Source organism: Helicobacter pylori (assembly GCF_016755635.1).
GTDB lineage: Bacteria > Campylobacterota > Campylobacteria > Campylobacterales > Helicobacteraceae > Helicobacter > Helicobacter pylori_CQ.
In genome coordinates, this window is the sequence record NZ_CP051500.1 from 1,211,101 (window position 1) to 1,268,771 (window position 57,671).

49 protein-coding genes, 7 tRNA genes and 5 pseudogenes (2 of these 61 only partly in view) are annotated in these 57,671 nt (G+C 39.7%); 18 read left to right on the top strand and 43 right to left on the bottom strand.

Going from position 1 to position 57,671, the window contains the following annotated elements; genetic code table 11:
* Positions 1 to 335, top strand: partial view of a tRNA 2-thiocytidine(32) synthetase TtcA gene (locus HG567_RS05625; protein WP_000312843.1) — the final stretch only. Its footprint begins 427 nt before the window's first position; the window shows 335 of its 762 coding nt (coding positions 428–762); the start codon falls outside the window, past its left edge; its stop codon occupies positions 333 to 335.
* Between the two features lie 4 nt (positions 336 to 339).
* On the opposite strand, the gene HG567_RS05630 is transcribed toward HG567_RS05625, so the two are convergent.
* The 3 genes from HG567_RS05630 to HG567_RS05640 all read right to left on the bottom strand — a co-directional run bounded on the left by HG567_RS05630 (position 340) and on the right by HG567_RS05640 (position 4,239).
* Positions 340 to 1,491, bottom strand: coding sequence for a cation:proton antiporter (locus HG567_RS05630; protein ID WP_000542826.1), 1,152 nt, complete (start codon positions 1,489 to 1,491; stop codon positions 340 to 342).
* A gap of 25 nt (positions 1,492 to 1,516) precedes the next feature.
* Positions 1,517 to 2,896, bottom strand: a complete 1,380-nt coding sequence (locus tag HG567_RS05635) for an HP1184 family multidrug efflux MATE transporter (RefSeq protein ID WP_202163730.1) — start codon at positions 2,894 to 2,896, stop codon at positions 1,517 to 1,519.
* Between the two features lie 167 nt (positions 2,897 to 3,063).
* The gene (locus tag HG567_RS05640) at positions 3,064 to 4,239 is read right to left on the bottom strand and encodes a sugar transporter (protein WP_202139475.1); all 1,176 of its coding nucleotides are present in this window, start codon (positions 4,237 to 4,239) and stop codon (positions 3,064 to 3,066) included.
* Positions 4,240 to 4,510: 271 nt separating this feature from the next.
* Here HG567_RS05640 and HG567_RS05645 point away from each other — a divergent pair, with 271 nt between their 5' ends.
* Positions 4,511 to 5,254: a carbonic anhydrase gene (locus HG567_RS05645; protein ID WP_202139476.1), complete on the top strand. Its 744-nt coding sequence runs from the start codon at positions 4,511 to 4,513 to the stop codon at positions 5,252 to 5,254.
* 239 nt (positions 5,255 to 5,493) lie between these two features.
* Here the strand turns inward: HG567_RS05645 and HG567_RS05650 are convergent.
* The 3 genes and pseudogenes from HG567_RS05650 to hisS form a co-directional block, all read right to left on the bottom strand.
* Positions 5,494 to 6,465: pseudogene (locus HG567_RS05650) on the bottom strand (DUF874 family protein).
* Positions 6,466 to 6,895: 430 nt separating this feature from the next.
* Complete coding sequence (asd, locus tag HG567_RS05655; RefSeq protein WP_202139477.1) at positions 6,896 to 7,936, bottom strand: aspartate-semialdehyde dehydrogenase; 1,041 nt, start codon at positions 7,934 to 7,936, stop codon at positions 6,896 to 6,898.
* Positions 7,923 to 9,251 carry a histidine--tRNA ligase gene (gene hisS / locus HG567_RS05660; RefSeq protein ID WP_202139478.1) on the bottom strand — a complete coding sequence of 443 codons (1,329 nt, stop codon included), beginning with the start codon at positions 9,249 to 9,251 and terminating at the stop codon, positions 7,923 to 7,925. Before hisS ends, asd begins: the two co-directional genes overlap by 14 nt.
* A 61-nt stretch (positions 9,252 to 9,312) precedes the next feature.
* On the opposite strand from hisS, the gene waaF reads away from it, so the two are divergent.
* Positions 9,313 to 10,362 carry a lipopolysaccharide heptosyltransferase II gene (gene waaF, locus HG567_RS05665; RefSeq protein ID WP_202139479.1) on the top strand — a complete coding sequence of 350 codons (1,050 nt, stop codon included), beginning with the start codon at positions 9,313 to 9,315 and terminating at the stop codon, positions 10,360 to 10,362.
* Positions 10,363 to 10,495: 133 nt separating this feature from the next.
* On the opposite strand, the gene HG567_RS05670 is transcribed toward waaF, so the two are convergent.
* Positions 10,496 to 10,771, bottom strand: coding sequence for a hypothetical protein (locus HG567_RS05670; RefSeq protein WP_000744192.1), 276 nt, complete (start codon positions 10,769 to 10,771; stop codon positions 10,496 to 10,498).
* 218 nt (positions 10,772 to 10,989) lie between these two features.
* Here HG567_RS05670 and HG567_RS05675 point away from each other — a divergent pair, with 218 nt between their 5' ends.
* The gene (locus HG567_RS05675) at positions 10,990 to 11,979 is read left to right on the top strand and encodes an aldo/keto reductase (RefSeq protein ID WP_202139480.1); all 990 of its coding nucleotides are present in this window, start codon (positions 10,990 to 10,992) and stop codon (positions 11,977 to 11,979) included.
* 517 nt (positions 11,980 to 12,496) lie between these two features.
* Here the strand turns inward: HG567_RS05675 and fusA are convergent.
* From fusA to HG567_RS05760, 17 genes are all read right to left on the bottom strand, one after another.
* Positions 12,497 to 14,575 (bottom strand): elongation factor G, encoded by a 2,079-nt coding sequence (gene fusA / locus HG567_RS05680; RefSeq protein ID WP_197304175.1) that lies wholly within the window; start codon positions 14,573 to 14,575, stop codon positions 12,497 to 12,499.
* Positions 14,576 to 14,586: 11 nt separating this feature from the next.
* Complete coding sequence (gene rpsG / locus HG567_RS05685; RefSeq protein WP_001254357.1) at positions 14,587 to 15,054, bottom strand: 30S ribosomal protein S7; 468 nt, start codon at positions 15,052 to 15,054, stop codon at positions 14,587 to 14,589.
* 15 nt (positions 15,055 to 15,069) lie between these two features.
* Positions 15,070 to 15,477, bottom strand: a complete 408-nt coding sequence (gene rpsL / locus HG567_RS05690; protein WP_001142321.1) for a 30S ribosomal protein S12 — start codon at positions 15,475 to 15,477, stop codon at positions 15,070 to 15,072.
* Between the two features lie 87 nt (positions 15,478 to 15,564).
* Positions 15,565 to 24,237 (bottom strand): DNA-directed RNA polymerase subunit beta/beta', encoded by an 8,673-nt coding sequence (locus HG567_RS05695; RefSeq protein ID WP_202163731.1) that lies wholly within the window; start codon positions 24,235 to 24,237, stop codon positions 15,565 to 15,567.
* 223 nt (positions 24,238 to 24,460) lie between these two features.
* The gene (rplL, locus tag HG567_RS05700; RefSeq protein WP_001018228.1) at positions 24,461 to 24,838 is read right to left on the bottom strand and encodes a 50S ribosomal protein L7/L12; all 378 of its coding nucleotides are present in this window, start codon (positions 24,836 to 24,838) and stop codon (positions 24,461 to 24,463) included.
* Between the two features lie 42 nt (positions 24,839 to 24,880).
* Positions 24,881 to 25,375, bottom strand: a complete 495-nt coding sequence (gene rplJ / locus HG567_RS05705) for a 50S ribosomal protein L10 (RefSeq protein ID WP_202163732.1) — start codon at positions 25,373 to 25,375, stop codon at positions 24,881 to 24,883.
* 108 nt (positions 25,376 to 25,483) lie between these two features.
* Entirely contained in the window at positions 25,484 to 26,188 is a 705-nt protein-coding gene (rplA, locus tag HG567_RS05710) for a 50S ribosomal protein L1 (protein WP_001085839.1), read from the bottom strand.
* 44 nt (positions 26,189 to 26,232) lie between these two features.
* Entirely contained in the window at positions 26,233 to 26,658 is a 426-nt protein-coding gene (gene rplK, locus HG567_RS05715; protein ID WP_001085997.1) for a 50S ribosomal protein L11, read from the bottom strand.
* Between the two features lie 17 nt (positions 26,659 to 26,675).
* Positions 26,676 to 27,203: a transcription termination/antitermination protein NusG gene (gene nusG, locus HG567_RS05720; protein WP_000384125.1), complete on the bottom strand. Its 528-nt coding sequence runs from the start codon at positions 27,201 to 27,203 to the stop codon at positions 26,676 to 26,678.
* 29 nt (positions 27,204 to 27,232) lie between these two features.
* Positions 27,233 to 27,412 carry a preprotein translocase subunit SecE gene (gene secE, locus HG567_RS05725; RefSeq protein ID WP_000362130.1) on the bottom strand — a complete coding sequence of 60 codons (180 nt, stop codon included), beginning with the start codon at positions 27,410 to 27,412 and terminating at the stop codon, positions 27,233 to 27,235.
* Between the two features lie 134 nt (positions 27,413 to 27,546).
* A tRNA-Trp gene (locus tag HG567_RS05730) sits at positions 27,547 to 27,622 on the bottom strand.
* 39 nt (positions 27,623 to 27,661) lie between these two features.
* Positions 27,662 to 27,820: a 50S ribosomal protein L33 gene (gene rpmG, locus HG567_RS05735; protein ID WP_000865159.1), complete on the bottom strand. Its 159-nt coding sequence runs from the start codon at positions 27,818 to 27,820 to the stop codon at positions 27,662 to 27,664.
* Positions 27,821 to 27,853: 33 nt separating this feature from the next.
* Complete coding sequence (tuf, locus tag HG567_RS05740) at positions 27,854 to 29,053, bottom strand: elongation factor Tu (protein ID WP_001040574.1); 1,200 nt, start codon at positions 29,051 to 29,053, stop codon at positions 27,854 to 27,856.
* A gap of 126 nt (positions 29,054 to 29,179) precedes the next feature.
* A tRNA-Thr gene (locus HG567_RS05745) sits at positions 29,180 to 29,254 on the bottom strand.
* A gap of 29 nt (positions 29,255 to 29,283) precedes the next feature.
* A tRNA-Gly gene (locus tag HG567_RS05750) sits at positions 29,284 to 29,360 on the bottom strand.
* Positions 29,361 to 29,375: 15 nt separating this feature from the next.
* Positions 29,376 to 29,460: transfer RNA gene (locus HG567_RS05755), tRNA-Tyr, on the bottom strand.
* Between the two features lie 27 nt (positions 29,461 to 29,487).
* A tRNA-Thr gene (locus tag HG567_RS05760) sits at positions 29,488 to 29,563 on the bottom strand.
* Between the two features lie 191 nt (positions 29,564 to 29,754).
* Here HG567_RS05760 and HG567_RS05765 point away from each other — a divergent pair.
* A complete protein-coding gene (locus HG567_RS05765) occupies positions 29,755 to 31,491 on the top strand; it encodes an ABC transporter ATP-binding protein/permease (RefSeq protein ID WP_202163733.1) in 1,737 nt (578 codons plus the stop codon).
* Positions 31,492 to 31,499: 8 nt separating this feature from the next.
* Here HG567_RS05765 and HG567_RS05770 read toward each other — a convergent pair whose 3' ends face one another.
* From HG567_RS05770 to purD, 12 genes and pseudogenes are all read right to left on the bottom strand, one after another.
* The gene (locus HG567_RS05770) at positions 31,500 to 32,168 is read right to left on the bottom strand and encodes an HAD family hydrolase (RefSeq protein ID WP_202163734.1); all 669 of its coding nucleotides are present in this window, start codon (positions 32,166 to 32,168) and stop codon (positions 31,500 to 31,502) included.
* 102 nt (positions 32,169 to 32,270) lie between these two features.
* Positions 32,271 to 33,260 carry a DNA adenine methylase gene (locus tag HG567_RS05775; RefSeq protein WP_202163735.1) on the bottom strand — a complete coding sequence of 330 codons (990 nt, stop codon included), beginning with the start codon at positions 33,258 to 33,260 and terminating at the stop codon, positions 32,271 to 32,273.
* A 329-nt stretch (positions 33,261 to 33,589) separates the two neighbouring features.
* Positions 33,590 to 33,661, bottom strand: a pseudogene (locus HG567_RS07895) (IceA2 protein); the annotation flags it as partial.
* 232 nt (positions 33,662 to 33,893) lie between these two features.
* On the bottom strand, positions 33,894 to 34,409 hold the full coding sequence (gene cysE / locus HG567_RS05785; protein ID WP_000886349.1) for a serine O-acetyltransferase: 516 nt from the start codon (positions 34,407 to 34,409) through the stop codon (positions 33,894 to 33,896).
* 301 nt (positions 34,410 to 34,710) lie between these two features.
* A tRNA-Leu gene (locus HG567_RS05790) sits at positions 34,711 to 34,797 on the bottom strand.
* A gap of 53 nt (positions 34,798 to 34,850) precedes the next feature.
* A tRNA-Leu gene (locus HG567_RS05795) sits at positions 34,851 to 34,937 on the bottom strand.
* 70 nt (positions 34,938 to 35,007) lie between these two features.
* Positions 35,008 to 35,325, bottom strand: coding sequence for a F0F1 ATP synthase subunit C (locus HG567_RS05800; protein ID WP_000669961.1), 318 nt, complete (start codon positions 35,323 to 35,325; stop codon positions 35,008 to 35,010).
* A gap of 132 nt (positions 35,326 to 35,457) precedes the next feature.
* Positions 35,458 to 37,524 carry a polyribonucleotide nucleotidyltransferase gene (locus tag HG567_RS05805; protein WP_202163736.1) on the bottom strand — a complete coding sequence of 689 codons (2,067 nt, stop codon included), beginning with the start codon at positions 37,522 to 37,524 and terminating at the stop codon, positions 35,458 to 35,460.
* A gap of 2 nt (positions 37,525 to 37,526) precedes the next feature.
* Positions 37,527 to 38,231, bottom strand: coding sequence for a phosphoribosyltransferase (locus HG567_RS05810; protein WP_001869148.1), 705 nt, complete (start codon positions 38,229 to 38,231; stop codon positions 37,527 to 37,529).
* 14 nt (positions 38,232 to 38,245) lie between these two features.
* Complete coding sequence (locus tag HG567_RS05815) at positions 38,246 to 40,507, bottom strand: LPS-assembly protein LptD (RefSeq protein ID WP_202163737.1); 2,262 nt, start codon at positions 40,505 to 40,507, stop codon at positions 38,246 to 38,248.
* Between the two features lie 2 nt (positions 40,508 to 40,509).
* A complete protein-coding gene (locus tag HG567_RS05820) occupies positions 40,510 to 40,989 on the bottom strand; it encodes an RDD family protein (RefSeq protein ID WP_001257410.1) in 480 nt (159 codons plus the stop codon).
* 48 nt (positions 40,990 to 41,037) lie between these two features.
* On the bottom strand, positions 41,038 to 42,312 hold the full coding sequence (gene purD / locus HG567_RS05825; RefSeq protein ID WP_202139486.1) for a phosphoribosylamine--glycine ligase: 1,275 nt from the start codon (positions 42,310 to 42,312) through the stop codon (positions 41,038 to 41,040).
* Positions 42,313 to 42,613: 301 nt separating this feature from the next.
* Here purD and HG567_RS07795 point away from each other — a divergent pair.
* A pseudogene (locus HG567_RS07795) lies at positions 42,614 to 42,718 on the top strand (prohead core protein); the annotation flags it as partial.
* Here HG567_RS07795 and HG567_RS05830 read toward each other — a convergent pair.
* From HG567_RS05830 to HG567_RS05850, 5 genes and pseudogenes are all read right to left on the bottom strand, one after another.
* Positions 42,715 to 43,038 (bottom strand): hypothetical protein, encoded by a 324-nt coding sequence (locus HG567_RS05830; protein ID WP_202139487.1) that lies wholly within the window; start codon positions 43,036 to 43,038, stop codon positions 42,715 to 42,717. The pseudogene HG567_RS07795 and the gene HG567_RS05830 sit on opposite strands and share 4 nt — an antisense overlap.
* A gap of 1 nt (position 43,039) precedes the next feature.
* Positions 43,040 to 43,504 (bottom strand): annotated as a pseudogene (locus HG567_RS07800) (hypothetical protein).
* A 443-nt stretch (positions 43,505 to 43,947) separates the two neighbouring features.
* Positions 43,948 to 44,634: an ABC transporter ATP-binding protein gene (locus tag HG567_RS05840; RefSeq protein ID WP_050834411.1), complete on the bottom strand. Its 687-nt coding sequence runs from the start codon at positions 44,632 to 44,634 to the stop codon at positions 43,948 to 43,950.
* Positions 44,628 to 45,332 (bottom strand): di-trans,poly-cis-decaprenylcistransferase, encoded by a 705-nt coding sequence (locus HG567_RS05845; protein ID WP_202139489.1) that lies wholly within the window; start codon positions 45,330 to 45,332, stop codon positions 44,628 to 44,630. The genes HG567_RS05840 and HG567_RS05845 overlap by 7 nt, the downstream gene beginning before the upstream one ends.
* 39 nt (positions 45,333 to 45,371) lie before the next feature.
* Positions 45,372 to 48,212 (bottom strand): FAD-binding and (Fe-S)-binding domain-containing protein, encoded by a 2,841-nt coding sequence (locus tag HG567_RS05850; RefSeq protein ID WP_202163738.1) that lies wholly within the window; start codon positions 48,210 to 48,212, stop codon positions 45,372 to 45,374.
* A gap of 71 nt (positions 48,213 to 48,283) precedes the next feature.
* Here HG567_RS05850 and HG567_RS05855 point away from each other — a divergent pair, with 71 nt between their 5' ends.
* From HG567_RS05855 to crcB, 3 genes are read left to right on the top strand one after another with little or no spacing between them, the layout of a single operon-like run.
* The gene (locus tag HG567_RS05855; protein WP_202139491.1) at positions 48,284 to 48,616 is read left to right on the top strand and encodes a rhodanese-like domain-containing protein; all 333 of its coding nucleotides are present in this window, start codon (positions 48,284 to 48,286) and stop codon (positions 48,614 to 48,616) included.
* 2 nt (positions 48,617 to 48,618) lie between these two features.
* On the top strand, positions 48,619 to 49,290 hold the full coding sequence (locus tag HG567_RS05860) for a uroporphyrinogen-III synthase (RefSeq protein ID WP_202139492.1): 672 nt from the start codon (positions 48,619 to 48,621) through the stop codon (positions 49,288 to 49,290).
* Positions 49,291 to 49,346: 56 nt separating this feature from the next.
* Complete coding sequence (gene crcB, locus HG567_RS05865) at positions 49,347 to 49,739, top strand: fluoride efflux transporter CrcB (RefSeq protein ID WP_202139493.1); 393 nt, start codon at positions 49,347 to 49,349, stop codon at positions 49,737 to 49,739.
* Positions 49,740 to 49,784: 45 nt separating this feature from the next.
* Here the strand turns inward: crcB and hemW are convergent, their stop codons facing one another.
* Positions 49,785 to 50,822, bottom strand: coding sequence for a radical SAM family heme chaperone HemW (hemW, locus tag HG567_RS05870; RefSeq protein WP_202164026.1), 1,038 nt, complete (start codon positions 50,820 to 50,822; stop codon positions 49,785 to 49,787).
* Positions 50,823 to 50,918: 96 nt separating this feature from the next.
* Between hemW and HG567_RS05875 the strand changes: the two genes are divergently transcribed.
* The 6 genes from HG567_RS05875 to folP all read left to right on the top strand — a co-directional run bounded on the left by HG567_RS05875 (position 50,919) and on the right by folP (position 55,386).
* Positions 50,919 to 51,209 carry a c-type cytochrome gene (locus HG567_RS05875; protein ID WP_024369121.1) on the top strand — a complete coding sequence of 97 codons (291 nt, stop codon included), beginning with the start codon at positions 50,919 to 50,921 and terminating at the stop codon, positions 51,207 to 51,209.
* Between the two features lie 161 nt (positions 51,210 to 51,370).
* Positions 51,371 to 51,844: an RNA pyrophosphohydrolase gene (locus tag HG567_RS05880; RefSeq protein WP_202163739.1), complete on the top strand. Its 474-nt coding sequence runs from the start codon at positions 51,371 to 51,373 to the stop codon at positions 51,842 to 51,844.
* The gene (locus HG567_RS05885; RefSeq protein ID WP_202163740.1) at positions 51,838 to 53,055 is read left to right on the top strand and encodes an aspartate kinase; all 1,218 of its coding nucleotides are present in this window, start codon (positions 51,838 to 51,840) and stop codon (positions 53,053 to 53,055) included. The genes HG567_RS05880 and HG567_RS05885 overlap by 7 nt, the downstream gene beginning before the upstream one ends.
* A complete protein-coding gene (gene hobA, locus HG567_RS05890) occupies positions 53,052 to 53,594 on the top strand; it encodes a DNA replication regulator HobA (protein WP_202139496.1) in 543 nt (180 codons plus the stop codon). The genes HG567_RS05885 and hobA overlap by 4 nt, the downstream gene beginning before the upstream one ends.
* On the top strand, positions 53,591 to 54,247 hold the full coding sequence (locus HG567_RS05895) for a DNA polymerase III subunit delta' (RefSeq protein ID WP_202139497.1): 657 nt from the start codon (positions 53,591 to 53,593) through the stop codon (positions 54,245 to 54,247). Before hobA ends, HG567_RS05895 begins: the two co-directional genes overlap by 4 nt.
* Complete coding sequence (gene folP / locus HG567_RS05900; protein ID WP_202163741.1) at positions 54,244 to 55,386, top strand: dihydropteroate synthase; 1,143 nt, start codon at positions 54,244 to 54,246, stop codon at positions 55,384 to 55,386. Before HG567_RS05895 ends, folP begins: the two co-directional genes overlap by 4 nt.
* 87 nt (positions 55,387 to 55,473) lie before the next feature.
* On the opposite strand, the gene HG567_RS05905 is transcribed toward folP, so the two are convergent.
* Positions 55,474 to 55,935 carry an HP1233 family protein gene (locus HG567_RS05905; protein WP_202163742.1) on the bottom strand — a complete coding sequence of 154 codons (462 nt, stop codon included), beginning with the start codon at positions 55,933 to 55,935 and terminating at the stop codon, positions 55,474 to 55,476.
* A gap of 95 nt (positions 55,936 to 56,030) precedes the next feature.
* Here HG567_RS05905 and HG567_RS07965 point away from each other — a divergent pair.
* From HG567_RS07965 to HG567_RS05915, 3 genes and pseudogenes are all read left to right on the top strand, one after another.
* Positions 56,031 to 56,251: pseudogene (locus HG567_RS07965) on the top strand (hypothetical protein).
* 55 nt (positions 56,252 to 56,306) lie between these two features.
* Positions 56,307 to 57,215, top strand: a complete 909-nt coding sequence (locus HG567_RS05910; protein ID WP_202163743.1) for a DMT family transporter — start codon at positions 56,307 to 56,309, stop codon at positions 57,213 to 57,215.
* A protein-coding gene (locus HG567_RS05915) for a glycosyltransferase family protein (RefSeq protein WP_202139500.1) crosses the window boundary here: on the top strand, positions 57,206 to 57,671 show its 5' portion. It continues 782 nt past the right edge of the window; 466 of the gene's 1,248 nt are visible here — the first part of the coding sequence; it begins with the start codon at positions 57,206 to 57,208; its stop codon lies beyond the right edge, outside the window. The genes HG567_RS05910 and HG567_RS05915 overlap by 10 nt, the downstream gene beginning before the upstream one ends.

Here is a 57,671-nt window from a genome sequence, read left to right on the forward strand (position 1 = left end):
GCTTTTTTATGAATTTCACTTATAACGGGAGTTTAAGGAGCATGCCCCCCATTTATAGGGCTGAAAACGGCTTATTGGTGATCCGCCCTTTGATTAAGGTTCGAGAAGCTAGTAGCATTCATTTTGTCACTTCTCAAAATATCCCTGTTGCTCCTGATTGCAATTGCCCAGCCAAACAGCCCACCTCTGATAAGCCTCCTATCGCGCGATTAGCCACTAAAAATTTCTTAAAAGAAATGCAAAACTTGCACCCTCGTTTCTTTGATAGCTTAGAAAATGCGTTCAATAATGTCCAAGCGAGCAGCTTTAGCGACGCTAGATATTTAGACGCTTAAAGCTTTAAGCTTTTTTGTTGAGTATTTTGATCGCAATGGTGAACAATACCCCTTCAAAAATAGCTGCCATGAGCAACGCGTAGTAGGTGTTTTGCGAGATTGCTTGCGCTTTTAAACCCACTGCTGCGGTGGTTACTAAAAAAGTTAAAGGCATAGAAGCCCCTAAAGCGAATGAAAATAAATGCTTAGCTTCTTTAAAGTATTTGCGCCACAATAAGGTTGAAGTGATCAAGTGCAAACTCAACATCGCTATGACAATCAATATCCCTTGGAGGATCAAATGCGGGTTTAAAAACACTAATTTTAAGTCTAAAGTAGAGCCTACATGGATGAAAAATAAAGGCACAAAAAACCCAAAACCCACATCATTGAGCTTGTGGATCAATTCTGATTTGTGAGGGAAAAAAGTAGAAACGACTAACCCCGCCAAAAACGCCCCCAAAACCATTTCTATTTTGAGCCACACCACGATCGCAACCAAGGAAAAAAAGAGCATGAGCGAAAAACGCACATCTTGATTAAACTGACTGCTTTTAGGCATCACAAAAAGCTTTAAATGCGGGAACCACCAAAACAAAGTCTTAAAGATTTGAAACGCCACGATGATTAAGATTAAAAAAACAATGAGAATGCCTAAATCTTTAATCAAATCCATGCCCAAACCATGCGAATACACCCCATCCACGACCACCAAACCAAAAATGCTTAACAATTCCCCAATAACGCCCACTTTCAAAACCAAATCAAGCCACAAAATCTCTTTACGATAATCTTTGACTAAAGTCATAATCATACCCAAACTGATAATAGGGAAAATCACCATGAAAATAGGCTCTAAATTAAGGCTAAAAGTAAGAATGAACGAAAGCGTGTATAAAATCAACAGATAAGCAAAAATGCGTTTTAAAAGAGAAACCCCTAATTTTTTAAACAAATAAATCTCCACTTCCAAACCGCATAAAAACATTAAAAATAAAAAGCCAATTTCGGACATGATTTCAAAGCCTTTAGTTGGCTCAATAAAACCCACATACGCCCCAACAGACCCAAATAAAATCTCCACGACCGTGATAGGCAAACGAGAGATTCTAGACATATAGGGAGCTATTACGATTAAAAGCATAATGAGCGCGAAAGTGAAAAATTCTGCATGCATGTCTTAATTTTACCTTATTTATTGGTTAAGTTTTCAAAGCGATAGGGTTTTTCTCTTTATAAGTGGTGAAAACCCCTTTTTTGATTTCGTAATAAGTTACCCCTAACGCTACTAAAAACGCTAAAAATTGCACGATAGGGTAAGTTACCCAAACGCCATTAATCCCATAGAAATGACTTAGTATGGGCAGTAAAATAACCATAAACCCCAGCGTGTGTGAAAGGGTGATGATAAACGAACTTTTGGTGCGTTGGATGGATTGGAAAAACACCGCGCACAACAAATTCATGCCTAAAAAAACATAGCCCACATAATAAATATTCATCGCCCTTTTAGTCTCTTGCATAAAAAGGGGGTCTTGTTCGCTTGGCTGTAAATAAAGCTTGATTAAAAATTCATCTAAAAAATAATAAGCGCCATAGAAAACAATCCCCACACAAAACGCTGCTTTCAAACCAAAAACAAACACCTCTTTCACGCGCTCTAAATTTCTAGCCCCATAGCTAAAGCTCGCAATCGGTTGGATGCCTTGAGAAATCGCAAATAAAGTCGTAAAAAAGATAATCGCATTATACATAACAATCCCATACATGCTCACAAACCTTTCCCCAGCCGTGTGCATGATAGCGGTATTAAACAACAAAATCATAATAGAAGCGCTAAATTCTGCCGTGCTTTGAGGCACGCCGCTTTTAGCTGAAGAAATGACTGAATACAAAGAAAATCGTTTGATGAAATACAATTGCCCTTTTTTGCACCAAAAATGCTGCATTAAGACTAAAACCCCTATCGCATGCCCTATCACGGTGGCTATCGCGCTGCCTTGAACCCCCACTTCCAAAACAAAAATAAACCAATAGTTGAAAAAGATATTCGCTAACGAGCCAATCAGCATCGCTACCATCGCTAAAATGGGGCGTTTGTCATTCACCACAAAAACATCCGCTAAAGGGTGGAGGACCATAAAAACCGCGCCCATTAAAATGATTTCAATGTAGCGTTTGGACATGCTCAATAAAGCGTCATTGCTCCCAAAAAAACGCGCGATAGTTTCGCTAAAAGGCAATAACGCCATGCTCAAAATAAGGGCGCTTAGAGCGACAAAATAAAACACGCTGCTAAACACAAGCCTAGCCCTATGGGTTTTATTTTGACCCAAAAAATACCCCACAATACTCGCTGCCCCAAAACCAAAAAGCAATTCATACGCAATAAGCCCTGGAAAAATAGGCCATGCGATATTGACCGCAGCGATAGCTTCTTTACCCAGTTTCTTGCCCACAAACATGCCATCTATCATAGAGTAAGTGGAAAGTGAGATCATAGAAAAAGCTAAAGGGATAAAATAATAAAAAAAGAGCTTTCTTATCGAATCTTTATGCAAATCAATCTTTTTTTTGAGCATTTAAACCACACCGCTTAAAATTTATGACAAATTTTTCTATTTTAACATAAAAAGAGAGACAATCTATCCGTTAGCGCGGTTGGATTCAAGCCGTATCATTAAATTTTAAAAATGGTTTTTAACGCAAAAGGGATTTTCCTTTATTGGGCTAATCCTTTTAACGCTCTTTATGTTTTTTTAAACTTTATCGTAATGAATCTAAGCCAAAACAGCGCCAACAAACCTAAAGCCCCACCCACAAAGCCAATATATTCTAGCCCTAATTGGTGGATCACAATACTGCCAAACAGCGCTCCTGATCCAATCCCCACATTATAGCTCCCCGAAAAAATCGCGCTCGCGACATCCGTGGCATCTGGGGCGAGCTGTAACACCCTCATTTGCAACGCAATAGTGAGTGAAGTGATCCCTATTCCCCATAAGAAAATCTGCAAAAAGATCACCCACTCCAAGTTTTTAAATATAAAAAGCAAGAGTTGCGGGCAAATGACTAAAACCATTGCAAAAGCGATAAATTTTCTTGAATTTTTCGCATACAAACGGCCGAATAAAAAACTCCCTGCCATGCCTGCTAACCCAAACACAAACAGCATTAGCGTCGTAATGTCAGGAGAAAATTGGCTGATTTGAATGATAAAAGGCTCAATATAACTATAAGTGGTGAAATGCCCAGAAATAACCATGATCACAAGCAAATAAATCCCCACTAAAAGCGGGCGTTTCATTAATATGGGGACACTTGCGAGCGTGCCGGCGTTTCTACTCGGTAAATGCGGGAGCAATTTCCACATAAGCAGCATTATAAGAGTCGCAACGCCCCCGATCACGCCAAAAGTGGATCGCCAATCCAGGATTTGTCCAATGATCCTCCCAAGCGGCAAACCTAAAATCATCGCTAACGAACTCCCTAGTGCTAATAACCCTAAAGCTTGTTGTTTTTTATTTCTTGGCGCGACACGAATGACTAAAGAAGCCGTGATGGACCAAAAAATAGAGTGGGCAAAAGCGATACCCATACGAGAAAGGAGTAGCACCCAAAAATTCCATGCTAGCGCTGAAAGGATATGGCTAGCAATAAAAAGGGCGAAAAGAAAAAGCAATAAGCGTTTCCTTTCAATCTTAGCGCTAAGCAGCATCAAAGGCAATGAGCCAAGAGACACCACCCATGCATAAGCAGTGATCATAAGCCCCACTGTTGCGCTCTCCATTTCAAAACTTTTCGCAATATCTGACAGAAGCGCGACAGGGACAAACTCCGTGGTGTTAAAAATAAACGCCGAAAGCGAAAACACAAAAACCCGCATTAAGGCGAATCTTTGATACGATTGTTTGGTAATCATCATTTAAATCTTAAGGGGTTAAATTTTATTCAATTTGAAAATTTGAAGTATAAGACAAAAATTTTAACCGCTTGTAAATTGGGGGGTGGTTAAAACAAATATTCCCACTCCATAGGCGCATTAATTTAATGGAGTTGTTACCATATAAAACAGAATTTAAAATCATTTCCAACTTTTAACCAATCTGTTTTTTGTAACTGCGGTCATTGTTGATTAAGCGCTAGAATTAATTGCTTTTTAATATTTTAGAATTTTAGAATAAAGGATAATTAAAATGAAAAAAACTTTTTTGATCGCTTTAGCGCTTACGGCTTCTCTTATAGGCGCTGAAAACACCAAATGGGATTATAAAAATAAAGAAAATGGCCCGCACCGCTGGGACAAATTGCACAAAGATTTTGAAGTGTGCAAAAGCGGTAAAAGCCAATCGCCCATTAACATTGAGCATTACTACCACACGCAAGATAAAGCCGATTTGCAATTCAAATACGCCGCTTCTAAACCTAAAGCGGTCTTTTTCACCCACCACACTTTAAAGGCTTCGTTTGAGCCGACTAACCACATCAATTATAGAGGGCATGATTATGTGCTGGATAATGTGCATTTCCACGCCCCTATGGAGTTTTTAATCAATAATAAAACCAGGCCTTTGAGCGCACATTTCGTGCATAAAGACGCTAAAGGGCGTTTGTTAGTGTTAGCGATAGGTTTTGAAGAAGGGAAAGAAAACCCCAATCTTGATCCTATTTTAGAAGGCATTCAAAAGAAACAGAATCTTAAAGAGGTGGCATTAGACGCTTTCTTGCCTAAAACTATCAATTACTACCATTTTAACGGCTCTCTCACCGCTCCTCCTTGCACAGAGGGGGTAGCATGGTTTGTGATAGAAGAGCCTTTGGAAGTCTCTGCTAAACAATTGGCTGAAATCAAAAAACGCATGAAAAATTCGCCCAACCAACGCCCCGTCCAGCCTGACTACAACACCGTGATCATTAAAAGCTCAGCTGAGACCCGCTAAAGACCCACTAAAATAAAAACTCTCTCTTTTTAAAGAGAGGGGTATAAAAATCATTCTTCATGAAACACCGCATAAAAATTGCAACCGCTTGTATTTTGTGAAACGCTCAAACGCTAAAGACGATTGGGATTCCTACTAAGGAGTTTAAAAAAGGCTCTGTTCTAATTGGGTAATATAGAGTCTTTAAAATACCATAAATAAGCTAAAAACGATTTTATGGTGTTCTTATTTTCTTATGCCTACATCCTTTTACTATAACCATAACCCGCTTTTTCTACTTTCTTTTTCAGTATTAGCAGCTGCTTCTATTTCTTTATTAACATCAGCAAATATTTTTGAACGAACAAAAGGCTTTGAGAGGTTGAAAGGTGGGCTTGTGGGTCTAGTTTTAAATCCCTCATTTCAAGCATTTTAGCTTGAGCTTTAGAGCGTATTTTTAGATTTTCGTTTTGCCATTCTTCTGTAACATTAAAATCTCTAGGGTCTAGTTCTAAATAAGCGATAGAACTTGGTCTGTAAAAATTCACTTGTTTAGCGATAGCTTTTTGCGAATAGGGCAGAGATTCTAGCTCTTTTTGCAAATAAGCTATAAGCTCTTGCGTTTTTGATCCTCTTTGAGAGCGGGGTTGTTTAGAGCTTGGGAGGTGTTTTGGCTGGATAGGGGTTTGATTGGTTTTTGTGGGTTTAGGGGTTTTGCATTCAGCTTCTACTTCTATAGCAATACCACCCTTAATTCCTCCTTTTTTAATAAAGAATTGATTATGATTTTCTTGGCAATTTTGTTCTACGTATTTAATGAAATCTTTCTGTGTTTTAATGGTCTTTTGTTTTTCTTGTTCTAGTTCTATCCCACTATTGTTTGCTCTATCCCTAGCATTTTCAGCTTCCTTTTGAGTTTCAGCCACTTCCTTTTTGGATTGATCATCAGCAAAACACACATTCATAAGCATGGCTGTTATCGTTGTTACACCTATTGCTGAATTAAACCATGAGTTAGGATGCGTTTTTAAATAATCATCCGCAGTCTTAACATTCCCGCATATCCAATTGCTTTTTTTAATTTGTTTTTTTATCGAGTCTTTTATCGCTTCCCAAAAAGCAATCCCCATTATAGACATTCCCACATTCTTAAAAACTTTCTTTTCTTTTGCCGTTTTTCCTGATTTCATCATCATTGTTGCAAGCATTACTAAAACCCTTATAATAGGCATTTAAATCCTTTCAAAAAAACAATCTCACTTTTCAAAATCTTATTATTGTAGTGTATATAGCCATATTTAATCGCTATTAAACGATTGGTTTGAAAAATTGTAAGGGCCAATCCAATCAGATTTTTCTAATCCATTCCAACAAAACTTGATACAAGTTTCCCTTATACCTTAAACTCACACCCTTTTAAATGGAATAATAGGCAATAACTCGCTAGCTAAACATTCACTCTCTGCTTGAGTGTAAGCCTTTCATTCCTTTTGACCTACCAAATACTAGCATTTCTCTCAATCAAGCCTTGAGAAATTCAATTACACCCTTGTTTAACATCGCAAGCAGTAACTTAAAGCTCTTTTTTAGAGATTGAGTTAGATTGATCCTTATCCTTAATTCAAGTGCATGCGCATTCATCTTTGTTATCTTTGAATAAAATCAAGCGTTCTTAATGTAATGCAGAGCGATTTTGAGCGCGTTGGTGGCTGCCCCCACTCTTAATTGATCCGCCACGCAAAAGCCATGCAAAGTTTTCTTATCAAACAAATCCTTCCTCAAGCGCCCTATAAAAGTGGTATCCGTGTGGCTCGCTTTTAAGGGCGTGGGATAAAGATTATGGCTAGGATCATCGCAAACAACCACGCTAGGGGCGTTTTTTAAAACTTCATAGACTTCTTTGAGATCGAATTCTTTTTCAAAAGCGATACTCAAACTCTCGCTATGGCTCCTCAATACCGGCACGCGCACGCAAGTCGCGCTGATAGGGAAATCCACGCCCATGATTTTATGGGTTTCATGCACCATTTTTAGCTCTTCTTTCGTGTAGCCATTCTCCTTAAAAGTATCAATATGAGCGATCGCATTGAAAGCGATCGGATAAGCGAAAGCCCCGGCTCGCAAAACCTGGTTTAAATCAATAGCAGGGTCTTTTTCCAAACATTCTAAAGCGGTTTTTAACTCATTTTTTAAACTCTCTATGCCCTTATTCCCTGCCCCACTCACGGCTTGATAGGTGCTAACAATCACGCTTTTAATCTTAAAATGAAGGTGTAAGGGGTTTAAAATCTGCGTCATTTGAATGGTAGAGCAATTAGGGTTAGCGATGATATTTAAAGGAGCGTTAAAAATTTCTTTAGCGTTGATTTCAGGCACGACTAAAGGCACTTTTTTATCCAATCTAAAAAAGCTCGTGTTATCAACCACTAAGGCCGTTTTTGAAGCGCTTGTAGCAAATTCTTCGCTCACGCTCCCCCCAGCGCTAAAAAAGGCGATGTCTATTTTTTCTTTTTCAAAAACTTCATGCGTGGTTTCTAAAATTTCATAGTCTTTATTGAAAGCTCTGATCTTTTTACCAGCGCTCCTAGCGCTAGCGAGCGGGACAAATTTTTTAATTGGGAAAGAAGAATTTTCTAAACCTTTAATCAGCTCTTGGCCTACCGCCCCACTAGCCCCGACAATAGCGACATTATAAGTCTTCATCGTTTTCTCCAATGATTTCAAGGGCTTTTAAAAAACTCAAGCAATTCAACTGCATGCCTGAATGCATGTTTTTCAAGCTTAAAGTTTCGCTTTTAAATTCTTCTTCGCCAATGACAGCCACAAACTCATGCCCCTTATGGTTAGCATAAGAAAAGGGTTTTTTGATTTTTTGAGCTTCTGGATAGACTTCGCTAAAAATCCCGCTTTGCCTTAAAGACTCCGCTAAGCGGTTGGCGTAAGAAAAATACTCTTCATGCATGCAAGCGATTAAGACTTTGGCTTGGGTGGAGCGCTCGTCTAATAATTGCATTTCACTCAAAGCCACAATCAATCGATCAATCCCAATAGAAGCCCCTACCCCTTGTAAATTTTCTTTAGAAAAATTTTTAGTCAAATGATCATAACGCCCCCCAGAACACACGCTCCCTAAAGACTTCATGTCATTAAGCGTGGTTTCATACACAATCCCTGTATAATACCCTAAGCCCCTAGCGATAGAAAAATCAATTTTATACAGGTTTTGAGAAATTTGCAAATCCCCTAGCAACTGGTATAGCCTTTCTAAATCCTGTATGCCTTTTTTTAGATTTTCATTATAGTCTTTCAAATAAGCAATTTTTTCAAAAAATTCCGCATGGCTTAAATCGTTTTGTTTGATTTGAACCATTTCTAAAAGCTCTTTAATGGTGTTTGAATTCAAATCGCACTCTTTTTTTAATTCTTCTTCAACCCCATTCAAGCCAATTTTTTCTAATTTATCCACAATGCGCAACACTTCATTCACTTGAGCAATGCCAAAATATTCGCATATCCCGTTCAAAATTTTCCTGTGGTTGATAGAGACGCAAAAATCTTCTAAATCCAAGGCTTTTAAAGAAGCGATGATCACTTGAATGATCTCAGCATCGCACACCAAGCTCTCGCTCCCTATAAAATCAAAATCGCATTGCGTAAATTCCCTATAACGCCCTTTTTGTGCCCTTTCGCCCCTAAAGACATTGCCTATGGCGTAGCGTTTAAAGGGCATGCCTAATATTTGGTGGTGCAAAGAAACAAAGCGGGCTAATGGCACGGTCAAATCAAACCTTAAAGCCACATCCCTATCCCCATGGTCTTTAAAACGATAAATTTCTTTTTGAATATCGCTGCTCGCATCAGGTAGTAGCACTTCAGCGTATTCCAAATGAGGGGTTTCAATCGGCACAAAACCAAAACTTTGAAACACGAGTGAAACTTTAGCGAGCAACTGGGCTTTTTGTATCGCATCTTTAGGCAAGCGGTCTTTAAACCCGCTCAACACTTTAGGGGTAATCATTCCATTTCCTTGTATTTGTATGCTAAAATTTTAGCTTAAAATCTTTAAAAAAGGGCTATTGATGAGCGTAAATGCGCCCAAACGCATGCGTATTTTATTGCGTTTGCCTAATTGGTTAGGCGATGGGGTGATGGCAAGCTCGCTTTTTTACACCCTTAAACACCACTACCCTAACGCGCATTTTATCTTAGTGGGCCCACAAATCACTTGCGAACTTTTCAAAAAAGATGAAAAAATAGAAGCCGTTTTTATAGACGACACCAAAAAATCCTTTTTCAGGCTGCTAGCCACTCACAAACTCGCTCAAAAAATAGGGCGTTGCGATATAGCGATCACCTTAAACAACCATTTTTATTCCGCTTTTTTGCTCTATGCGACAAAAACGCCTATTCGCATCGGTTTTGCTCAATTTTTTCGTTCTTTGTTCCTTAGCCATGCGGTAATTTCTGCCCCTAAAGACTATCATCAAGTGGAAAAGTATTGCTTTTTATTTTCGCAATTTTTAAAAAAAGAATTGGATAAAAAAAGCGTTTTGCCCTTAAAACTGGCCTTTAACCTCCCCACTCACACCCCAAACACCCCTAAAAAAATCGGCTTTAACCCTAGCGCAAGCTATGGGAGTGCGAAAAGATGGCCAGCTTCTTATTACGCTGAAGTTGCGGCTGCTTTGTTAGAAAAAGGGCATGAAATTTATTTTTTTGGGGCTAAAGAAGATACTATCGTTTCTGAAGAAATTTTAAAACTCATCAAAGGCTTGTTAAAAAACCCCTTATTATCCCACAACGCTTACAATCTGTGCGGGAAAACAAGCATTGAAGAATTGATAGAGTGCATCGCTGTTTTAGATTTATTCATCACTAACGATAGCGGCCCTATGCATGTGGCTACTAGCACACAAACCCCCCTAATCGCTCTTTTTGGCCCCACTGATGAAAAAGAGACTCGCCCCTATAAAGCTCAAAAAACGATTGTGTTGAACCACCATTTAAGCTGTTCGCCTTGCAAGAAACGAGTTTGCCCCTTAAAGAATGAAAAAAACCATTTGTGCATGCGATCTATCACGCCCCTTGAAGTCCTTCAAGCCACTCACATTCTTTTAGAAGAGGGTTAAACGCCTTTCATGGGCTTTTTTTAAAAACGCGACGATATTGATAACACTCTATATATAAAAGATTTAAAAAGTAGAATCGACAAAGCAGTTTAAAGAAAGCGTTTTGAAAACGCTTTCTTTGGAGACAAAGCCATTAGGCCACTGAGTTTTTAGGTTTTTTGGCGTCTTTTTTATCTTTGTGAGCCACTAATTGAGAGCTTAACTCAGGTTTTTTGGCGTCTTTTTTATCTTTGTGAGCCACTAATTGAGAGCTTAACTCAGGTTTTTTGGCGTCTTTTTTATCTTTGTGAGCCACGACTAATTCTGTGCTAAATTTAGGTTTTTTAGCATCTTTTTTGTCGTTTTGAGCGTATGCAGAACTCACTGCCAAAACTGATAACAAAACACCTGTCAAGATTTGCTTTTTCATACGAAAACTCCTTGTGATGATCTTAAAAGCGAGAGAATTATATTTCTCAAAAGTAAACGAATAGAAACCAATCAAATTTTTGATTGGTTTGGTGGTTTTGCTACCTTAAAAAAACTATAATACAAAAAACTTGATAAATTATCTTTGGTTTTAGAAAGTTTGACAAAAATTAAGATTACGGTTATACTGAAAAAACAATGTGAAATCAAGGAGTTTGTATGCAACAGCGTCATTTAGGCCCTTTAAAAGTGGGCGCGTTAGCTCTAGGGTGCATGGGCATGACTTATGGGTATGGGGAAGTCCATGATAAAAAGCAGATGGTTAAACTTATCCATAAGGCTTTGGAATTGGGTATTAACTTTTTTGACACTGCAGAGGCTTATGGGGAAGATAATGAAAAGCTTTTAGGCGAAGCGATCAAGCCTTTTAAAGACAAGGTTGTGGTAGCGAGCAAGTTTGGGATTTACTACGCAGATCCTAATGACAAATACGCAACCATGTTTTTAGACTCCAGTCCTAACCGCATTAAGAGCGCCATTGAAGGGAGTTTGAAACGCTTAAAAGTAGAATGCATTGACTTATACTACCAACACCGCTTGGATACTAACACGCCCATAGAAGAAGTGGCAGAAGTTATGCAAGCTCTTATTAAAGAAGGAAAAATTAAAGCTTGGGGGATGAGTGAGGCAGGGTTATCTAGCATCCAAAAAGCCCATCAAATTTGCCCTTTAAGCGCGTTGCAGAGCGAATATTCCTTGTGGTGGCGCGAACCTGAAAAAGAGATTTTAGGTTTTTTAGAAAAAGAAAAAATTGGCTTTGTCGCTTTTTCGCCTTTGGGTAAGGGGTTTTTAGGCGCGAAATTTGAAAAAAATGCCACCTTCGCTAGTGAGGATTTTAGAAGCGTTTCTCCTAGGTTTAATCAAGAAAATCTAGCCAAAAATTACGTCTTGGTGGAATTAATCCAAGATCATGCACACGCTAAAGGCGTTACACCAGCCCAACTGGCTCTCTCATGGATTTTACACACGCAAAAAATCATTGTCCCTCTCTTTGGCACCACCAAAGAATCCAGGCTCATAGAAAATATAGGGGCTTTGCAGGTTTCTTGGAGTCAAAAAGAATTGGAGATTTTCCAAAAAGAATTGACTGCAATCAAAATAGAAGGGGCCCGCTACCCTGAAAGAGTCAATGAAATGGTGAATCAATAAAAGTATTGGGTATTTATAATTGCATTGGCTCTTTTAAAAGAGGTCAGTGTGTTTTTATCCCCCTGACAAACTTTTTAAGGCGTTTTAACAAGGCTTTGTTTTAATAAAAAATTGATTATAAAAATTTGAAAAATACCAAAAAGCGTTTTTTGAGATTGAATACAAAAGAGTTTGTCGTTAGTCAAGCAAAATTTCTTGTAAGGCGGTCTATGAATTAGGGGATTTTTAAAGAGCATTGCTACAAAACACCTCCTAACCCCTTAAGAAAACGAATTCCACCATGAAATAAAATCTAAAACGATTAAACGAAGCAACCAAAACCCCATTTTTTAAAAAATTAAAAAATTTTAGTTACTCCTATTTGACAAGACATAGAGCCAAAAATCAATCTTATAGCAAAAAAGGCAATTAGAGAGATAAAAAGGGATAAAAACACTCAAAAAGCCTTTTTAAATCCAAAAGAAAAAAGTTTAATAGCGCCTACAACACCCTCTCACAAGAGAGCGTTATAATCAAATCAACCCTTACGCTTTTCTACAATTTCCTTAGCGATATTGCTAGGCACTTCGCCATAATGATCAAACTCCATAGAGTAAGTCCCACGCCCTTGAGTGGCTGATCGTAAATCCGTAGAATAACCAAACATTTCCACCAACGGCACAAAAGCGTTCACGATTTTCAAACCTAATCGGTCGTCCATAGAATTGATTTGCCCTCTTCTTCTATTCAAATCGCCAATCACATCGCCCATGTATTCTTCAGGGACTTCCACTTCCACTTTCATCATAGGCTCTAGTAAAACCGGGTTAGCCGCGCGACTCGCTTCTTTAAACGCCATAGAGCCAGCGATTTTAAACGCCATTTCTGAAGAATCCACATCATGGTAACTCCCATCATAAAGGGTAACTTTAAAATCCACCACCGGATAGCCTGCCAAAACGCCATTTTGCATCGCTTCTTGGATACCCTTATCCACCGCAGGGATATATTCTTTAGGGATCACGCCCCCAGAAATTTCATTCACAAATTCATACCCACTGCCAGGCTCTTTAGGCTCAAGCTTGATAAACACATGCCCGTATTGCCCACGACCACCGCTTTGCTTAGCGTATTTATGCTCTTTGCTCACGCTTGAGCGGATAGTCTCTCTAAAGGCGACTTGCGGCTGACCGATTTCAGCTTCCACCTTAAATTCTCTCTTCAATCTATCCACGATGATTTCTAGGTGCAATTCACCCATACCGCCAATGAGGGTTTGCCCGGTTTCTTCTTGAGTCATCACCCTAAAGCTTGGATCTTCTTCAGCGAGCTTGCCTAACGCTACGCCCATTTTTTCCTGGTCTGCTTTCGTTTTAGGCTCCACAGCGATGTGAATGACCGGCTCAGGAAATTCCATCCTCTCTAAAACAACCGCATTTTTCTCATCGCAAAGCGTGTCCCCAGTTAGCGTGTCTTTCAGGCCCACAAACGCACAAATCTCACCCGCATAAACTTCTTTAATGTCTTCCCTCTTGTTGGAGTGCATTTTAAGCAGTCTTCCCACACGCTCTTTTTTGTCTTTGGTGGAGTTATACACATAGCTACCGGACTCTAGCTTGCCGCGATACACGCGCACAAAAGTGAGTTGGCCCACAAAAGGATCCGTCATGATTTTAAACGCCAAACCGGCAAACTCGCCATCATCGCTGGATTTCACAAAAACTTCTTCTTCGGTTTTTGGATCAATCCCCTTAATATCCACAACCTCTGTGGGCGCTGGCAAGTAATCAATGACCGCGTCTAATAAAGTCTGCACGCCTTTATTTTTAAAAGAAGAACCACAAAGCATAGGGATAAGGCTCATGTTCAAACAACCTGTTTTAATGCCTTTTTTGATTTCTTCAACGCTTAATTCCTCACCGCCCAAATACTTTTCCATCAAGGCTTCATCTTGCTCGGCTACGGCTTCTACAAGCTTTTCTCGGTATTGTTTAGCCTTTTCTAACAAATCGCTAGGGATTTCTTCCACATCGTATTTGGCCCCCATGGTTTCATTATTCCAAACAATCGCTTTCATTTGGACTAAATCAATCACACCAATGAAAGTGTCTTCAGCCCCAATAGGGATATTAATAGGCACAGGATTGGCTTTCAAGCGTTGCTTAATCTGGTTTTCTACATTATAGAAATTCGCCCCAATCCTATCCATTTTATTGACAAAAACAATCCTAGGCACGCCGTATTTATTCGCTTGACGCCACACGGTCTCGCTTTGAGGCTGCACGCCCCCAACCGAGCAAAACACCGAAACCGCGCCATCTAGCACGCGCATGGATCGTTCCACTTCAATAGTGAAATCCACATGCCCTGGGGTGTCAATCAAATTGATTTGGTGATCCTTCCAAAAACAAGTCGTTGCTGCAGAAGTGATCGTGATCCCTCTTTCTTTTTCTTGCTCCATCCAATCCATTGTCGCCGCGCCGTCATGCACTTCGCCAATCTTATGGCTCACGCCTGTATAGAATAAAATCCTTTCAGAAGTGGTGGTTTTCCCGGCATCAATGTGAGCGGCGATACCGATATTCCTGATCCTATTTAATGGGGTTCTTCTAGCCATTCTAACTCCAATTACCAACGATAGTGCGCGAATGCTTTATTCGCTTCTGCCATTTTATGCACATCTTCTTTTTTCTTAAAAGCCGCACCTTTATCGCTAGCCGCATCCATAAGCTCGTTAGCCAATCTATCCACCATCATTCTTTCATTGCGTTTTCTGGTCGCTTCTAAAATCCAACGAATGGATAGCGACTGCTGGCGGCTCGCTCTCACTTCTACCGGCACTTGATAGGTAGCCCCACCCACTCTTCTGCTGCGCACTTCCACTAAAGGACGCACTCTTTCTAGGGCTTTTTCAAACACTTCAATCCCTTTTTCACCGCTTTTTTCTTCAATCTTATTAAAAGCTTTGTAGATGATTTTTTCCGCTACGCTTTTCTTGCCATCGAACATCATCTTATTGATAAACTTAGTAACCACTTTGTTCCCATAAACAGGATCGCCCAAAACCTCCCTAACGGGTGCTTTTCTTCTTCTCATGTTTTTATTTTCCTCTTATTTTTTCTTGTTGTCTGTTGCTTTCTTGTCGGTTGCTTTAGCTTTTTTAGTTCCGTATTTAGAGCGTGAAACCGTTCTTTTATTGACCCCTGCAGTGTCTAAAGCGCCACGAACGATGTGGTATTTCACACCGGGTAAATCCTTAACCCTACCCCCGCGCACTAACACAATGGAGTGTTCTTGCAAGTTATGCCCTTCACCAGGGATATAACTGATCACTTCAAATTTACTGGTCAAACGGACCTTAGCGACCTTTCTTAAAGCCGAGTTAGGCTTTTTGGGGGTAGTCGTATAAACCCTAGTACAAACCCCTCTTCTTTGAGGGCATTCCACTAATGCAGGTGATTTCGTTTTTTTAACCACCTTTTTCCTTTCTTTTCTAATCAACTGATTGATAGTAGGCACTATTTTTCCTTATTCTAAAAATTTAAAACTAAAAGTTCCCCCATTTTACCCTAATTTTTCTTTTAAAAATCTTAACCGATTTTTTTGTCAAAATTTAGGGCCATCTTCAAGCGTTCTTAGCACGATTTTTTTATTCTTATACATGCCTGTTCCCACAGGGATCATCCTCCCCAACACCACATTCTCTTTCAAATCCTCTAAAAAGTCTTTTTTCATGGCGATACTGGCTTCTGTTAAAACTTTAGTCGTTTCTTGGAAAGAGGCCGCTGAAATGATGCTATCACTCCCAATAGCCGCTCTGGTGATCCCTAAAAGCACCGGTTCAGCAATCGCTGGCTCGCCTTTTAAAGCGATCACACGAGCGTTTTCTTCTTTGAAGAGTTTTTTACTGACTAAATCCCCTTCAATAAACTTGCTATCCCCGCTGTCTAAAATGCGTACTTGCCTTAGCATTTGAGAGACAATGATTTCAATGTGCTTGTCGGCAATGCTTACCCCCTGCCTGCGATACACTTGCTGGACTTCGCTCACAATGTATTTATAAAGCTCTTTTTCGCCACTGATCCTTAAAATATCATGGCTTGAAATTACTCCATCCGTCATCGCCTCTCCTGCATGCACAAATTCATCGGCATGCACTAAAATTTGCTTGCCTTTATCCACAAAATAATCCATGGAACGGCCATCTTTAGAAGTTACGATGATGTGTTCTTTATTGCGAATGGGTTTGCCAAAACTCACAATCCCATCAACTTCAGAAAGGATCGCCACATCTTTAGGCTTGGGTTTTCTCGCTTCAAACAATTCTGAAACCCTTGGGAGACCTCCGGTAATGTCTTTAGATTTAACGGTCGCTTTAGGGATTTTCGCTAACACTTCAGCCTGCTCCACGCTAGAGCCATCGCTAATGGCGATAGAAGTTTTTGGCTCTAGGAAATAACGCACCTCTTCGCCATCAACCCCCTCTAAAAACAAGCTTGGTTTGTACCCGCTTGGGATGTAATCGTTCACCACTAAACTGGTGATACCGGTATTTTCGTCTTCTTTTTCAGCGACCGTAACCCCTGCGATAACATCCACAAAACTCACCTTACCTTTAAAATCCGCAATGATAGGGGTGTTGTAAGGATCCCATGTGGCAATCGTTTTGAAAGTGTTAGTCGTGGGTTTAGAAATCACGCTATTAGCGCTCACTTCACTATTATCATCAATTAAGATCTCAGAACCCCTAGCGATATAATGGCGAGCGGCTTCCCTACCATTATCATCGGCTATCACGGCAAACAAGCCTTTTTCGCTCATCATATCGCCCTTTTTGATCCCATGGGTGCGCTCCAAATGGTTAGCCTCTAAAACATAGTATTTGATTGCGCCTTTTTCTTTGGCATACACATCTTGCGCGATAGGGTCATTATCTTTAACCAGCAATTCGCTCGCATAAGGGATACGATTAGGCACATTCCAGCCCTCTTGGATAATATCAGCGATACTTCCCCCCTTATGCACCTTATGCCCGCTAGCATAAGGCAAATACACTTTCCCCTCAATCTTACCGCCAACGCCGGCTAATTCGCTCGGCTTGACAATATCGCTTCTTCTTAAAACGAACTTAGCTTCTTGCTCGCCATTTTTCACGCTCACAACGACTTCTTCATAGACCGTTTCAATGCGTAATTCCCCATCAAAAGGCACTTTAATCTTAGGCTCTACCACTAAAATAGAAGCGTTACGGCGGTTAGCGATAATGTTTTTACCCTCTTTATTCGTGTAAGTCCTAAGGTTGTAAAAACGCACAAAACCTTCTTTGCTCGCTACAATTTCGCGCTCATCCTGACTCCTGCTCGCTGTCCCGCCCACATGGAAAGTCCTTAAAGTGAGCTGCGTTCCAGGCTCCCCAATAGATTGCGCGGCTACCACGCCCACCGCTTCACCCGGATAGCTCATCTTGCCTTCGCCTAAATTCAAGCCATAGCATTTCGCGCACACGCCCTTTGGCGCTTTACAAGTTACTGGGGTGCGGATCGTAATGGATTTAATCCCGGCTTCAACCACCTTTTTAGCGCCCTCTTCATCAATCAAAGTGTCCGCATAAAGCAAGATTTCATTCGTAATAGGATCGATCACATCTTCTAATAAAACGCGCCCAAAAATACGCTCTTCTAAAGGTTCAATCAGCTCACTCCCCACCGCAATATCCGTGATTTCAATCCCTTCATGCGTGCCGCAATCATCAGACACCACCTTGACATTTTGCGAAACATCAATGAGCTTTCTTGTCAAATACCCCGCATTGGCGGTTTTTAGCGCTGTATCCGCTAAGCCCTTTCTAGCGCCATGCGTGGAGTTAAAGTATTCTAAGACATTCAACCCCTCTTTAAAGTTAGAAATAATGGGCGTTTCAATGATGCTGCCGTCCGGCTTTGTCATAAGACCCCTCATCGCTGAAAGCTGACGGATTTGCGCCGCGCTACCCCTTGCGCCGCTATCTGCCATCATATAAATAGAGTTAAAGCCCTCTTTATCTTTTGCGATAGCGCTCATCATTTCCTTACTCATTCTGTCATTGACTTCAGTCCAAGTGTCAATGATTTTATTGTAACGCTCTTGGTCAGTGAGCAACCCTTGATCGTATTGTTGCTGGATTTTTTTAACCTCTACTTTGGCTTTTTCCACCATTTTTTGCTTGTCTTTTGGCGTGATAATATCCTCCATAGAGATAGAAATACCAGCCTTAGTCGCATACCTAAAGCCAAGCGTTTTTAAATTATCCAAAAAGGTTGCAGTAATGCCGATACCGCCGACTTTATGCACATAATCCACAAGCACGCCAATATCTTTTTTCTTCATGGGTCTGTTCCACAAATCCGTAGGGATAAAATCAGGCAAAATGGACTTAATGATCATGCGCCCCGCACTCGTAGCGATAATATTCCCTTGATCTAAAACCCTAATCTTTGCGTGGATGTCTAATTCTTTCGTGTCAATAGCGGTGATGATTTCATTCACGCTAGAAAAAAGCTTATGCTCACCCTTGACCCCACTCTTTTCTAAAGAAAGATAATAAAGCCCTAAAACCATATCCTGGCTAGGAATGGCTACGGCTTTACCGCTAGCAGGCAAAAGGATATTCATAGAGCTTAACATCAGCACCTTGCATTCAGCGATCGCTTCCTGGCTTAAAGGCACATGCACCGCCATTTGGTCCCCGTCAAAATCGGCGTTGAACGCTGAACACACTAACGGGTGCAATTGGATCGCTTTGCCGTCAATCAGCTTTGGATGGAACGCTTGAATGGATTGCTTGTGCAAGGTAGGAGCGCGGTTGAGTAGCACCGGATACCCCTCTGTGATTTCTTGCAAGCACTCCCACACTTCATTGCTCTTTTGCTCAATCATGCGTTTAGCTTGTTTGAGCGTGGTGGCATAGCCTCTCTCTTCAAGTTTGGATAACAAATGCGGTTTGAAGAGCTCTAACGCCATGTTTTTAGGCAACCCGCATTCATCCATTTTGAGATTAGGCCCCACCACAATCACGCTTCTGCCTGAAAAATCCACGCGCTTACCTAAAAGGTTTTGCCTGAAACGCCCTTGCTTGCCTTTAATGATTTCACTGAGCGATTTTAAAGGGCATTTGTTAGCCCCTTTAACCGCATTGGTGCTACGGCCGTTATCAAAAAGCACATCCACGGCTTCTTGCAACATCCTTTTTTCATTGCGCACAATGATTTCTGGCGCTCCAAGCTCCATTAAGCGTTTCAAGCGTTGGTTACGATTGATAACACGACGATACAATTCATTCACATCGCTGACCGCAAACTTCCCGCCATCTAGTGCGACTAAAGGCCTTAAATCCGGTGGCAATACCGGTAAAACCGTGAGCATCATCCATTCAGGCCTGTTACCAGAATTTAAAAAGCTTTCTACCACTTTCAAACGCTTAATGAGTTTTTTCTTTTTCGCATCCGAATTGGTGTCTTTCACTTCTTCTTTCAAACTCTGCAATAAGGTGATCAAATCAATTTCTTCTAACAAATCCTTGATCGCTTCGCCGCCCATTTGCGCCACAAAGCCCCTGTCTTCGTATCTTCGTGAGATATTTTGATACTGCTCTTCATTCAAAATATCGTATTTCATCACAAGCTTAGTGCCTTCATTGTCATAAGCGGCTTCACCTGGCTCTTTGACGATATAAGCTTCATAATACAACACGCGCTCTAAATCTTTCATCTTAACGCCCAAAAGCGTGCCGATACGGCTAGGCAAGGAATTGACATACCAGATGTGCGCTACAGGAGTGGCCAATTCAATATGCCCCATTCTAAAACGCCTGACTTTGGAGTGCGTGATCGCCACGCCGCATTTTTCGCATGTGCCAATATCTTTGAAGCGAGGCTTTTTGTATTTACCGCACAAGCATTCATAATCTTTAGTAGGGCCAAAGATTTTCATGCAAAACAAGCCGTCCCGTTCAGGTTTTAGGGTGCGATAATTGATCGTTTCTGGCTTTTTAACTTCCCCATAACTCCAAGAATGGATTTTTTCAGGGCTGGCTAAAGTGAGCTGGAAAGAGCTAAAGTCTTTAGGCCTGTCATCTTCTTTGATCATAATGGGTTTAGGCGCTCCGTCCTCATCCACATCGTTCCCAAAAATATTAATATCCAAAGCGAGCGATTGCAATTCTTTAGTCAAAACATAGAAAGTCTCAGGGATTTCGCTCTCGCCCACTTGCTCACCTTTAGCGATAGCCCTATAAGCGTTCTCTCTGCCTCTAATATCATCGGATTTAATGGTAAGCATTTCTTTGAGAGTGTGCGCTGCACCATAAGCTTCTAGCGCCCACACTTCCATTTCCCCAAACCTTTGACCCCCAAAGAGCGCTTTACCCCCAACAGGCTGGTGCGTTACCAAGCTATAAGGGCCTGTGCTTCTGGCATGGACTTTTTCATCCACTAAGTGGTGGAGTTTGATCATATACATATAGCCCACATTCACGCGTTCCCTCATTTTTTCGCCTGTGCGCCCGTCATACAGATCCATTTTGCCATCCATAGCGATCTTGGCTAACTCAAATAGCTTGTAAAATTTTTCTTGCGAGATGCCTTCAAACACAGGGATAGCCATCTTAACGCCCTTGCTCCAATCTTTGGCGTATTCCAAAAGCTCTTCATCAGAACAATTTTCAAGGACATGGATTGTCAAGGGGTCTTTTTCATTAATGGCGTTAGCGATTTCTAGCATTTTAGAGCGTAATTCTTTGGCAAAATCTTTGGTTTTATCCTCTAGCATGCGAGCGATTTGTTTCCCAAACTCTTTCCCTACTAAGCCTAAATGCATTTCTAAAATCTGCCCAATATTCATGCGGCTTGGCACGCCCAAAGGGTTTAAGACAATATCCACAGGCTCGCCATCAGCGGTATAAGGCATATCCGCAACCGGCACGATATTAGACACAATCCCTTTATTCCCATGCCTTCCTGCCATTTTATCGCCCACTTTAAGCTTTCGTTTTGTAGCGATATAGAGCTTGACTTTTTTGATCACGCCATTAGGCAAAATATCATCTTTTTCTAAAATAGAGAGCTTTTCTTCATGCTCTTCGCCCAAGACTTTCTTTTGCTCTAAGAAATTGTTTTTAGTGATTTCATAGTGGTTTTGCACTTCTTTAGAATACTTTTTGACTAAACTAGCCAAAGTGAAGCGGTTGATTGAAGCGATTTCTTCTTTAGGGATTTGATCGCCTTCTTTATAATCCTTGCCATTATGGCTGAAAGGCTCTTCTAAAATCGCTTGAGAAAGGAGCGAGCTAACGCGCAACAATTCTTCTCTATTGAGCATGGTCAAGCGGTCAAAATGCTCCATATCAAGCTTGGCTTTTTCTTCTTCATACGCGCTCAAAACGCGTGCGTCTTTCTCATAGCCTTTTTTAGTGAAGACTTTCACATCAATCACCGTGCCTTCCAAACTGGGGGGGCAATACAAACTCTTATTGACCACATGCCCGGCTTTATCCCCAAAAATCGCCCTTAAGAGCCTTTCTTCAGGCGTGCTTTTAATCTCGCCTTTAGGAGAAGTCTTGCCCACTAAAATCATGCCAGTGCTCACATAAGTGCCGACTTTAACGATCCCGCTTTCATCAAGATGAGCGAGCGCTTCTTCTTTCACATCAGGAATATCAGCGGTAAATTCTTCCGCGCCATGCTTAAGCTCCCTAGCATCCACTTCTTTTTCATAAATGTGGGTGGAAGTGAAAATATCGTCTTTAGTGATGCACTCACTCACCACGATGGCGTCTTCAAAGTTATAGCCATTCCAAGGCATGAACGCCACGCGTACGTTTTTCCCTAACGCTAACTCGCCTCTATCCATGCTAGGGCCATCAGCGATGATTTGCCCGGCTTCCACTTTATCGCCCACTTTAACGATAGGGACTTGATTGAAACTGGTGTTTTGGTTGGTGCGCAAGTTTTTTTGCAAAGAATACGCATCAATATAGGCCTCTTCTTTGCCTTCGCCTAAAATGTAAATATTTTTAGTATCAACTTTTTCTACAACGCCTGTGCGATTGGCTTTGATCGCTCCCCAAGAATCCCTAGCGATAATTTTTTCAATCCCTGTGCCTACAATGGGGGCGTCGCTTCTTAACAAAGGCACGGCTTGGCGCTGCATGTTAGTCCCCATTAAAGCACGGTTGGCGTCATCATGCTCTAAGAAGGGAATGAGCGATGCGGCGACCCCTACTAGCATGCTAGAGCTTAAATCCATTAAGGTAACTTTGCTTTTTTCGTTTAAAACGATCTCGCCTTCCACGCGCGTTTCAATCAAATCGCCTAAAATATTACCCTCTTCATCAATGGGGGTGCTTGCGGGAGCGATGATGTGGCTGTCTTCTTGAATAGCGGTCAAATAAATCGTCTCGCCCACCACTTTGCCATCCACAACCTTTTTATAAGGGGCTTCAATAAAGCCTAAATCATTCACTCTTGTGAAAGTGGAAAGGGTGTTGATCAGACCGATATTTTGACCTTCTGGGGTCTCAATGGGACAAATTCGGCCATAATGCGTGGGGTGCACATCTCTAGCTTCAAACCCTACCCTGTCTTTCACCAACCCCCCTTCACCGAGTGCTGAAAGGCGGCGTTTGTGCGTAACTTCACTCAAAGGGTTGGTTTGATCCATAAATTGCGAGAGCTGACCGCCCATGAAAAATTCCATGATGGTGCTTGTGATCATTTTAGAATTGACCAAGTCATGGGGCATGAGCGAATCAAAAGCCCCGCTCATGGTAGTGAGCTTGTCTTTAATGGTCTTTTGCATTTTCACTAAGCCTGAATGCAATTCATTGGCCAATAGTTCCCCTACCGCTCTGATCCTACGATTGCCTAAGTGGTCCCTATCATCAATCTTGCCCTGATTGTTTTTGATTTTCATGAGGTATTTAACGGTGGTGATAATATCTTCATGCGTTAAAGTCGTGATGTAATCAGGCACATGCAAGCCCAACTTGTGATTCATTTTCATGCGCCCTACCATGGTCAAATCATAGCGTTCAGGGTCAAAGAAAAGTTTTTTGACAAACTGCTTAGCCACTTCAGTCGTAACAGGATCGCCTGGTTTCATAACCTTATGGATACGAATCGCCGCTAGAGCGTTTTCATCATCAATTTTTTCCGTTTGCTTGAGCAATTTCAAAGACTCATAATCGGCCAAAAAAGAATGGATAATGGAAGCGTCATGCCCTAACGCTAGATCGTTGATGATCACAAATTCTTGCACGCCTAAATCGTGGATTTTTTCTAATTTGTTTTTATCTAGCTGAGTGAGCATGTCCAATAAGACTTCTTTCCCCACCATAACAGGCTCAGCTAAATGACGATTGAGTAAAATATCCATAGGGTATTCCACCCATTCCAAATGGTTTTCTTTAAGCTCTTTAATCTTTCTTGAAGTGAGCTTTTTTCCTGCTAAAAGAATAACCTTGCCTTGAGGATCTTTCAAGTCAAATTCCATTCTTTGATTGGCGTCTAATGAGGCAAATGGGATCAAATATTTATCGTTTTCATAACGCACTTTAACAAGCGGGTAGAACATTTTGATGATGTCTTGTCTTTGATAATCCATTGCCCTGAATAAAATAGTAACAGGCACTTTACGGCGTTTGTTGATACGAGCATATAAAACATCTTTAGAATCGTATTCAAAATACAGCCACGAACCCCTATCAGGGATGATTTGCCCTGTGTAAATGAGCTTGTTTAAAGAAGTGCTGGATTCTTCTTCTTTGAAAATCACACCGGGGCTTCTGTGGAGTTGATTGACCACCACGCGCTCCACCCCATTGATAATAAATGAAGTGCGTTCTGTCATCAAAGGGATCTCACGAATGAAAATGCTTTGTTCTTTAATATCCTTGATGCCGTTCTTTTCGCCACTCTTGGTGTCTTTTTCCCACAAGATCAAGCGCACTTTAATTTTAAGCGGAATAGAGTAGGTAATGCCCCTCTCCATCGCTTCTCTAACGGTGTATTTAGACTTGCCAAATTCGCAACCCGCGTATTCTAAAGTGATGCGGTTATGCTCATCTTGGATAGGGAAAATGGATTTAAAAACCTTTTCAATCCCGCTCTCTTTACCCTCTTTGGAATACAAGAAAGAATCATAGCTGTCTCGTTGCAATAATAATAAATTAGGGACTTCTAAATCTGTTGGGGTTTTTGTAAAATCAGCTCTCAAGCGGTTTTTTAGGGGAATTTTTTTTGACATATTTCAAGCCTTTAATCAAAAATTTTGAGTTATTTAATGCATTAATTCAAGTAAGCATTGCAAAAGGATCTTTAAACTTTAGAACCATCCATGATAAAAATACCAAAAACCCACCTGCAATACTAACCATTTTAGGCCACACGCTCACAAACAAAATCATGGAGCAAGATCATCTGCCACGCTAGAGCAGAGAAAGGCGCAAAGGCCTTTCTGTCTTTAAGTCTTACTTGACTTCAACCTTAGCGCCCACTTCTTCAAGTTTCTTCTTGATGGTTTCAGCTTCTTCTTTATTCACGCCCTCTTTAAGCACATGAGGGGTTTTTTCGGTAGCGTCTTTAGCTTCTTTCAGGCCAAGCCCGGTGATTTCACGAACCACTTTAATCACCTTAATTTTTTCAGCACCGCTATCGGCTAAAATCACATTAAATTCGGTTTTTTCTTCGCTCTCAGCCGCTGCACCACCGGCTACAGCCGCACCGGCTACGACCGTTGGAGTCGCGCTCACGCCAAATTTTTCCTCAAACATTTTAACCAATTCAGAAAGCTCTAAAACGCTCAATGAACCAATATACTCTAACACTTCTTCTTTTGAAATTGCCATAATCCAATCCTTCAAATTTTTTTAAATTAAGCCGTAAGGCTCTTAGTTTTCTTCTTTCGCTTTACGCAAATTGTCTAAACCGGTCACAAAATAACGCGCCGGAGCCGTCCAAACAGAAAGCAACATTCCCATAAGCTCTTCTTTGCTTGGGAGTTTTGAAACCGCTTCCACATGAGCTACGCTAACGCTTTCTTTATCAAACAAGCCCGCTTTCAACACAAAGTGATCTTTATGCTCTTTTTGGAAATCAAACACGAGTTTAGAGAGAGCGATTTGATCATCGCCCCACAAAAACACATTGGTTTCTTTCAAATCCAAATCAGCGCAACCCGCTTCTTTCATGGCAATATGAGCAAGCGTGTTTTTAATCACTTGCACTTTAATGCCTTGAATGCAAGCCTTATTCCTTAAAGCTTCCAACTTTTTCACGCTAAGACCCTTATAATCGCAAATTAAAAGGGCTTTGGCATCTGCAAATTGCGACTTTAAGTTAGCGACTAGCTCTACTTTATACTGCCTTTGATGTTGTTTTTGCATCTTTTCCTCCTTTCTAGACTAGACCTCTGCAAGATTATCTTTTTAAAAAAGAAATTTTAAGCTTTTTAGCTCTTACGATCTTCAGCCTAAGATTAAAAACTCCTAACGCTATTTAATATCCATCAATTCCTGTGCGTCCAAACTCACTGAAGGCGACATGGTGAGCGAAAGAGCAGCGTTTCTAATATATTTGCCTTTCGCGCTACTGGGTTTTAGGCGGTTGATCGTTTTAACCAACTCAAGCATGTTTTCTTTGATTTTTTCTTCAGGAAAACTCGCCTTACCAATAGGGGCATGAACATTGCCCTTTTTATCCACCCTGAAATTCACTTGACCGCTTTTAGCGTTACTAACCGCTTTAGCAATATCCATCGTAACGGTTCCGGTTTTGGGGTTTGGCATCAAACCTTTAGGGCCTAAAATCCTACCCACTTTACCGACAACCGCCATCATATCAGGCGTTGCGATCACCATGTCAAAATCAATACGACCATTTTTGATTTCTTCAGCCAAATCATCTCCGCCAACGACATCAGCCCCAGCGTTCTTGGCTTCATCTTGCTTAATGTCTTTTGCAAAAACAGCCACTCTTACTTTTTTCCCTGTTCCATGAGGAAGCACCACCGCACCACGCACCATTTGATCCGCATGCCTTGGATCAACCCCTAGTCTTAACGCTACTTCCACGGTTTCATCAAATTTGGCTGAAGCGAGGGATTTAACCACCTCTACGCCTTGCTCTACGCCATACGCTTTATCGTTTTGAATTTTAGAAAAAAGTTTTTCCAATCTTTTAAATACTTTTTTTGCCACGATTCTAATCCTTAAAAATTTCTTTCAATTCCAACAAAACCCAATCAATCCACAACTTCTACGCCCATGCTCCTAGCGCTGCCCATAACGATTTTTTTGGCCGCTTCCATGGTGCTTGTGTTTAAATCTTCCATTTTCAATTGTGCGATCTCTTCCACTTGCTTGTGGGTGAGCTTTGCGATCTTATTTTTGAGCGGGTTGTCAGAACCTTTTTCAACCCCAGAAGCTTTTTTGATCAAATCCGTTACTGGGGGCTTTTTAGTGATAAAAGTGAAACTCTTATCTTGATAAACCGTGATAATGACCGGGATATTAAAACTCCCCATGTCTTTAGTTCTCTCATTAAAAGCCTTACAAAATTCCATGATATTAACCCCTCTTTGACCCAATGCTGGCCCTACTGGAGGTGAAGGGTTTGCCTTACCGGCAGGGATTTGAAGTTTGATTTCTCCGACTACTTTTTTAGCCATGTTTTCTCCTTAAAAAGTTATATAATTTTTTCCACTTGCGAATGCAAAATCTCTATTGGAGTGTTCCTGCCAAAAATAGAAACATTGAGCTTGAGCTTGCGGTGTTCCACATCATACTCTTCCACCGTAGCGGTAAAGTTCGCAAAAGGGCCTTCCACCACGCGCACCACTTCGCCTTGCTCAAAAAAGATTTTGGGCTTGGGGGCCGCTCGGTTATTCATTTTCTCTAAAATATGCCCAATATCCGCTTCACTCAATGGGGTTGGCTTTTTATTTTCTCCAATAAAACGGCTCACTCTTGGCAAAGATTGTATCTTATGCCACAAAACCGTATCTAAATCCACTTTAATAAAAACATACCCAGGATAAAGGCTTCGTTCCGTTACCTTTGTCTTGCTTTTTTTAGAAACCTCTATAATATCTTCAGTAGGCACAATGATCTCTTGTATCCTATCTCTTATATCATGGTCATTCGCTAAATTCTCAATCGCTTTCTTAACGGACTGCTCGCTCCCTGAATAAGTTTGTATGGCATACCAATCCATTATCATTCTCCTTATTTAAAGCCACCAACCTATAAAACACTAGAGACAAAAGCCCCTAGAGAAAAATCCAACAAAGCTAAAAATAGCGTGATAGCACTCACCACCACTAAAACAGAAACAAGCGCATTGCGTATCTGCTCTTTAATGGGAAATATCACTTTAGAAAGCTCTTCTCTAGCCAATCTGTATTGCATGAGCCATTTATCCATAGTCTCTCGTTGCCCTCACTTAAACTTAATACATTTAATTAAAAGAATTTTCAATTTTATCCAAAAACAGCTTAAATTAAAATTAAAAAATCAAAAACAACCAAACAAAAAATTTGATGAGATAAATTAGTAAATGGCAGGCCAGGAGGGACTCGAACCCCCAACAACCGGTTTTGGAGACCGACGCTCTACCATTGGAGCTACTGACCTAACCTCCCCTCCCTTTAAATTGCAATGCAAAAGAAAGAGCTAACTCTTCAATTTGATTTCTTTATGAAGAGTGTGCTTATTTTCCCTTGGGCAGAACTTTTTAAGCTCCAGTTTTTCAGTGTTAGTCTTGGCGTTCTTAGTGGTGCTGTAATTGATGTCTTCACAATCAGAACACTTCAACCCTATTTTAACTTTCATAATGACCCTTTATGGTAACTCTTTTTGCTAATATTATTCAATAATATTGCTCACAACACCAGCACCAACGGTCCTACCGCCTTCACGAATCGCAAATTTAGTTCCCAACTCTAACGCAACAGGGCTAATCAATTCTACAGTGATTTTCACATTATCGCCAGGCATAACCATTTCTACGCCTTCAGGAAGGGTGATAGAGCCAGTCACATCAGTTGTGCGCACATAGAATTGCGGGCGGTAGTTGGTGAAAAATGGAGTGTGTCTCCCGCCTTCTTCTTTAGAAAGGACATAAATTTCTCCCTCAAATTTCTTGTGCGGAGTGATAGAACCTGGTTTGCATAGAACCATACCGCGTTCTACTTCTTCTTTTTTAGTTCCTCTTAAAAGCACGCCCACATTATCGCCGGCTTCACCTTTTTCCAACTCTTTCCTAAACATTTCTACACCGGTTACAGTCGTTTTTTGTGTAGGTCTGATACCAACGATTTCCACTTCATCGCCTACTTTCACCACACCTCTTTCAATCCTACCTGTAACCACAGTCCCTCTACCCGCAATAGAGAACACGTCTTCAACCGGCATCAAGAAAGTTTTTTCAGTGTCTCTTTCTGGAGTAGGGATATAGGCATCCACTTCAGCCATGAGCTTAAGCACTTTTTCACCCCATTCACCCACATTACCAGCCTTTGCTTCTTCTAAAGCTCTTAAAGCTGAACCCGCTATGATAGGAGTGTCATCGCCAGGGAATTCATACGCGCTCAACAATTCGCGCACTTCCATTTCCACAAGCTCTAACAATTCTTGGTCATCTACCATGTCTTGTTTGTTTAAGAAAACAACGATGTGAGGCACGCCTACTTGACGAGACAATAAGATATGCTCCCTGGTTTGAGGCATAGGGCCATCAGCTGCAGAAACAACCAAAATCGCTCCGTCCATTTGCGCCGCACCGGTGATCATGTTTTTTACATAGTCAGCGTGTCCTGGGCAATCCACATGCGCATAGTGTCTGTTTTCAGTCTCATATTCAATGTGAGAAGTAGCGATAGTGATCCCTCTTTCTTTTTCTTCAGGGGCGTTATCAATATTATCATAGTCTTTCATTTCTGCAAGACCTTTCAAAGAAAGCACCGCTGAAATCGCTGCACTCAAAGTCGTTTTACCATGGTCTACATGCCCAATGGTTCCAATATTAACATGCGGCTTAGTTCTATTAAACTTTTCTTTTGCCATTTGTATTTCTCCTTAATTTTTTGAAATGGATTTTAGAATTATACTAAACAAAATCCTAAGTATTCCTAAATGCTACCACAAAATTTAAGACATTTTTGTCTTATCGCCATTCAAGAGATTATAAACTGGAGCCTATAAGCGGAATTGAACCGCCGACCTCTTCCTTACCAAGGAAGTGCTCTGCCTCTGAGCTATATAGGCGTCTCAAAAACTAAATGTTATCCTAAAAATGGAGCGGGAAACGGGACTCGAACCCGCGACCCTCAGCTTGGAAGGCTGATGCTCTAGCCAACTGAGCTATTCCCGCATCTATAAAACAAAATGGTGGTGAGACGTGGATTCGAACCACGGAAGACATAGTCAGCAGATTTACAGTCTGCCCTCGTTGGCCACTTGAGTATCTCACCAAAAACTTTGCAAAATAACATTTTAACTGGAGCTGGCTAAGGGACTTGAACCCCCGACCTGCTGCTTACAAGGCAGCTGCTCTACCAACTGAGCTAAGCCAGCAACTAAAATAATCAAAGACTTGGGATTATAGCAGTTTTATACTTGACTTGTCAAGAAATGATGACAGAAAGCTAAATTATTCGTATGGCACAGAGCATGGTTAAAATTTAGCTATAATCTAGCTCAATTTGGCTTAACACAGCTCAAAGCTTATTACATATAAAATAAAAGAATTTATGGACACTTAAATTATGGCGAAAAAAAAACATAAAATTTCTACTTTAAAATACTTTTTGCGTTCTTTAAAGCAAATTTATATGCTCATCACTTTCAAGGAAAAAATGGTTTTTTTCCTGCTTGTGCTGATGGCGGTTTTTTCTTCTTTTGTGGAAGTGATGTCTCTAACTCTCTTAATGCCTTTTATCACTCTCGCTTCCGATCCTAGCAGGGCTTTAGACGATAAAGACTGGAAAATGGTTTATGATTTTTTCCATTTTTCATCTCCCGTTCGCCTTATGTATTTCTTTAGTTTTTGCTTGGTGGGGATTTATTTGTTCAGGATGTTTTATGGGGTGTCTTTCACTTATTTGAAAGGGCGTTTTTCCAATAAAAAAGCTTATCAAATCAAGCAACAACTTTTTTTACAGCACATTAAAAGCAACTACCTCTCCCACCTTAACCACAACTTGGATTCTTTAAGAGATATTATCAATAATAAAGCGGATGGCATGTTTATGAGCTTTAACGCTTTTTTGAATCTACTCACCGAATTAACCGTGATCGTTTTTTTCTATTCCACGCTATTAATCACTAACTGGAAGTTAACGCTTGTATTCACTCTAATCATCTCTATACAAATTTTTATTATCACTAAAAAAATCACCATTCTTATTCAAAAAAAGGGCGAGATAGCGGCAAAATCTAGGGCGCAAACGCTTAAAGTTTTTTCAAAATTTTTCAGCAATTTCAAAATCACTAAACTCAAAGACAACCACGAAGAAGCCCACAAGCTTTTTGGAGAAAATAGCCGTAAAGCCCATGACACCGAGATTATTTATTCTACTTTGCAAGTAGTCCCTAGGTATTCATTAGAAACGGTGGGCTTTAGTTTGTTGATTTTAGCGGTCGCTTACATTTTATTCAAATACGGCGAAGCTAAAATGGTGCTTCCTACCATTTCTATGTATGCTCTAGCGCTTTATCGCACGCTCCCTTCTGTTACTGGCGTTTTGAATCAATATAATGAAATCGCTTACAACCAGCTTGCGACTAACATTGTTTTTAAAAGCCTTACTAAAACCATCGTTGAAGAGGATTTAGTCCCTTTAGACTTTAATGAAAAAATCACTCTTAAAAACATTTCATTCGCTTATAAGCCAAAACACCCGGTTTTAAAGAATTTTAACCTCACCATTCAAAAAGGTCAAAAAGTCGCTCTTATAGGCCATAGCGGGTGCGGAAAATCCACGCTGGCGGATATTATTATGGGGCTTACCTACCCTAAAAGTGGGGAAATTTTTATTGATAACACCCTTTTAACCAACGAAAACAGGCGCTCATGGCGTAAAAAAATAGGCTATATCCCCCAAAATATTTACCTTTTTGATGGCACTGTGGGGGATAATATCGCTTTTGGGAGCGCCATAGATGAAAAACGCTTGATTAAGGTGTGCAAAATGGCTCATATCTATGATTTTTTATGCGAGCATGAGGGACTTAAAACCCAAGTGGGCGAAGGGGGTGCTAAGCTTAGCGGCGGTCAAAAACAGCGCATAGGCATTGCAAGAGCCCTATACGATAACCCTGAAATTTTGGTTTTAGATGAAGCCACTTCAGCCCTAGACAATGAAACCGAGAGTAAAATCATGGATGAAATCTATCAAATCGCTAAAAATAAAACCCTAATCGTTATCGCCCACCGCTTAAGCACGATTCAACGCTGTGAAGTCATCATTGATATGAGCCAACACAAAGACAATCTTGGCTAAAGTTGGCTTCACTCTTTTATAAAATTTTGCAAATCAAACCCTTTAAAACTCTCCAAATACTTCCCTTGATAGCCGTTTTGACCCACCAAATTTTTCAAAACCTTGCTGTTGTAACCCAAAAACGCCACTTTATTAGCCTTAGCGCTTTCATAGTCATTGACGCTATCGCCTATCATTAGCATGCGGCTTGGGTTATAGGCGTATTTTTGAATGATATTAGCGATAATCTTGGGTTTATTAGGCGGACTCCCTTCAACGCTCCTAAAATACTTAGTAATCCCTAAAAACTCGCACAACACTTGCAATTCGCTATGCAAAGCCGCTGAAGCGATATGGAAAACATGATTTTTATAATGCTTATCAATAAACGCCATCACTTCGCTATTCAAATGCCCCCTATCAAAAAGCTTTTGTTCTATGATAGCGCCAAACTCTAGGGCTAATGCATCCACTTCTTCTTGATCGATAGGGGTTTTTAAAATCTCGTTATAAAAATATTGGATTTTTTCATTCCTTGAAATCCCCCCACTTTGATAGTGATAAACTTCAAATCGCTTCAAACTCTCTTGATTCTTGTTGCCATACTTTTGAAACAACGCCTTAAACCCTTCATATTTTAAATGCATGCTGTCAAAAATCACGCCATCAAAATCCCATAAAACCACTTCAAGCGCCATGATTTCCCCTTTTTTATAGGCTTATTTTGGTTTCATTTTACCTTATTCAAGCGGTATTTAAGCGATTATTTTTGCCATTTAAAGGTTGGGCTATTTTGACTCTTATTTGATAAGAATATGCAAACACTCTTTGGTGTGTGCGGCTTTATGGGCGCGTTTGTTATCCGCTTTAAAACGCATGTAAGTTTTGGTAGTTAAGGAGTAAGCACCGTATTTTTTTAAGATATTTTTAATCTCTGTCTCGCTCATAAGCCCTTCATTGTTATAGCTTAAAAAGATATATTTGAATCGCGCTTTTTTGATCAAGTTTTCAAAAGCGTTTAAGATTTGAGAACGAGAGCAAAAAGAGGATTTCTGGTAACTGGGCAAGCCGGTTTTGCCTTTTGGAGTAAAGGGTGTATAAGCAGCAATCGTGTTCAATAAATGGTAATTCGCCCCGTATTGCCTCGCATTGTAAGGAGGGTCTAAATACAAGATATCCCCTGAAATCTTTCCAATCAAATCATTAGAATCCTGCTGGTACACTTCATTAGCGTTTAAGCTCAAATCAAAATGAGCGCCTTTTAAGATGAGTTCTTTTTGAGCGCTTTTTTTAAGGCGTTTTAAAAAAGCCCCATAAACTGAAGCGGTGTTAGCCACCTTGTCCGCGCTCTCTAATAGCGATGCGAGCAAAAAATAATACGCGCAATTATCAATGTTTTGAGAAAGCTTAAGCTCTTCAATTTTGAAACGCATCGCATCAATTTTTTGAGCGTTTGTTTCGCTAAAATACTGCCTTGAACCCCCCCCTAAAGAATAATGCGAATAGATAAAGCCTTTTTTTAAAGCAACGCTATTAATCCTGTCAATAAGCTCTTCTTGATTAGGGATTTCTTGAATGTTGCCGATATAATTTTGATTCAAAACAAAGCTGTAATACTCCAAATCATTAGAAATAACCTTATTAACAGCTTTTTTAAACGCACGCCCCACAATGCCCGTCCCAGCGAACAGATCACAAAAAATCGCACCAGAAAGGTTGTCCCCTACAACCGCATGGATATTTTCCTTAATAAAGGGAATGAGCTTGTATTTAGAGCCGATGTAGTTCATTAATCTGTGTTTGTATGCTTCTTTAAATGGTATAGCTATATTAAAGTTAAATTTTATGTATTGTAACATAACTTGATTATGAATAAGTCCTAACCCCCACGATTAAAATAATCTTAAAACCAACTAATCAATCCTATGTGAAACGATGATCGTTTTTTTAATACCGCACGCTCTACCAATCGTTTCATTAAAACAACGAAACAACCCCTCTATTGCCAATAAAGACTTTTTCTATCGCAACTACTCATTAAAACACCGCTAGAAAAACAGCGAAACCCCCCTACTAGCTGAATGCATCAAAGCTTTTGTCGCTATTGCCCTATTTTCTAGTAGGTTCTTTTATGGATACCATTTTCAAATTCCTGTATTTTGCCATTAACGACTTTAACTACAACCGCTATTATAAACCTCCTAAAATATAAATTGTGATATACCCAACATCAAATTATCAGTCTAGTCTATAGCACAACTAACAGATAAACCTTATATTTGAGTATTTGAGTATTTTATCACAAAATCCCTAAAAAATAGCTTAATAACAAACCCGCTTAACTCTCATAAAATCAGTCTCATTGATCAATTTATCTCAAAATAACCCGCATCGTGCAAATTAGCTCAACCGCTTGTCTAGAATTAACGATCCTTTGTGATGGTTTTGGCTTTAGCGCCTACAGCCGTAGAACCCGTGGGTAAATCTGAAAGCACCACCGCATTAGCCCCAATCCTCACATCATCGCCCACGCAAATCGCACCCAAAACCTTAGCCCCAGCCCCCACTACCACTCGGTTGCCTAAAGTAGGGTGGCGCTTGCCTTTAAACTTGCCCGTGCCCCCTAGGGTTACGCCATGATAAATGGTAACATCATCTCCAATCTCTGTGGTCTCGCCAATCACCACACCCATGCCATGATCAATAAAAAGCCCTCTCCCAATCTTAGCGCCCGGATGGATTTCTATCCCAGTGATAAAACGCGCCAACTGAGAAAGCGCGCGCGCAATGAAGTAAAACCTCCGCTTGTGCAACGCATGCGCTAGGCGGTAACAAAGCAATGCATGAATGCCCGGATAAAGCAAGAGCACCTCCCACTTATTCCTAGCTGCCGGGTCTTCTTGCAAGACACGCTCCAGGCTATAAGACAGATCTAGCATGACAGAGTCTCCGGTTGAAATATATTTGAATCAACATGACTTAAGCAGATTTTTCTCATCCATTCCAATAAAATTTGATGCAAATTTTTCTTGCCATTATACCCAAACTCACACTCCTTTTAATGGAGTAAAATTAATAGAGTAAAACGCTCTCTCTTTTAATTTTTTTTAAATTCTCTTAAACAACCCTTTAAAAAAGGCTTAAAAAACCCACTAATCCATCATTTATTTGGTATTTATTTGGGATAAAACTATTTTAAATGAAAAAAATAAAAAGCAGATTGAAAAAAATTACTAGTAGTGGTGCCGAAGGTCGGACTCGAACCGACACGGGATTGCTCCCACCAGATTTTGAGTCTAGCGTGTCTACCAATTCCACCACTTCGGCGTGTATAAAGCAAAGAGTGAGATTATACCCACTTACTCCTTAAAGAAACTTAATGGTGCACTGGGCGAGACTCGAACTCGCACGAGATTGCTCCCACCACCCCCTCAAGATGGCGTGTCTACCAATTCCACCACCAGTGCTAAAAATTTAAAACAGATATTATAGCTAAATTACGCTTTTTAAGCAATAATTTAGCCCATCAAAAAACCCTTAACTTAAGAATGGGTTACTATAAATAGCGATAATAGCAAACACTAGAGTATAAATCACTTGCGCTTCAATCATCGCCATGGCCACGAACATGGTGGTGAGCAATTTACCGCCCACTCCTGGGTTTCTCGCTGTGCCTGTAATGGTCGCTGCAGCCGCATTCCCCATGCCGATCGCCCCACCAAAAGCGGCAATCCCTAAACCAATCATCGCCCCTAAGATAGAATAAGATTTAATCATATCCATCCCACCCATTCCGCCATCATGAGCGAAAGCAACGCCCGCTAAAGCCAGAAAAAATAACGCTAAAAATTTCATTTTCGCACTCCGTTTCAAAAATTAGGCTTGATTTTCATTTCGAATCGTTCCTCTACTTTCAAAAATACAAGCAAGAATTTATTTTAATACAAACTAGCTTAAAAACGCTTTTAAAAAACGCTTTTTAAAATTTTAAGCCAAATCCAAGGCGATTTTACCCTTATTGAAGCTAATCACCCTACACCTGATGCTATCGCCTTCTTTTAAAACCACTTGACACCTGTCCATGTTTTGCTTTCTTAACAAGCCTTCGCCCCCCTTAGGCAAGCTTAAAAACGCCCCAAAATCCACGATTCTCTTCACTTGAGCTTCTAACACCTCATCAATAGCGTATTGCTCCAATTCTTGATTCAAAGAATGCAAGTAGTTTAAAATAAATTCCTTCGTTTTCAAAACCCGTTCTTTATTCCCCATGATTTTCACTTCACCGCTCGGTTTGTTCAAATCAATTTTAACCTCAAACTTTTCTACTATCTCTCTGATCACACGCCCCCCTTGACCGATAATTTCTACAATTTTATCGGGCACGACATTAAAAATCTCCGTTGTGGGCAAATGGGAAAAATTGATCACGATCTTTTCTTTCGCTTCATGCATGATTTTTAAAATATGCTCTCGTGCTTTTTTAGCTTGGAGTAAGGCCTGGTATAAAACCTCTAATTGGATACCGCTCATTTTGGTATCCATTTGCATGGCCGTAATGCCTTCTAAATTCCCGGCAATCTTAAAATCCATATCGCCTTCTGCGTCTTCTAAACCGCTAATATCGCTTAAAATGGCGTGATCTTGCCCTTCGCTCACCATGCCCATAGCCACCCCAGCGACTAGATCATAGATTTCCACACCGCTTGCATAAAGGGCTAAAGAGCCTGCGCACACGCTCGCCATTGAGCTTGAACCATTGCTTTCTAAAATCTCAGAAACCAATCGTATCACCTGATCTTTATTTTTAATACTCGTTTCTAAGGCCCTTTTAGCCAAATTCCCATGCCCTAATTCACGCCTTGAAGTCGCACCGATAGAACTCGCTTCGCCCACGCAAAAAGGAGGGAAATTATAATGAAACATGAACCGCTCTTTAATAGGGTTTTTATGCTCCAAACTCTCATGGGTTTGAGCGTCATTATCCGTGCCTAAAACCCCTACCACTAAGCTTTGCGTTTGCCCCCTAGTGAATAAAATGGAGCTATGCGCCATAGGGAGCAAATCGCTCTCTATCAAAATGGGCCGCACTTCTTCTAACGCGCGCTTATCCGGGCGGATTTTATCCTTAATGATCATGCGCCTTATCTCAGTTTTTTTCACTTTTTCTAAAGACAATTCAATTTCTTCTAAACTGAATTCTGAGTGGGCTTCACTGATTTTTCTGGCAATTTCATTGAAAACATTTTCTCGCTCGCTCAAAGCAGAACTTTCAATGCCTTTGATGATTTCATCAAAATACTGATTTTTTAATAAATCTAACAGCCTTTCATTAAAAATTATTCCTTGGCTCTCTTTGAAAAGCAGCTCGTTTTGGTGGGGCGTGAAAACCTCTTCATAAAGCGTGCAAGTTTCTTTCAAACTTTTTTGAGCCAATTCTAAAGCTTTTAACATTAAAGGCTCTTCTAAAGCGTTTAATTTTTGCCCTAAAGAGCGCATTTCTATCATGTTCAAACTCTCTTTTGTGCCGGACACGAACAAATCCAAACTGGATTGATTCAAAAGGCTTGTGTTAGGGTTAATGATAAATTCGTTATCCACCCTAGCGATCCTGCAAGCGCTCACGCTTTTAATAGGAGCGATATGGGCCAAAAAGAGAGCGGCTGAAGCGGCGTTTAAAGCAGAGACTTGCAAGTCATTTTCAATATCATGGCTTAAAACCATTAAAGTGATTTGGGTAGGGTAGCGGTAATCTTTAGGGAATAAAGGGCGTAAAGTCCTGTCTATGAGCCTAGAGGTTAAGATTTCAAAATCTTGCGCCCTGCCTTCTCTTTTAACAAAACCGCCCGGGATTTTACCGGCTGCATAAGATTTTTCTAAAAACTGCACCACTAAAGGCAGAAAATCTTCACTCACAGGCTCTCTTTCTATGCACACGCTCGCTAAAATGATGGTTTTTCCTAAGCGATACATTAGAGAGCTGGTGGCTTGTTTGGCCACTTGTTTGAGAGCGAACTCTTCGTTTTTGTTACTGGAATTGATGGTGATAAAATCCATATTTAATGTTCCTTTTTTAAATTAGGCGCGTTGTTAGCGCCCAAGTATTTTTCAATTTCTTCATTGCTTAATCGCTTGAGTTCTTTATAATGATGCTCCACAGAAACAAAACATTCAGGGCGATACACGCTAATCACCCCATCGCACAAACTTTCTAAGCCTTGAGCGACATTTTGCGCGAGAATGGGGGTTAAAATATAAATGTCTTGGCATTCTTTTTTCAAGCAAGTTTGCACGCCCAACCCTGCTCTAAACCCGGTTTCAATCCCCCTATCTACGATAAAAATATTTTTATCTTTTAAGCTTTTGATCGCATTGCCTTTGCGATACTGATAGATGTGGGACAAAATGTCTTCTTCATAAGCTCGCTTGGCTTCCCCATAAACATAGTCTAAAGTGATGTCAAAGGAATTGATCAAACTTTCATTCATCACTATATCCATGCTCTCACTCACCAAAGCGATCTCGCATTTTGAGTTTAAAGGGGCTAGGATAGGTTCTAAAAAAAGTATATCATAAGTCGCTCCAAATTTTTGCGCTAAAGCGTTAGCTAAATACAAAGCGTTAAAACTCAAAGCGAGCATGATGGAATCTTTTAAATCAATGTGGCGCGTGTGGATTTCATTAATCAATTTGTTCAAAGCGTCTTCTTCATTGATAAAACGCATGCCCTCTATATCGGTGATATGGCTAAAGTCAGTATTCAAATGCATTCCTTTTTTTACTTACGCTGTAAAGAGCGGTAAGTTACATTGGTTTTAGTGATCGGTGAGAAGTCTAATTCTAGCTTAACATAGTTATTTTCAAACACTCTTATAGGCTGGTTGGGATCGCCGGTGAGAATAGGGCGTCGTTGGTTGACGAATTGAAAGCCAATCCCAAAACAACGGATTTTTTTATAAATCCCTACATTCCAATTTAAAACCACATTATTCCTAATATCATAACCCACATCCGCGCTCATGGAAAAATAGCCAAAGTCGTTGCTAAAACCCGCCTTTAAATAATCCGCAGGATTTTCTACAATGCTATTAATCCCACTGCTAAAATTGTTTTTTAGAAAATAAGAGAGGTTAAAGCTTAAAAACTTGCGTTGGTAATTAGCGTTCACCGAGATTTCTTCTAGGCGGTTTTGATAAAACGAATAAAAAACATTCCCAAAGATATTCAATCCTGTTAAGGGCGAAAACCCGATCTTACTCTCTAATGGCATCCTGAAAGGCGAAACCTTATCGTCAAGATTGATGAGTTGCGATATTTTAAAATACAATAACTCTTGCCCCCCTAAGCCATAAAGGTATTGCGTTAAGGTTAAATTCACCGTCTTATTGCTCGCATTGCTAGGTAAAATGCTGTTAGGATTCCACACAGAGTTATACAAACGCCCTTGATAATCATAATCCCTCAATAAAGGCGAAGTGTAGCTGTTTAAAGCTTGCGCGCTTAAAGCATACATGTTTTGAGAAAATAAGCCGTTTTTAAAGGTGTAATAAGGGATGTTGAAAATCGCTTCCAATTGGATCGTGTGGAAAAGTTTGTTGTATTCTCTGGCTAAATCCGTATTGACATACATGGAAAAATTTGAAGACACAAAGTTCCCAAATTCCCTTGATTCATTAGGGATCGTAGGCACGAAGGAATTTTTAGATTGCATTAAAGCCACATTAGATAGTTGGAGATCATTCCAAAGCCCTATAGACAAATACTTTTTAAACAAAGAAAATTGCAAGCCCACCGGCACATTCAAAGCGTTTTGCACATAGCCATAACCAATCTCTCTTGCGGTGTTTCTAAACTGATAATCCACCGAATACAACAAATTTTTAAAATACAAAGAATTTAAATATTTATGGTATTGCAAATTAGGGACAGATTGGAAAGTGCGGTTGTTGTTGATTTTATTCAGGTTTAAAAAATACTTGATATTCAAGCCGTAATAATTGTTTTCTGTTTGCAAATAGTAATTCGCCCTAGACATGTGCGTGGCGTCTGTGATACGCTTATTAACCTTTTCAAAACGCACATAGTCCAAATCGTTCATGTATAAAAAGTCAATGTAATGCCCGTTGTCAATATTAGACTTAAGATGGAAGTATTTTTGTAAAGTGTCCCTGCTAGAGCTTAAAAATTCAAAACCGTAGATATTTTGATTCCTCAAATCATAGCGTTTGACGTATTGGGTGTAATTCCTAAAATAGCGCGCGTTGAATAAAAACCTGTCGTTTTTAGAGTTAATGTAGCGCGCTTCAAAATTCAAGCCAAAACCCCTTTTATAGCGGATTTGTGGGGTAAAGGTCATATCCCATGAGTTTTTGGGGGCTAAATAAAAGGGTTGCAAATAAATAAAGCCGTCTAAGTTGGAAGTGCCAAACTCAGGGTATAAAAACCCGGTAGTTCTTTTATTGCTAGTGGACATGAAAATATAGGGCAAATACAATACAGGAATATCACCGACATAGATCTTAGGGTTCCACATAGACAAATGCGATTTTTGCATGTTGAATGAGCCTGAAGTCGCATTGACATGCCAAATGGGGTTATCAATGCTGCACCCTGAAGCGCTCATGTTTTTAACCTTATATTTTTGATCCTTTCCGCTGGCAATATCCGCGCTCACCCAAATCCCGCTCACGCTGTCTTGGACATAAAAGGGGAAAATGATTTCATATTTTTCATTCAAACTCAATTTCACATAATCGGTTTTAACGAGCAAACCCTCGCCCCTATAAACCTTGATATTGCCTTCTAATAACGCTTCTTTAGTCTTGGTGTCATAACGCACCTTGTCCGCTAGAATATACACATCATAATTCAATAAGATCGCATTCCCTGATGCGGTTATCACATTGTCTTTAGCGCTCACTTTATCCGCAAGGATTTCAAAAATCTTATGGTTTTGTTTGTCAAATCGTTGCATAGCGATTTCTTTAGCGTCTAATGCACTCAACAAAAAAAAGACCGCCAAATACAACCAATAAATCATGATTAAACTAACACCAAAAGACTTTTGCTTTTTTCTTCATGCCACGCCCTATGATAGGGGTTTTTAAACACTACAAACCATAAAAAGGGGCATAGAAAAACCACGATCTTTAACCCTAAACGCTTCAATAAAATAGCCCTACTGGGGCAATCTGCTAAATAAATATCAATAATTTTAATCCTAAAAACCAGTTTAGCCAAACTCATCTTGCACAAACACACAAAAAAGATTTCATAAACGCCATACAAGATGATAAAACCCATCGCAACAAACACGCCATGATAAATGGGATTAGCCAGCCAGTATAAAGAATGCAAGAAATCGCACGCCCTTAAAAGATCGCTCAATAAAAACGCTACCAACAAACCATCGGTTAAAAACGCTAAGATGCGCCAATACAAGGGGCATAAACGCATTTTTTCACGCATAAGGAGTGTTTCTATGATTTCAGTTTCTTCTTTTTCTAAATTTGGAGAGCGCATTCAAAAACAAATAAGACAAACTCTTTGGTTTGTCTTAAACTTTAACCTTTAAGAATATTCTTTCAAATCTAACACCTTAAAACCAATATCCTTGCGATAAAACATGCCTTCAAAATGCACCTTTTGAGCGATTTCATAAGCATGGTTTCTGGCTTCTAATAAGGATTTTCCCCTACCAATGGCAAAGATCACCCTCCCCCCACTGCTTTCAAACACGCCATTATCCTGCTCCACCTCCCCTAAAATCAAATGACCCTTTTTTTCATCAACCGGATCAATATAAAGGGTTTGTTTGGGCGAAGAGCTAGTGGGGTAATTCCTAGAAACAAGCGCGACACTCATCACAAATTCTTTAGAAAACACCAATTCAAGAGAATTTAATTCCCCTTTGGCTGTAGCCAAACACAAATCTAAAAGCGAGCTTTCTAAAAGGGGTAAAATCGTCTGGCATTCAATATCTTTAAAACGCACGCTAAAATCCAATAAATACGGCTCTAAAACGCCTTTTTCTTCTATGATTACAATTTCAGCGAGTAAAACCCCTTTAAAAGGCGTGTTGTCAGCCTGAAGTTTCTCTAAAGTGGGTTTAAAGATATGATTTTTTATTTTCTCTTCTAATTCATTAGAGAAAAAGTTTGCAGGAGCGATGGCCCCCATACCTCCTGTATTGACCCCGTTATCCCCCTCTAATAAGCGTTTGTAGTTTTGGCAAAAGGGCAACAAGATAAAATCATCATTGGCTATGAGCGCTGTAACTGAAAGCTCAAACCCCTCTAAAAAAGGCTCTATGATCACAGGCTCATTGCTTTGTTTGAAAGCATCTTCAAGGATTTTTATCGCTTCTTCTTGTTGATGGACAATGCTTGTGTTTTTATTCAACGCTTTAATCACTAAGGGGAAAGAAGCGTTTTGAATGTAATTGAGAGCTTCTTTTAAGTCGTTTGTTTCAAAGTAAGACGCGCTTTTGATACCGCATTCTTTAACAAAAGCTTTCATATAGCTTTTAGAAGCCTCTAACTTAGCCGCTTCTTTAGAAGCCCCAAACACTAAAATACCCGCTTTTTCTAACCTCTCTGTAAGCCCTAAAATCAAAGGCTCTTCTTCTGAAATGATAGCTAAATGGATCTGTTTTTTAAGGGCCAATTCCACGATATGCTCGTAATGTTCGCATTCCAGATTCTCGCCTAAATCTTGAGTGCCACCATTACCCAAACAAAAATACAAAGCATTCACTCGCTCATCTTGCTGAAGCCTTTGAGCCAAAGCATACTCTCGCCCCTTATTCCCCACAATTAAAACATTATAGTTGTTGTTATCTTTCATGTCTTCCCTAAAATGTGGTTGTTTTTAAACCCAGATGACCGCTACTTTTACATGCGCATAAGTTCAACAAACCTACACTAATAAGGCTAGGAGGATTTTCTTAGGGGCAGATTTAAAAAATGCCATCACACAAAAACCACTACCTTAGCCTAACTTATTTTTTCAACGAACTTGCCATCAAATAAGAAACACGAATCATCCAGGCGATGTTTACAATTATACTTAAATTTTAAAGAAATTCCATGCAAAACTATACAGCATAAAAAACACAATCAAAAGATAGAAAACGAGAGAAGTTATAGTCGTGGGTATGGGCGGTAAGGTTTCAATTGCGTTCGAATTTCTAATTTTTTGCTCTCAATCTTTTAGAAAAAATTCAAATTCTAAGGATTCACCTTTTCGTTAGGGTTTAGAGCGATTGGTTTTATCGCATTTAAATGAAAAATTTTTTCCGTCAAACGCTCTAAGGACAAGACCTGATTGTTTGCACAATTCCAATGCTTTGTTAAGCTTTTGATTTCTTATCTCTTCCAATTGTTTAATATTCGTATCAAGATAGGCTTCATAGGTTTCTTCTGTCATTATAATTACTCCAAATGTTAAAATACTATAGCCTTTATTTTGATAATAGGTTTTAAGTGCAACAAAGATCACTAAAGCATAAACACCTAAAAGCGCCAATAACCAAAGAGTTATTTTGCTAGCTATGATTAATGCTTTTTTCACTTCAATACCTAAGATTATCAAAATAATCAAACATTTTAGTATTGTTTTGTGGCTGTGTATTTTGATGATTGGAGTTAAGAATGTTGTTTGTAGGGTTTTCTAAGGGCTTTTTTGTAGCCGGCTCATCGCATTCAAACGAAAAATTGGTGTTATCAAATTTTTTAAGAACACGATTTTGTTGTTTGCAAAATTCTAAAAACTTTTGAAAATTCTCTTGAGATTTTTTTTCTTGCTATTCTTTTTGCCTACGCTGTTCTTTAAGATTTTTTTCTCTTAAAAGTTCTGTATGCCACCTTGAGATTTCAGCGTCTCTTTTAACTTCTGCTTCTTTTAATCCAATATTGCTAAGTTTTTTAAACTTAATACAATTTTCAAGAGATTTGAATAAAGAAAGACATAAAGAATCTTCAATTTCTAATTCATCTAGTTGCTTGCCAATTTTATACTGAAACCAAATATTATCCATGTGTAATTCCTTGTGAGAAATTATTATTCTACCAAAAATAGAATAAGACAAAAATTCTAACCATCTCTAATTTTAATACCCCATTAAACTTAATGAAACCTAAACTCAACGAAACCAAAACCCAACATAAATATTACTAAAAAGATTTTTTCTAAAGATCTCACCACCAACAAAGCGATAACTCGCAATTCAATCTTAGGCTTCATCTGCAACAATACAATCTTTAGCAATCAAGCCATCTGTTATGATTAGACATGACTTTAGATTTTATTTTTAATAGTAAAACTCATTCCCCCTACAACCCCAAACTAAACCCCCTAACCTTAAAGAGCGCTTTTTTAAGAAGTTATCATTTAACTACGTCAAAATCTTTTATATTATTATAAAAAACGCTTTTAGTATTTCTTAAAATATTATCACTCAATAGGAAATCCTTTACTGATTTATTTCAACCTTTCTTTATACGCCGCTTCCAAACTGCTATACCCTTTTTTCAATTCCCCCACATCCCCAAAAGCCACCACTTTAGCTTCTTTTAAAAAAATCGCGCTGTCTAAATACTTTTCCACATCCACCACCAAATGCGTAGAGACTAGCAAACTTGCGTTTTGGCTAAACTCCTTAGCGATTAACTCAAAAATTTCTTCTCTTGCAATAGGGTCAATCCCAGCCACTGGCTCATCAAAAAGATACAAAGAAGCGTTTCGTGATAGGGTTAAAATCAGCTGTAATTTTTCCCTCATGCCTTTTGAAAGGGCTTTAAACTCTCTTTTTAAAGGCACGCTGAAGCGTTTGAGTAAATCTAGGGCTTTTGATGAATCAAAATCGCTGAAAAAATCCTTGTAAAAAGCGATCGCTTTTAAAGGCGTTAATTTAGGATCTAAAAAATCGCCATCGCTTAAAAACGCCACGCTTTTTTTCGTCTCTATGCCGATCTTTTGATTTAAAATTTTCACTTCCCCTTGATAGTTCAAATTCAATCCGGCTAAAATCTTTAACAGAGTGGTTTTACCCGCCCCATTAGGGCCTAAAAGCCCTATAAATTGTTGTTTGGGTAGTTTCAAACTGATATTGTCTAACGCTTTTAAACTCCCATAAGTTTTAGTCAAATTCTCTATTTCTACTAGCATTTTAATTCCCCGAATTTGCGCACTCTTTTGTAAAAATCGCTAATGATGTTTTCTAAATCTTTAGGGGTGAAATCAGGCCATAAAATCGGCGTGAAAAACAATTCCGCATAACTGGACTGCCACAATAAAAAATTAGACAAGCGCATTTCCCCCCCTGTTCGCAACAATAAATCCACTTCCGGCAAATCATGCGTGTCTAAACGATTAGAAATTTCATTTTCTAAACTTTCTATAGGGTTTATATGGCTAGGTGGGTTTTCTAGCAAGCTTTTAAACGCCCTTGAAAGTTCGTTTTTAGATCCGTAATTGAGGGCTAAAACTTGCGTAAAATCCTTAAAATGCCTGGTATCGTTTTCAAGCTGCAAGATCGTGTCTCTCAATTCTTTAGAAAAGCCCTCTAAATCCCCTATCGCCCTGAAGCGTATGTTATTATCCAAGTAAGTGGATCGCTCATCTTTAAGGTATTTTTTAAGCATTTTCATTAAAAAATCCACTTCACTTTTGGGGCGTTTCCAATTTTCCGTAGAAAAAGCGTATAAAGTCAAGCATTCTAACTTATGATTAGCGCACCAAATCGTAATGTCTTTTAGGGTTTTTACGCCTTTTTTATGCCCATAAGCCCTAGCTTTATTCTTTAATTTAGCCCACCTGCCATTACCATCCATAATAATGGCAAGATGTTTGAGAGTGTTATCCAATGCCTTTACCCTTTAAAGAAAGTCCTTAATTATACACCATTAAAGCGTGCAAGCATCCACTAAATAAGCGATATGCTGCCAAGCGAATTGGGTTTTTTCACTCAAACCGATCTCGCAAGTGCTAGAAGTGGAAAAGCCTCTTTTAAGATCATAGGATTGGTAAAACGCTTGAAAGCCGTTTAAAGCGCTCTCGTTGAGTTCAGGAGTGAAAAAGCCCTTATTCCCCGCAAAACCACAACAACCCGTCTCTTTATGGATAACAATCTCGCCCAAAGTGCATTTTTTAGCCAAATTGAATAACAGCTCTTCTTTATTCTCTAACTTTAAAGCGCACATCGTGTATAACCCTATGTCTTCGTTAATGGGGTTGAATTTTAATTTTGGGCTCAGAACTTCTTCAATATAGACGCTCAAATCATAAACTTTCAAATCCTTATAAGCTTTCATTTGCTTGAAAAAATGCGTCGAACATGCACTATGGTCTAAAACAATCGGTATTTTTCCCTCATCGCTTAATTGTAAAAAAATCGCATGGTTTTTTTTATTGTTTTGTTTGGTTAAGTCGGTGTAATTGATAAAGGCTTTCCCGCAACAAAGTGCGTTTAATCCGTTAGGATACACCACAGAAACCTTGGCTTTTTGGCATAGGGATTCAAACACTTCTTGAATGCATCTTTTATCCGCCATTTTGGTTGATGGAGCGAATGAGCGGTTGATGCATGTGCTGAAATAAATGACTTTTTCTTCGCTCTTAAGCGTTTTATTTTCTAAAGGATAGGCGTTGTTTTTGGGCATGTAATGAAAGGCTTTAGGGAAGGGCTTGATGAATTTTTTAATCCCTTTGGTCAAGCTTACTAAGTTGTGAGAGCCTATGAGGTTTTGAACTAAGCGAGCGCTTTTTAAAGAAAAACGAGCCACGCTTGTGGTTGTTTGCATGTTATTAAGGATCTTTGAAGCGAACTTTTTGCCTTTAGGGTTTTTTTGATAATAATTTAGGGCGATCTTTCCGGTATCAATTCCTAAAGGGCATAGCATAGAGCACATATGGCACACCGCGCAAGTGGCGTGCGCTAAATATTCAGACTCTCTTAAAAGCTCATGTAATAAAACTTGATCTTCATTATGACCATGACTCACCCTTTCTTTTAAGCGCTCTACCTCTCTGTGGATAACGATTCGTTGTCGTGGTGTTAAAGATAAATCTTTGCTAGGGCAAACCCTTTCACAAAACCCGCATTCCATGCACATGTCCAAATGCTCTTCAATAGGGTGAATGCTCTTTAAATTTTTAGTGTGGATTTCTTTATCGTTTGTGATGATCACATCAGGGTTTAAAATGCCGTTAGGATCAAACAACTCTTTGATTTGTTTGTGGATTTTATAGGCTTTTTCTCCCCACTCCATTTCCACAAAGGGGGCTACCATTCTGCCTGTGCCGTGTTCGGCTTTAATAGAGCCAGAGCTTTTACTCACCATTAAAAACATGTCAGAAACTAAATTTTCAAACGCTTTTCTTTCAGCTTCATTTTCTAAAATCGGCGTAACGACAAAGTGCAAATTCCCGCTTAAGGCATGCCCAAAAATAATGCCATTATCCTTAAAGCCATGTTTTTTTAAAAGCCCTTCAATCGCTTTTGCCCCCTCTACAAAATTTTCTTGACTGAAGCAGATGTCTTCAATGATCACAGAGCTTTGGCTTTTTCTTTTTGACGCTGCGATAGGGAAAATGCCTTTTCTGATCTTCCACCACGATTGATAAATGTTAGGATCGCTGCTGATTTGAGAATCTAAAACGACCGGTATCGCACTCAAAGCGTTTAAAATCGCTTGCATGTTGTTTTCTAAAATCAAAGGATCATCGCTTTCGCTTTGAATGAGTATGCATGCGTTAGGCTCTTTGACTTCTAAAATCACGCTGGGCATGCCCTCTAAATTTTTCACGCTTTTTAAGCACGCATAATCCATAAGCTCTGCTGAAGAAATCATTTCAGGCTGTTTGGCTTTTAAGGCGGCTAAAATTTGAGCGGCTTTGGCGCATCGCTCTAAATTTTCATAAAACAATAACGCGCAAGTTTTATAAGCGTAGTCTTTCACGCATTCTAATCCCACGCTTGAAATAAAGCCTAAAGTCCCCTCAGAGCCTATGAACAAGTGGCTAATCATCTCAATAGGATCTTCAAAATCAATGAGAGCGTTTAAGCTGTAGCCGGTGGTGTTTTTGATCTCGTATTTTTTCTTAATTAAAGCATGCAATTCTTTATCTTCTAAAATCTCTTTTCTTAAATTCAAAACCCCTTCAATCAAATCTTTGCGCGCGTTTTTGAAATTCTCAACGCTCTTTTGATTGGCGGTGTCTAAAAGAGCGCCATCAGCTAAAATGACTCTTAAGGATTTTAGGGTTTTGTAGCTGTTTTGCTCCACCCCGCAACACATCCCGCTAGCGTTATTAGCGACAATCCCCCCTATCATAGCGGTGTTTATCGTAGCGGGATCCGGGCCTATTTTTTTATGATAAGGTTTTAATAAAGCGTTCGCATGGCTTCCTATGACTCCGCATGAAAGCTGAATGCTTTGAGCGTTGTCTAAAATTTTAGCGTCTTTGAAAAAATGCGCCACCACCACTAGCACCCCATCGCAGCTCGCCTGCCCTGATAAGGAACTCCCAGCCGATCTAAAAGTCAATGTAACGCCATGCTTTTTGGCTAAAACACAAAGCTTTTGGACTTCTTCTTCATCCTTCACCCAAGCGACTATTTTAGGGATATAACGATAACATGACGCATCAATGCCATAAGCCAAACGGCGTAAATAATCCTTAAAGATCCGCTCGTTTAAAAACCCGCTCGCTTCGGTAAAAAAAGCATGATAATTTTCTTCCACACGCACTCCTTAAACATTCCTATTTATCAAATCATTGTAACATAACCTTACTTTAAAAATTAAGGATAAACATGCTTGAAGATTATGCAATCAGTTTAGAAGAAGTCAATTTCAATGATTTTATCGTCGTAGATGTGCGCGAATTGGACGAATATGAAGAATTGCATTTGCCTAACGCTACGCTCATTAGCGTCAATGACCAAGAAAAGCTCGCTGATTTTTTAGCCCAACACAAAGATGAAAAAGTGTTGCTCCATTGCAGGGCTGGCCGCAGGGCTTTAGATGCGGCTAAAAGCATGCATGAATTAGGCTATACGCCCTATTATTTAGAGGGCAATGTCTATGACTTTGAAAAATACGGCTTTAGAATGGTCTATGATGACACTTACATTAAAAAAAACTAAGCATGAGAGAGATTGTATGGGTGCATTCTCAAAGAATCGCCCCTTATAAGACTCTCATTTTAGACGAATTGCACTACTATCCCTTAGAATTAGATCCAACCCTTTTTAACGCTCTTATTTTCACTTCTAAAAATGCGGTGTTTTCCTTGCTAGAAACTCTAAAAGACAGCCCCAAACTCAAAATGTTACAAAACATTCCTGCTTACGCTTTGAGCGAACCCACCGCAAAAACTCTACAAGATCACCATTTTAAAACCGCCTTTATAGGGGAAAAAGCCCATGGTAAAGAGTTCGCTAAAGAAATCATTCCCTTATTGGAAAAAAAAAGCGTTTTGTATCTCAGGGCAAAAGAAATTGCCTCTTCTTTAGACACCATTCTTTTAGAGCATGGCATTAATCTTAAACAAGCCGTTGTTTATGAAAACAAGCTCAGACATTTGACTTTAAGCGAACAAAACGCCCTAAAGCCCAAAGAAAAGAGCGTTCTTATTTTTACCGCTATAAGCCATGCAAAAGCCTTTTTGCACTATTTTGAATTTTTAGAAAATTACACCGCTATCAGCATTGGCAACACGACCGCTCTTTATTTACAAGAACAAGGCATTCAAAGCTATATTGCCAAAAAACCCTCCTTAGAAGCGTGTTTAGAACTGGCTTTAAGTTTGAAAAGTTAAGGAATGTTAAAAACACCTCATTATAATGCTCTCAGTTATTTTTTAAAGGATGATGCATGAATCTTGTCTTTTTATGGGCCGCTTTAGGGGGGGCTATAGGGAGTTCGTTAAGGTATTTTGTGGGCAAAATGATGCCCAGTAAATTTTTAATGTTTGAAAGTTTCCCTTTAGGGACTTTTAGCGTGAATCTCATAGGGTGTTTTGTCATCGGCTTTATGGGGCATTTGGCTGTTAAAAAAGTTTTTGGTGATGATTTTGGGATTTTCTTTGTAACCGGGGTTTTAGGGGGTTTTACGACCTTTTCTTCTTATGGGTTAGACACTTTAAAACTCTTGCAAAAATCCCAATACATTGAAGCCATTTCTTATGTCTTAGGCACTAACATTTTAGGGCTTATTGGGGTAGCTATTGGTTGGTTTTTGGCTAAAAATTTTGTAGGCATTAATTAAAAAACGCTTCCTAGCGTTTCATTAACGCTTGATTGAAGCAAAGCCTTACAACAGCCACAAAGCCATTTCATCGGCCATGAAAAAATCGCTCGCTACCAATCGGTTATTTTTAATGAAAGCCTTATTTTCTTCAATCAAAAACTTTACTTTATTTTCATCTAAGAAACTAAGCTCAACCCCAAGCACGCACCTCAAGCCTAAAAACAGCTTTTCTAAGCGCTTGTCTTGTTTATTAAGCGTCTCAACTTGGCGTTTTAAGGGGTCTTTAATATAGTTTTCTATGAGTTTTTTCGCATAAAAGCGCTCATTCGCCACGCAGCCCACAGCCCCAGCCCCACACCCTAAATAATCTTTAGCCCCCCAGTAAGCTAAGTTGTGTTTGACTTGGTAATTTCTAGCGTAATTAGACACTTCGTATTGCTTGAAAGAAAAGCCCTCTAAAATCTCTCTCACCACATTGTCAAAATGAGCGCATGAGGGTTTTTTGGCGTTTTTTTCCAAATTCGTGTTTTTTTCAACGCTCAAAGCGTAAGCGCTCAAGTGGTTGATAGGGAGTTCTTTAGCGAGTTTTAGTTCTTCTTTTAAAGAGTTTTCATTATCTAATGGGGTGTTATAAATCAAATCAATGCTGACATTTTCAATCCCGCTTTTTAAAATAGTTTCTATCACGGGAGCGATATTTTTGGAATGTTGGCGCTCTAAAAACAATAATTTATCTTCTCTAAAACTTTGCACCCCTAAACTCAAGCGGTTGATCCCTAAATCTTTTAAGCCTTGACACCAAGCTTTAGAAATCAATTCAGGGTTAGCTTCAGTGGTGATCTCACAATCCAAGCTCAAGCTTGCATGTTGATGAATGCTTTCAAAAATCCTTTCAAAAGACTCCACGCTTAAAGTGTTAGGCGTGCCGCCGCCAATAAAAATACTATCAATTGGTTCATCAGTTTGGCTTAAGGCATGCTTTAAATCCAGGCATAACGCTTGAGTGTATTCTTTTTTTAGCCCATGCTTATCTTCATAGGAATTGAAAGCGCAATAACCGCATTTATTTTCACAAAAAGGGATATGAATGTATAAAATCATATTTATTTCTCTCATTTTCATTTCATTTTTAAGCAAAACTTAAACTTGTAATTGTATCATTTTAAGATCATTTTGATAAGCATGAGGAGACACACTATGAAAAAGGTTATTATGGCTTTAGGCGTTTTGGCGTTCGCAAACGCTTTAATGGCAACCGATGTTAAAGCTCTTGTAAAAGGTTGTGCCGCTTGCCATGGGGTTAAATTTGAAAAAAAAGCTTTAGGTAAAAGCAAAATCGTTAACATGATGAGTGAAGCAGAAATTGAAAAAGATCTTATGGATTTTAAAAGCGGTGCTAACAAGAATCCTGTCATGAGCGCGCAAGCTAAAAAATTAAGCGATGAAGACATCAAAGCTTTAGCCAAATACATCCCCACTCTCAAATAAACTCCCTCAGTTTTAATAGCGCTATTTGGGTGCTATTAAAATGAGTTTCAAGCCCTTTTTTTCTTAATTTTTGATTTTAATGGCATTCTTAACCCTACTTAAAGCCAGCATACACTATAATACCATCTTAATCAAACAAGAAAGAGCTAAAATAAAGACCTATGCTACATAAAAAATATCGTCCTAATGTTGCGGCCATTATCATGTCGCCAGACTACCCTAACGCATGCGAAGTTTTTATCGCTGAGCGCATAGATATTGAAGGGGCGTGGCAATTCCCCCAAGGAGGCATTGATGAGGGTGAAACCCCTTTAGAAGCGCTCCATAGAGAATTATTAGAAGAAATTGGCACGAATGAAATAGAGATTTTGGCGCAATACCCCAGATGGATCGCCTATGATTTCCCAAGCAACATGGAGCATAAATTCTATTCGTTTGACGGGCAAAAACAACGCTATTTTTTAGTGCGCCTAAAGCATGCGAACAACATTGATTTGAACAAACACACGCCAGAATTTAGGGCTTATCGATTCATCCATCTTAAGGATTTGCTTAAAAAAATCGTTCCCTTTAAACGCCAAGTGTACCGCCAAGTCATTGCTTATTTCAGAAGAGAGGGGTATTTAGGGTGTTAATCGTTCAAAAATACGGCGGCACAAGCATGGGCAGCGTGGAAAGGATTCACAATGTCGCCCAAAGGGTTTTAGAAAGCGTTAAATTAGGGCATCAGGTGGTGGTGGTGGTTTCTGCGATGAGTGGCGAAACCGATAGGCTTTTAGAATTTGGCAAGAATTTTAGCCATAACCCTAACAAGCGAGAAATGGATAGGATTGTAAGCGCGGGGGAATTGATTTCAAGCGCGGCTTTAAGCATGGCGTTAGAAAGATACGGGCATAGAGCCATTTCCTTGAGCGGGAAAGAAGCGGGCATTTTAACCAGTTCGCATTTTCAAAACGCCGTGATCCAATCCATTGACACCAAACGCATCACAGAGCTTTTAGAAAAAAATTACATTGTGGTGATCGCTGGGTTTCAAGGCGCTGACATTCAAGGCGAAACAACGACTTTAGGGCGTGGGGGGAGCGATTTGAGCGCGGTCGCTTTGGCCGGGGCTTTAAAAGCGCATTTGTGCGAAATCTATACGGATGTGGATGGCGTTTATACCACCGATCCGCGCATTGAAGAAAAGGCTCAAAAAATCGTGCAAATCAGCTATGATGAAATGCTTGAACTGGCTTCTATGGGGGCTAAGGTTTTATTGAACCGCTCGGTGGAATTGGCCAAAAAACTCAGCGTGAAGTTAGTGACTCGCAATTCGTTTAACCATAGCGAAGGCACGCTCATTGTGGCTGAAAAAGACTTTAAAGGAGAACGCATGGAAACCCCTATAGTGAGTGGGATCGCATTGGATAAAAATCAGGCTCGTGTGAGCATGGAGGGCGTGGAAGACAGGCCAGGCATTGCCGCTGAAATCTTTGGCGCTTTAGCGGAGTATCGCATTAATGTGGATATGATCGTCCAAACGATCGGCAGAGACGGCAAAACCGATTTGGATTTTACGATCGTTAAAACCCAAATAGAAGAAACCAAGCAAGCCTTAAAGCCTTTTTTAGCGCAAATGGATTCCATTGATTATGATGAAAATATCGCTAAAGTTTCCATAGTGGGCGTGGGCATGAAGTCGCATTCTGGGGTAGCGAGTACCGCTTTTAAAGCCCTAGCCAAAGACAATATCAATATCATGATGATTTCTACAAGCGAGATTAAAATTTCGGTTTTGATTGACATTAAATACGCTGAATTAGCCGTTAGAACTTTGCATGCGGTGTATCAATTGGATCAATGAAAAATTTCTACGACTGGATTAAGGAATTTGTGCACGATCAAGGGGAGTTTATCGCCCAACAAAGCGGGTGGCTGGAATTGGAGCGATCAAGCTATGCAAAACTCATTGCACAAACCATTTCGCATGTGCTTAATGGCGGATCGCTGTTGGTGAGCGCTGATTCTTCTAGGCGCTGGTTTTTAAGCTACATTCTTTCTAACTTAAACCCTAAAGATTTAAAAGAGCGCCCCTTATTGTCAGTCATTGATTTTAACGCTTCTTCTTTCTACCCCAAAAACGATGCAAATCTCTCTCTAGCCACCATAGAAATGACTTATCAAAACCCCATGTTTTGGCATGTCGGGAGGGTTGAAAATGAAGGCTTGAAAACGATACTACTGAGTAAAATCCCTAGTTTTTTATGGCTTTTTGAAGAGCTTAAAGAAGATTGCTTGCTTTTAAAAGAGCATGACATCTTATTGGATTATAAATTATTGCAACTCTTCAAACTCTTTGAAAACGCGCTTTTTAGCGCGCTATACAATAAGGTTACTCTGTGAAAAACCTCAACCGCCTCATTTATACGGACAATCTTGAAGAAAGCTTAGAAGAGGCTGCAAGCCTTTTCAAACACCACATTAAATTCTACACCGAGATCATTGAAAAAGACAAAAAGGTGATCAAAACTTTTAACAAGGACTTTAAAATAGAGCATGCCAAAGAAGTCCTATCCAAAGCCAACCTCAAACACAGCGAATTAAACGCTTTTTTAATCGCCGCTCCTAGCTATGGCATAGAAGCCCAAAACGCGCTTTTAAAAATCTTAGAAGAACCCCCGAATAATGTTTGTTTTATCATGTTCGCTAAAAGCCCAAACCATGTTTTAGCCACCATTAAATCCCGCCTAATCAAAGAAGACAAACGCCAAAAAATCCCCCTAAAACCTTTAGATTTGGATTTATCAAGGCTGGATTTGAAAGATATTTACGCGTTTTTAAAAAATTTAGACAAAGAAAATTTTGATTCCAGAGAAAATCAGAGGGAAAGGATTGAAAGCCTGTTAGAGAGCGTTAACAGGCATAAGATCCCCTTAAACGAGCAAGAATTGCAAGCCTTTGATTTAGCGATCAAGGCTAACAGCTCTTATTACAAGCTCAGCTATAATCTTTTACCCCTGCTTTTAAGCCTTTTATCTAAAAAGAAAACGCCATGATTGTAAAACGCCTTAACCCTGATGCGCTCAAAAGCGCTTTACAAAAAATAGGCCCAGAAAAGATCGCGCAAGATCGTATGCATCAAAAAGGCGTTAGCTTTGTTTTTGAAATCCAACACCTGCCCTTAAGCGCAACGCTCATTTTAAAACAAGAGGCCATAAGCGTTGGGGGCGATTTTGCCACGCCAAGAGATTGTATTTTAGCCAAAGAGCCTTTTTATGATGGGGTGTTGGTTGTGAGCGCTAGCCAATTAGAACGCCTTATTATTAAGTGCCATTCCCAACCCTTTGGGCTTAAACATTTAGCGCAAGAATTAAAAAGCCACCTCAAAGCCCCTAAGCCTAACGCCCCACAGATCATGGCAATCTTGAATCTCACGCCGGATAGTTTCTATGAAAAGAGCCGGTTTAGTAGCAAAAAAGCGCTTGAAGAAATCTATCAATGGCTAGAAAAGGGTATCACGCTCATTGATATAGGCGCGGCCAGTTCAAGGCCAGAGAGTGAAATCATTGATCCAAAAATAGAGCAAGATCGCTTAAAAGAAATTTTATTAGAAATCAAATCCCAAAAACTCTACCAATGCGCTCAATTCAGCATAGACACCTACCATGCCACAACCGCCCAAATGGCTTTGGAGCATCATTTTTCCATCCTTAATGATGTGAGCGGTTTTAATAGTGCTGCAATGCTAGAAGTCGCAAAAGATTACAAGCCCACTTGCATTTTAATGCATACTCAAAAAACCCCCAAAGACATGCAAGAAAATGTTTTTTACCACAATTTATTTGATGAAATGGATCGCTTTTTTAAGGAAAAACTAGAGGTTTTAGAAAAATACGCGCTACAAGATATTATTTTAGATATTGGGTTTGGATTCGCTAAATTAAAAGAGCATAATTTAGCCTTAATCAAGCATTTAAGCCACTTTCTCAAATTCAAAAAACCCTTATTGGTGGGAGCGAGTCGTAAAAACACGATCGGGCTTATCACTGGGCGTGAAGTTCAAGACCGGCTCGCCGGCACTTTGAGTTTGCATTTAATGGCGTTGCAAAATGGAGCGAGTATTTTAAGAGTGCATGACATTGATGAGCATATAGATTTAATCAAAGTGTTTAAGAGTTTGGAAGAAGCGGATTGAACCAAAATTTTTAGCTTTGATCCCACTAGGCGTTGGTCATCATCAAAACGCTATTTTTGATGATCAATCCTTGATTAACCCTAATCTTTAAAGAATCACATCCATCGTTGAAGGGTTGTTGTAAGCGTTTTGGTAGCGTTGCAAAAAATCGTTGTGGTTGGTGGCGTTAAAGGTTTGAAAGGCTTTTTTGTGCAAGCCATTTATCGGTTGTTTGGGGGCGTTTTCCACTTCTTTAGAGAATTTCCCGTTATAAAAATCCGTCAAACTATAGAGCGACTGGGCGGCAAGGCGTTTTTGGCTCTCATCCATTCCGGCCGTGGCCCTTAAAAAAGCCTCATACTCTCTATCGCTCATCAATTCTAAAACCAAAAAGCCGTAAGTCTCTCGCTTGTCAGGGTTAAAGGGGAGGTTTTCTGTTGGAGCGTCCTTTTTTTCTCGCTCTATTTTTTCTGTGCTTTCAATAGGAGCTAGGTCTTCTTTAGGAGCGTTTTTAGCGTTTAAAAACCCGTAGAGGTTAGAATCAAACTGATTGATAGAAGAAACAGCCATGCGAATTTCCTAAAATTGAATTTTACGCTAATGTTAAGCAAAATCCATTCCCTAATGAGACTCATAAAATTTAAAAAGCTTAAAAGAGTTTTCTAATAGTGGCGTTCAAACCCTTTAAAAAGGGTCTAGGAGTTTATTTTCAAAAAGGATTCGTGTTTTTATGTTTTCATATTTCTATAAGGAGTTTGAAATGCTGAAGCTTCTAGAATGATTCTAGATAAAACAAAAGGTAAAACTCCTAGAACATTGTTATAACATGATTTTACCAATCAATGCAACTTTTATGTTTTTAGAGCTTAAAAACTTTAAGTCTTAATTAGAGATTTTAGGTTAAACTACCCTAAAAATCTTTAATCTAATGAGCAAAAAGCATGCGTAATACCATTTTATTTGGCGTTTCAATGATACTCTTGGCGAATTTATGCTTTGGGATCATGAGCGCGTTTGTTAAAATCACAGCGGATTATTTTTCCCCTATGGAGAATGTGTTTTACCGCTCCATTACCATGACGCTTTTGCTCTTGCTTATTTATCCTTTCAAACCCTACCGCTTAAAAAGCTACAAACAAGGCGGTTTTAAAAAGCTCGCTTTTAGGGTCGTTGTGGGGGGCTTGGCCATGTTAGCGTTTTTTTATAATATTGAAAAAATTTCGCTCGCTACAGCGACGGCTTTCTCGCAATGCGCGCCTATTTATACGGTGCTTCTTTCCCCTTTTCTTTTGAAAGAAAAACTCAAAAGAAGCGCGTTAATTTCTGCATGCATCGGGATAGTGGGGGTGGTGTTGATCTCCGATCCTAGCGTGGAAAATGTGGGGCCGGTTGAAATTCTTATGGGCATATTGAGCGGGATCTTTGTGTCTTTAGCGTATATCACTTTAAGGGATTTGAGGGAATATTACGACAAACAAGCCGTGATTTTAGCGTTCGCTTTTGGCATGAGCCTTCTTGGATTAATAGGCATGTTTATTGATATTCCTTTTTTATCCACAGGCATTCATATCCCTAGAAAAGAAGACATTTTGTGGATTTCTTTAATAGGGGTTAGCGGGACTTTAGGGCAGTATTTCTTAACTTATGCTTACATGAACGCTCCTGCTGGGATCATTGCCCCCATTGAATACACCCGCATTGTTTGGGGGCTGTTGTTTGGGCTGTATTTAGGCGATACATTTTTGGATCTTAAAAGCTCTTTAGGGGTGGCTTTGATCTTATGTTCAGGCTTACTCATTGCCTTGCCCGCTCTTTTAAAAGAATTAAAAAATTTTAAATCATGCAACTAAGCCCCCTACAAAGCGCACTGTTATATTTCCGTTACTTTATTTATCCGGAAAAAAAAACAAGGAGCTTTGATTTAAGCGATTTAATTTTTATCATCATGGCTTTTTTAGTCCTAGCTTTGGGGCTGTTGATGAGCGAAGAAATTTCTATCAGCTACAATGAAGCGAAAGACTTTTTTTATAGCGATGTGTGGTTTGTTCAAATCGCTCAAAAAAGCACTGAAATTTTAGGTCAAAACGATTTGGCTTTGAGATTGCCTTTTTTGATCGCTCATATCATTAACATGTTTTTATTTTATTTGATAGGGCGAAAGATCTTAAAAAAGCCTAAAGACGCCCTTTATGTGGTATTGACTTACGCTTTATTGCCTGGAGTGAATCTCTTTGCGATTTTATTGGCTAAAAGCGTGCTGGTGTTAAACCTTGGGCTTTTGATTAGCTATTTATATATCAAAACCC

Bases quoted from the DNA above. Each gene is read 5' to 3' on its own strand.
- HG567_RS05770 (WP_202163734.1), bottom strand. From the start codon at position 32,168: ATGGCGCTTGAAGTGGTTTTATGGGATTTTGATGGCGTGATTTTTGAC.
- asd (WP_202139477.1), bottom strand. From the start codon at position 7,936: ATGAAGACTTATAATGTCGCTATTGTCGGGGCTAGTGGGGCGGTAGGC.
- purD (WP_202139486.1), bottom strand. From the start codon at position 42,312: ATGAAAGATAACAACAACTATAATGTTTTAATTGTGGGGAATAAGGGG.
- HG567_RS05910 (WP_202163743.1), top strand. From the start codon at position 56,307: ATGCGTAATACCATTTTATTTGGCGTTTCAATGATACTCTTGGCGAAT.
- rplK (WP_001085997.1), bottom strand. From the start codon at position 26,658: ATGGCTAAAAAAGTAGTCGGAGAAATCAAACTTCAAATCCCTGCCGGT.
- rpsG (WP_001254357.1), bottom strand. From the start codon at position 15,054: ATGAGAAGAAGAAAAGCACCCGTTAGGGAGGTTTTGGGCGATCCTGTT.
- HG567_RS05670 (WP_000744192.1), bottom strand. From the start codon at position 10,771: ATGAAAAAGCAAATCTTGACAGGTGTTTTGTTATCAGTTTTGGCAGTG.
- HG567_RS05880 (WP_202163739.1), top strand. From the start codon at position 51,371: ATGCTACATAAAAAATATCGTCCTAATGTTGCGGCCATTATCATGTCG.
- folP (WP_202163741.1), top strand. From the start codon at position 54,244: ATGATTGTAAAACGCCTTAACCCTGATGCGCTCAAAAGCGCTTTACAA.
- HG567_RS05905 (WP_202163742.1), bottom strand. From the start codon at position 55,935: ATGGCTGTTTCTTCTATCAATCAGTTTGATTCTAACCTCTACGGGTTT.
- HG567_RS05645 (WP_202139476.1), top strand. From the start codon at position 4,511: ATGAAAAAAACTTTTTTGATCGCTTTAGCGCTTACGGCTTCTCTTATA.
- HG567_RS05775 (WP_202163735.1), bottom strand. From the start codon at position 33,260: ATGAACTACATCGGCTCTAAATACAAGCTCATTCCCTTTATTAAGGAA.
- rplL (WP_001018228.1), bottom strand. From the start codon at position 24,838: ATGGCAATTTCAAAAGAAGAAGTGTTAGAGTATATTGGTTCATTGAGC.
- HG567_RS05860 (WP_202139492.1), top strand. From the start codon at position 48,619: ATGAGAGAGATTGTATGGGTGCATTCTCAAAGAATCGCCCCTTATAAG.
- fusA (WP_197304175.1), bottom strand. From the start codon at position 14,575: ATGGCTAGAAGAACCCCATTAAATAGGATCAGGAATATCGGTATCGCC.
- HG567_RS05635 (WP_202163730.1), bottom strand. From the start codon at position 2,896: ATGCTCAAAAAAAAGATTGATTTGCATAAAGATTCGATAAGAAAGCTC.
- nusG (WP_000384125.1), bottom strand. From the start codon at position 27,203: ATGGATTGGTATGCCATACAAACTTATTCAGGGAGCGAGCAGTCCGTT.
- HG567_RS05640 (WP_202139475.1), bottom strand. From the start codon at position 4,239: ATGATGATTACCAAACAATCGTATCAAAGATTCGCCTTAATGCGGGTT.
- HG567_RS05875 (WP_024369121.1), top strand. From the start codon at position 50,919: ATGAAAAAGGTTATTATGGCTTTAGGCGTTTTGGCGTTCGCAAACGCT.
- HG567_RS05855 (WP_202139491.1), top strand. From the start codon at position 48,284: ATGCTTGAAGATTATGCAATCAGTTTAGAAGAAGTCAATTTCAATGAT.
- hisS (WP_202139478.1), bottom strand. From the start codon at position 9,251: ATGATTACCCCTAAAGTGTTGAGCGGGTTTAAAGACCGCTTGCCTAAA.
- waaF (WP_202139479.1), top strand. From the start codon at position 9,313: ATGAGCGTAAATGCGCCCAAACGCATGCGTATTTTATTGCGTTTGCCT.
- hobA (WP_202139496.1), top strand. From the start codon at position 53,052: ATGAAAAATTTCTACGACTGGATTAAGGAATTTGTGCACGATCAAGGG.
- hemW (WP_202164026.1), bottom strand. From the start codon at position 50,822: ATGATTTTATACATTCATATCCCTTTTTGTGAAAATAAATGCGGTTAT.
- HG567_RS05815 (WP_202163737.1), bottom strand. From the start codon at position 40,507: ATGATTTATTGGTTGTATTTGGCGGTCTTTTTTTTGTTGAGTGCATTA.
- HG567_RS05695 (WP_202163731.1), bottom strand. From the start codon at position 24,237: ATGTCAAAAAAAATTCCCCTAAAAAACCGCTTGAGAGCTGATTTTACA.
- secE (WP_000362130.1), bottom strand. From the start codon at position 27,412: ATGGATAAATGGCTCATGCAATACAGATTGGCTAGAGAAGAGCTTTCT.
- tuf (WP_001040574.1), bottom strand. From the start codon at position 29,053: ATGGCAAAAGAAAAGTTTAATAGAACTAAGCCGCATGTTAATATTGGA.
- rpmG (WP_000865159.1), bottom strand. From the start codon at position 27,820: ATGAAAGTTAAAATAGGGTTGAAGTGTTCTGATTGTGAAGACATCAAT.
- HG567_RS05840 (WP_050834411.1), bottom strand. From the start codon at position 44,634: ATGCTAGTAGAAATAGAGAATTTGACTAAAACTTATGGGAGTTTAAAA.
- crcB (WP_202139493.1), top strand. From the start codon at position 49,347: ATGAATCTTGTCTTTTTATGGGCCGCTTTAGGGGGGGCTATAGGGAGT.
- HG567_RS05805 (WP_202163736.1), bottom strand. From the start codon at position 37,524: ATGGATTTTATCACCATCAATTCCAGTAACAAAAACGAAGAGTTCGCT.
- HG567_RS05820 (WP_001257410.1), bottom strand. From the start codon at position 40,989: ATGCGCTCTCCAAATTTAGAAAAAGAAGAAACTGAAATCATAGAAACA.
- rplJ (WP_202163732.1), bottom strand. From the start codon at position 25,375: ATGCAAAAACAACATCAAAGGCAGTATAAAGTAGAGCTAGTCGCTAAC.
- HG567_RS05800 (WP_000669961.1), bottom strand. From the start codon at position 35,325: ATGAAATTTTTAGCGTTATTTTTTCTGGCTTTAGCGGGCGTTGCTTTC.
- HG567_RS05630 (WP_000542826.1), bottom strand. From the start codon at position 1,491: ATGCATGCAGAATTTTTCACTTTCGCGCTCATTATGCTTTTAATCGTA.
- HG567_RS05675 (WP_202139480.1), top strand. From the start codon at position 10,990: ATGCAACAGCGTCATTTAGGCCCTTTAAAAGTGGGCGCGTTAGCTCTA.
- cysE (WP_000886349.1), bottom strand. From the start codon at position 34,409: ATGCTAGATCTGTCTTATAGCCTGGAGCGTGTCTTGCAAGAAGACCCG.
- HG567_RS05765 (WP_202163733.1), top strand. From the start codon at position 29,755: ATGGCGAAAAAAAAACATAAAATTTCTACTTTAAAATACTTTTTGCGT.